The following is a 55,068-nucleotide window of genomic DNA, read 5'->3' as shown; positions in this document are numbered from 1 at the left end:
CAGCACCACCCCATCGACGACGCGCTGCCGGCGCTGTACCGGCAGGCGATGTGCGGTGGCGCCCGCTGAGGAGGAGGCTCCTCGACCCGGCGACGGGTCAGTGCCCGGACCGGCGGCCGTCGGCCCTGCGCCGGAAGGAGTCGATCAGGAGCGACAGGGCCGCGGTCACGGCCAGACTCCCGATCATGACCTGGCCCACCCCGACGACGAAGAGCCCGCTCGAATCGTCGGACCAGTCGTAGGCGGCGGCAACGGTCAACCCGGCCGTGGTACCGCGTACCACGGCCGCGACGTGCCCCCGGGAAGCCGCCCAGCACACCGGTACCAGCAGGGTCAGCCCGAGCCCCAGCACCTGCCACGCCTCGTACGGGCCGGTCACCGAACCGTCGGGGTGTACGTCACGGTGCTGGTCCCAGCCCAGCCAGGCGGCCCAGGCCGCCATCGCGAGCCCGGCCAGGAGCAGGGTCGCCGACAATCGGGGGGAGGGGCTTCGAAGTCGATCGCGCATGCCATCAGTGTTCCGGCTCCCCCACACCCCCGTCAGAGCACGGGTACTCAACTCCTCCTGAGTAGTCCGTCCCGTCGGGTGCCGCCGGCCCGCTCGGCGAGCCGGCCGTCCGGCGGCGAGGCCGGGGCGGGAGGGGTTCGCTCGCGCTCAGCCGGCGGCCGCGCCGAACCACTTCGTCAGGTGGCCTCGGAGTTCCTCCTGATCCTCACCGACGCACGCCACGTGGCCGTCCGGCCGCAACAGCACCGCGGACACGTCCAGTTCCTCGCTCGCGTCGACGACGTGGTCGACCCGGTCCGCCCAGCCCTCGACCGAGAGTCGGCCCGTCCGGTCGAGGAGCAGCCCGCGGCCGCCGTGCATCAGCTCGTAGAGGTGGCCTTGCTTCAGCTCCACGTCCCGCATCCGCGCGCCGAGCAGTTCATGGCCCTCGCCGAAGTCGTACCGGACCCCGACCGCGGTGATCATCTCGGTCACGTACCGGTTCACCTCCTCGAAGTCCATCAGCTTCGAGAACAGCTCCCGCAGCGCGGTCGCGCCCGGGTCGGTCCCCAGCAGCGTGATCTGCGCGCGGGTGTTGTCCAGCACGCGGGCGCCCACCGGGTGCCGTTCGGAGTGGTAGGTGTCCAGCAGGTCCTCCGGAGCCCAGCCGTCGACCGCGCCGGCCAGCTTCCAGCCGAGGTTGAACGCGTCCTGGATGCCGAGGTTGAGCCCCTGCCCGCCGGTCGGCGGGTGGATGTGGGCCGCGTCGCCGGCCAGCAGCACCCGGCCGACCCGGTAGCGCTCGGCCTGCCGGGTGGCATCGCCGAACCGGGACAGCCAACGCGGCGAGTGCACGCCGAAGTCGGTGCCCGCGTACGCCCGCAACTGCTCCCGGAACTCCTCCAGGGTCGGCGCGGTCACACGGTCCTCGGCCACGCCGTCGGCGGGCACCACGATGCGGTACGTACCGTCCGCGTTGGCGACGGCGCCGAACCGCAGCTGGGTCTTGCGGACCTCGGCAACCGCGGCGGCGATCGTCGCCGGATCCTCGGTCACCTCCATGTCCCCCAACAGCGTCTCCACCGTGGCGGGTTCGCCGGGGAAACCCACGCCGAGCCGCTTGCGGACCGTGCTGCGGCCGCCGTCGCACCCGACGAGGTAGCGCGAGCGAAGGTGAGTCCCGTCGGCCAGCTCGACGGTCACCCCGTGCTCGTCCTGGCTCAGCCCGACCAGTTCACAGCCGCGCCGGATCTCGGCACCGAGTTCGAGCGCACGCTCGCCCAGCAACCGCTCGGTGACCGGCTGCGGGGTCGCGAGGCCGTAGGGGTGCCCCGTGTCCAACCGGTCCGGCCACGGCTTGATGATGCCGCCGAACAGGCCGCCGACCTGGAACTTCTCGCTGACCGCGAGGAACCGGTCCAGCAGGCCGCGCTGAGCCGTCATCTCGACGCTGCGCGCGTGCAGGCCTTGCCCGCGGGACTGCCCGGTCGGCTCGGTCAACTTCTCCAGCACGACCACGTGCACGCCGTGCAGCCGCAGTTCGCAGGCCAGCATCAGGCCGGTCGGTCCACCGCCGGCAATGATCACGTCAATCATGGAAGGCCCATCTCCGCAGGTTTCTGGCTCGGGCCGACGATTCTGCGGCAGGAAGGGGGCCTTGCCGCAAGCCCCCCAGTGCGCTATAAGTTGAGAGTGGCAAGGAGTGGGTTACCTCCTTGCCTTTCTCTTTTTGTCGGCCCCGCACGCGCGCGGTGCTCCGGCCCCCCACCGTTCGGTGCGATACCTCGTCGACGATCATGAGCGCAGAACGCAACGAGGGAGCCGTCGAGACCATGACCGCAGCAACGCCCGGGCCGAGAGACAGCGGGACCGATCCGAGCCTGATCTTGCTCACGAGTGAGCGCCGACAGCTGATCAACCTGGCCTACCGGCTGCTCGGCTCACTGGCCGAGGCCGAGGATGCCGTGCAGGAGACCTACGTACGCTGGTACGCCATGTCCCGGGAGCAGCAGGAGGCCATCGAATCCCCCGGCGCCTGGTTGACGAAGGTGGCCGGCCGGATATGTCTCGACCTGCTCGGCTCGGCGCGGGCCCGGCGCGAGAGTTACGTGGGCGAATGGGTCCCGGAGCCGCTGCCCGACCGCACGGAGTGGATGAGCGGGCGGCCGGATGACGGCAGGGGCGATCCTGCCGACCGGGTCACCTTGGACGAGTCGGTCGACATGGCCTTCCTCGTCGTGCTCGAGTCGATGACCCCGGCCGAACGGGTCTCCTTCATCCTGCACGACGTCTTCCGGTACCCCTTCACCGAAGTGGCCTCGATCGTCGGCCGCACCCCGGCGGCCTGTCGGCAACTGGCTACGTCCGCGCGGCGTCGTATCCGAGCGGCCCGCACCCCCGCGGCTCCGACCCACCAACAGGCGGGCGTCATACGTGATTTCAAGCAGGCATGGGAGACCAAGGACATCGCCGCCCTGATCGGCCTGCTCGACCCCGCCGCCACGATGATCGCCGACGGCGGCGGCCTGGTCGGCGCCGCGCTCCGGCCGGTGGCGGGCAGCGAGCGGATCGCCCGCTACATCGTCGAGATCGGCACCAGGGCGCCCGGCCTGACGCTCCTGGAGCGTTCGGTCAACGGCCGACCCGGTCTCGTGGCCCAGAACGGTGGGGTGACGGTTACGGTCGCCGCGTTCGCCCTCACCGATGACCGGATCACGCACATCTGGGCGGTCCGCAACCCCGAGAAGCTCCGCCCGTGGTCCCCGGACCACGATCCGGCGAAACCGGCTCCGTTGACGCTCCCGCTCCCGCCGAACGCCGCACCGTCGGACCTGCTGCCGCCGCTCTGAACACGCCGGCCCGGGTCGCGGTCATCCCGCTCCGGGCCGTCGGCTCAGCCGCGTTCGCGGAGGTACGCCTCCAGCTCGGCGGCCCCGCTCAGCATCGCCCGTCCGCGGGCGGACAGCCGGCCGCGCCAGTCGCCCAGCGCGGCTTCCAACGGCTCCAGCCCGCCTGCCGCCCGTACTTGGGCGATCAGCGGGGCGATCTGCTCCAGCAGGTAGCCGCCCCGCCTGAGCTGGTGGGCCAGCCTGGCGTCCCGTACGTCGGCCTCGTCGTAGACGCGGTACCCGGTCAGCGGGTCGCGGCGCGGGTGCACCAGCCCGGCGCGCTCCCATTTTCGCAGCGTCGCCGGCCGGATGCCGAGTTCGGCCGCCAGAGCTCCGACGAACGTGCCGCCGCGCCCGCCCGGCGCCGCGTCGGATGCGGACGCGGCGCCGGCCGGCAGGTCGCGCAGGGCGCTCTCGACGGCCCGGAGTGTTCGCCGGTCGTCGAGCAGCTGGGCGTGGCTCTCGTCGATGAGGTGGAACGCCTCGTCCGCCTCGCCCTCGTTCACGGCGCGCATGATCGCCGTGGCCGTCCCGTGTCCGTGGCCGGGCAGCAGGGCGAGGAACGCGCTCAGGGCGTGCGCGTGGAGCGGGGTGTAGGTGCGGTAGCCGTGGGGGGTGCGATCGGCGGCCGGAAGGATGCCGGCCTCCTCGTAGTTCCTGACGGCCTGGGTCGACAGGCCGTGCCCGCGCGCGAGGTCGATCGGCCTGAGCTGTCCGCCGTTTTGAAGGTTTCGCACCAAAGGCCTGCCGAAATCGCCGAAAAGTTTCAATCGAAGGTTCAACGATACCGTTGAAGCCATGGCTACCGACATCAAGGACACCATCCATGCCGTCGAGGCTGCCGCCGTCCTGCGGCTGCTCCCGGCCCGGCCGCGCATGCTCGCCCTGGGCGAGCCCACACACGGCGAGGACGCCCTGCTCGACCTGCGCAACGAGCTCTTCCGGCAGCTCGTCGAGCAGGAGGGCTACCGGACGATCGCGATCGAGAGCGACTGCATGACGGGCCTGGTCGTGGACGACCACGTCACCTCGGGCGCGGGCACCCTCGACGAGGTCATGGAGCAGGGGTTCAGCCACGGCTGGGGCACCTCCGCCGCCAACCGCGAGCTCGTGCGCTGGATGCGCGCCTACAACGAGGGCCGGCCCGCGGCCGAGCGCGTCCGCTTCGCCGGTTTCGACGGCCCACTGGAGATCACCGGCGCCGCGAGCCCCCGCCAGGCCCTCACCGCACTCCACGGCCACCTCTCGGCCCGGGTGGACGCGGACCTGCTCCCCTGCACCGCGCAAACGCTCGACCGCCTGCTGGGGCCCGACGACCGGTGGACCGATCCCGCCGCGATGATGGACCCCGCCCGGTCCGTGGGGCAGTCGCCCGAGGCCGCTCGGCTGCGGCTGCTCGCCGACGATCTGGTGGCGCTGCTCGACACGCAGACTCCACACCTGATCACGGCGACATCGCGGGAGGACCTGGACCGGGCACGCCTGTACGGGCGCACCGCGATGGGCCTGCTGCGCTACCACCACTGGATGGCCGACACCTCACCGGCCCGCATGACCCGGCTGGCGGGACTGAGGGACCTGATGATGGCCCACAACCTCCTCGCCCTCGCCGCCAGGGGCCCGGCGCTCGTCCACGCCCACAACTCCCATCTCCAGCGGGAGAAGAGCACGATGCGGATGGGCGGGATGCCGCTGGAGTGGTGGGGCGCGGGCGCGCTGGTGAGCGCCCGGCTCGGCGCGGAGTACGCCTTCGTGGCCACGGCCGTCGGCACGATCCGGCACCAGGGAGTGGACACCCCGCCGCCGGACACCGTCGAAGGCCTCCTGTACACGCTCCCCGAGGACCGCTGCGTCGTCGACGCCCGCCTGCTGGCCACCGCCCTCGGCGACACGCGGCCCGCCCCCCGCGTGTCCCCCTGGTTCGGCTACGCCCCGCTCGACCCGGCCCACCTGGCGGACAGCGACGGCCTCGTGTTCGTCAAGGACGTCCCCCGGAGCCCGTCCTCACACGGTGGCCTTCAGGGCAGGAATTCGTAGAACGGGCCGTCAGGCGCGAAGTTGCGAGAACACAACGTCACGTCCCTGCCCTTGAGATAGGCCAGCAACCACTCACTGAACGTCATCTCGTAGAGGGTCCAGGCCGGACTGTCGAACTCCTGGACCACGACGCGCCAGGGCGACGAGGAGTCGTCGGGGATGCGAAGGAAAACCGCCTCGCCCGTCGAGGCCGACGCCACCGGTATCAGATCCCCGGGATTCGCCCCCACCGGACTCGGCAGGAACTCCGCCATGTCCTCCTCGCGCCAGAGCTCGAGATCCCCGCTGATGGTTCTTCCCAGATCGTGCAGAAGGTGGCCGGCGGGGTGGTTCAGATACAGCTGTTTGTTGATCATGACCGATCCGTAGGCGTCCACGATCTCACGGAAGTCCTCGGGAAATTCGGTACCGAGTTCCCGCTCCAGCTCGGTCCACGGAGCCGGATCGGACCAGTTGAACCGGGGTTCGCCCAACAGGGCCGTGATCTCTGGAAGCGTAGCCATCACCGGGCTCCTCTCAACGCGTCGAGTCGATTCCCGTACGGGAATTGATAGCGGTACGGGAGCGATTCCCCTCGGCCCACCGGGTCGCCATGGCGCGGATCACATGCGGTGGGATCCCCGGGTTGAGGACGGCGTCCCCGACCGCCTCGGGATCGTGCAACCGCGCCGTGAGGACGCGCGCGGGAAGGCTCCGCTGCCGAAGGACGATGCTGCGGATGGAGTCGTCCGGGTCCTCGGTCAGGCGGGCCGCGTCGACGAGGGCCAGGCGCGGGTCCTCCGCCGCCCGGTGGCGCACCTCCGGATCACGGTCCCGGGCGAAACGGGCGACGAGTTCGGGGGTCGCGAGCGGGTCGTCCAGCGCGAGGCGTCGCATCCGCCCGTGCGGGTCGTCGGCGTACCGCAGCAGGCCTTCCCGGGGGAAGTTGGGGTGCGTGCGGGGGCGCCCCGGGGAGGACAGGCTGCCGGTCCACCACGTCCACACCCGCAGCAGCATCTCGGCGGGGGCGTCCTCGCAGGACTCCGCGAGGAACAGCTGGACGACCCGGTCCGGATCCCAGGCCAGCCGGTGGACCACGTCCGGCGGGAGCCGCCGCGCCCGGGCCACGCTCCGGCGCACCAGGACGTGCGAGGAGGCGGCGAGCCGTCGCATGGCCTCCGGATCCTCGTGGAGCTCCGCGACCCACGGCAGGGTGTGCGAAAGGCCGCGCGGATCGATGTCCACCCGGATCGCGGCCCGCTGCTCCTCCGTGAGGTCGGCGCGGAGCGCGACCGTGCTGCGCACCCCGTCATCGGTGTCCCCGGCGAGCCGGGCCACGGTCTCGGGGTCGAGGCGGGGGTTGGCGGCGAGCGCCGTACGCAGGCGCGCGTCGCCGCTCGCCAGGAGGTGTTCGACGAGGTCGGGGCCGAGGCGGCAGTGTTCGACGGCACGCTCCCCCGGCTCCTCGCGTTCGAAGACCTCCCGCGGCATCGGCTGGTCCTCGTGGTGCCGCAGCAGCGCCTCGGTCCGTACGCCGGCCGCCTCGTCGGTGAGCAGTGCCTCGCGGCGGTCGGCCGACAGCACGGGCCAGGCCGCGCGGCAGGCCACCACCCGGACACCGGCGTCGCGGTCCTCCGTCAGCGCGGCGGCGTGGCGTGGGGGCAGGCCCGTCAGCCCGGCGGCCTCGGCCCGGACGCGGGGGGACGGATCGGCGACCAGGATCGCGTACGTCTCCTCCTCCAGCGCGGTGCGCCGGTCCGCGGCGAGCATGGCGAGGATCCAGCGCTCCCGTTCGGTGTCGGCCGCGCGGACCAGCCGGGCCCAGTGGGCGGGGGTCAGGCGCGTCTCCATCTCGGCGACCTCGAGCCTGACCCTCGGATCCGGGTGCGCCAGGACCGCCTCGACGAGCTCGTCCGGCGGGAGCCGCCGAGCCCGACGCGGGGTGCTGAGGAGCAGCTCCCGACGGATGCCCTCCGGGGTGTTCCGGTTCGAGGCGAGGGCGTCGGCCCAGGCGTCGAGGGCGGCGGGGTCCGGGTGGGGACCGGCCAGGAAGCCGGCCCAGGCCGCCGCGGCCTCCTCGGCGCTCTCCCGGGCCGCGGATTCGGCCGCCGCGTCGATCCGCGCGCCGACCTCGGGCAGGACGACCAGCCGTCGGGCTCCGGCGGCGCCGGGCACCGTACCGGCGAAGGTCTCGCCGTCCGGCGCGGACAGGAGCAGCCCGCGTGGGTCGGGGTCGACCCCGGTGAGGAGACCGGTGAGGGCCCGGACCGGGTCGGCGGCGAGGATCCGGACCCGGCGCCACGCCTTGCCCATGCAGCCGCGGGGGGCGTGCGGGCCGGTGAACGCGAGCAGGAACTCACGGCCTCCGCCGAGTACGAGCCCGGCCGCCTCGGCCGGCCCGACGGCGTCGGTCTCGTCCGCCGCGGCCAGCAGTCGCCGCGCCGTGGCGGCCTTCCGTATCCCCGGAAGCCACCAGGTGCCCAGGGGCTCCAGCCCCATGCCGGCGAGCAGCGCCTCGTAGCTCTCACCGTCCCGCAGCCTGTCGTCGTCCACGTCTGCCGTGTCCCCTCCCCCTCGTACGTCCGGTCATCATCTCCGGAGCCTTCGGGTACCCGGTGGGCAGGGGTGCCTCGGCTCCCGGTCGCCGCACTAGGCTTCCGCCGTGAACGACGTGAACGACAGCACACATGGCATACGGATCAGGCCGGGCGGCCCGGCCGACGCGCCGGCCATCCTGGACATGCTCGACTCCGCGGTGGCCTGGATGAACGCTCGCGGCAACACCGAGCAGTGGGGCACGACGCCGTATTCGAAGAAGCCCGGCGGGGTGGCGCGGGTCGAGCGGTACACGACCGAGAACTCCCCGTACATAGCGGAGTTGGACGGAACACCTGTCGGAGCCCTGGTGTTGGACACCGGGCCGAGCCCGCAGATGCCGATCGCGCCGGCCGGGGAACCCGAGCGGTACGTCCGGCTACTGGTCTCCGACCGACGGTACGCCGGCCTGGGCGTCGGGGAGGCGTTGCTGGCCCGTGCCGTCGAGGAGACCCGGCGGGCCGGCGTCGAGGTGCTGCGGGTGGACTGCTGGGCGGGTGGCGGGGGCGAACTGGTCGCGTACTACGAGCGCAACGGTTTCACCCGCACCGACCGTTTCCTCTCCGAGGCGTGGCCGGGACAGGTGCTGGCCCGGCGGGTCGGCTGACGGGTCGCCCGCGCGGCGGATCTGCTCAGGGAGCGGCCGGATCCAGCAGGTGGGGGCCGTTGTTGCGGACGCTGTTGACGGCGGTCGAGACCGCCGTCACCGCGAGGAGGCCTCCGCCCGGGGTGTGGAGGAGGGCGCGGAGATCCGCCGTGTCCTGGTGGGCGGGGTCGAGCCAGGTGTCGTAGTCCCCCGGGTCGAGGGCCAGCGGCATGCGGGGGTGGACGCGGCCCGCCCGGTCGGTGGCCTCGGTGGTGATGATCGTGGCCGTGGTCAGCCAGGCCGCAGGGTCGTCGTCGTCCTTGACGGCCGGGTCGCGCCAGAACTCGTACAGCCCGGCCATGGCCATCACCCCCGCGTCCTCGGGGCGGATGAAGTACGGCTGCTTGTAGGCCTTGGCCGAGCCCGTGGCGGGCACGGCAACCCATTCGTAGAAGCCGTCCGCGGGCAGCAGGCACCGGCGCCGGGTGAACGCGCGCCGGTACGCCGGCTTCTCGTGCACGGTCTCCACCCTCGCGTTGATCATCCGCGAGCCGACCGTCGGATCCTTCGCCCACGACGGCACCAGGCCCCACCGCACCGGCCTCAGCCGCCGGGCCACCTCCCCGGTCTCGCGGTCGGCACGCTCCAGGACCGCCCACACGTCGTCGGTCGGGGCAACGTTCCACGAGGGTCCGAGTTCCGCGGCCCCGGGATCCCGCTCGGCGTCGAAGAGGCCCGCGAGGTCCTCGGGGGCCCGGGAGGAGGCATATCGGCCGCACATACCCCCACCCTGCCACCCCGACGAAGGAAACGGGCCGAGAACACACCTGTCGGCGTGCGCGGCCGACGCCCCCGCGGCCTCGGGCACGCCGAGGAGGCGTGGGCGGCGTCGTCGGGCGCGGTCGGCGTGAAGTCCACGCCCTCGGGGTACTTGTCGGGCAGGGTGTTGCACCACCCGGCCCGGCTCGTTTCGGCACGCGGACGCCGGCGTGTCGCTCCCGGGGCCGCGCGGCCGCCGTGGTCGCGCCCCACCACAACGGGCCGCGGCCGAACCGTAAACCTCCTCCCGCTCGTTCCTCTGAGACAGCGGCCGACGTCGCTGTCGTCCCACACCCGAGGAGCCCTCGTGTCCGTGCTCCCCACGATCGCCGTGGTCCTCGCCGCCTGGTTCGCCGCCGGCCTCGTCGTCGCCGCGCTGTACGCCGCCGTGCGCCGCCGTCACGTCCGGCGCCGGCGGGCGGTGGCGTCCGTACTCGACGGCGCCGCCGGCGGGCGGTGCGCGGAGGCCGCGGACGCCGGCGATCTGAGCACCTCGGCCTGATCCGTCAGCGGAGGTCGAGCCGCATCAGGATCCGGGGATGGCCGGCCAGCACCGAGGTGGTGTCGGCGGCATGGACGAAGCCGGCGCGTTCGAAGTTCTTCCGGATCCCGGCGTACGCCATCGTCAGGTCGACCTTGGCACCACCGTTGTCGAGGGGGTACGCCTCGATCGCCGGTGCTCCGTGGGAGCGGGCGAACTCGACGGCGCCGGCGATGAGGGCGTGCGAGATCCCCTGCTTGCGATGGCCGGGGCGTACGCGGATGCACCACAACGACCAGACCGGCAGGTCGTCCACGTGCGGGATCTTCCGGCTGTGCGCGTAGGCGGTGTCCGCGCGCGGCGCCACCGCGGCCCAGCCGACCGGCTCGTCGCCGTCGTACGCGATCACTCCGGGAGGGAGCTCCGCACGGCACAGTTCGGCGACGTACTCACCGCGGGCCGGCCCGCGGAGCTCGTTGTTGAGCTTGGACGGGATCCGGTAGCTCAGGCACCAGCAGACGTTGGACTCGGGTGACTTCGGTCCGAGCAGCCGGCGGACGTCCTCGAAGACCGAGGCCGGACGAACTTCGATGGTCATGTCCCCACAGTGCCACGAGCGCGTCCATGTCGGAGGCAGCCCGGCAGGCACGGCGGATGCCGGCCGCTCGGGTGTCGGTGGTGCCGCGTGCGGTCACCACATGGTTGATCGGAGGCGCCCCTTGGCATCGCTGCACGACTTCAAGACGTGGGGGCCCGTGCTGCGGCTCCTGCTGACCGACGACGCGGAGCGGCGCGCTGCCGGCACCGTCCGGGTGGCGGGACGCATCGGCCGAAGTGGCTGGAGCCTGGCCCTGCGAGGCCGGATGTCGTCGGCCGAGCGGGACGCGGTGGGGCACGTACGGCGGGCGCTCGCGCGCGACGGCGGAGGAGGTGGCCGCCGCCGAAGCGCGCCTCGGCGTGACGCTGCCCGAAGAGCTCAAGGTGCTGTACCGGGTGACACGGGGTCGCTGGGAGGACTGGGGCGACGACCACGAGGCGGCGGCCCGCGTCTGCCGGGCGATCGGTTACGACCTCTCCGCCCTGGACCACCTGCACAGCGTCGACACCGCGACCCGTCACCCCCGCTGGGGATCCGACGCGACGAAGGCGGTCGTCACCGGGCCCGACGACGCGGTGCAAGGCCTCGCCGGCTCGCCCGGCTGGATCGTCTTCGGGGGCAACGGCGGCGACGCACTGGCGGTCGACCTGACACCCGGCCCGCGCGGACACTCGTCGACCGGGTCCGGCGCGCCTGGGGTCTGCCGGACCTGTCCGCGTGACGGGTGTGAGGGCCGGGTGTGCGGGCCGGAGTGTTACGAGGTCACCGCGCGCTCCCCGCCGGCGGCGAGGAGGCGCCGAAGCCAGCGGGTACGGGCCTCGCGCGCGTCCCGGCTGACGGCCGCGTGCGGTGCCAAGCCGTCGAAGCCGTGGAATCCGCCTGGCCACACGTGCAGTTCGGCCTGGCCGCCTGCCTGCCAGATCGCGTTCGCGTACGCGATGTCCTCGTCCCGGAACATCTCGGCCGACCCGACGTCGATGTAGGCCGGGGGAAGTCCGGAGAGGTCGGTGGCCCGGGCGGGGGCCGCGTACGGCGGCAGGTCCGCCGCACCGTAGCGGTCACCGAGCAGTGCCTTCCACACGGTCGTGTGGGAGGTGAGGTCCCACACGCCGAGGCCCGACATCTGTCGGCTGGAGAACGTGCCGGCGCGGTCGTCGAGCATCGGGCACAGGAGCAGTTGCCCCAGGGCGCCGGGACCGCCGCGGTCACGGGCCAGTAGGGCGAGGGCCGCGGCGAGGCCGCCGCCGGCGCTCTTTCCGCCGATGACGATGCGGTCCGCGTCGATGCCGAGTTCGGTCGCGTGTCGGGCCGCCCAGACGAGCCCGGCGTAGCAGTCCTCCAGCGGTTCCGGGTACCGCGCCCGCGGCGCCAGGCGGTACTCGACCGAAATGACGGCCAGTTCGAGGGGGAGGGCCCACTCGCGCAGGATCCGTGGCAGCACGGACCACGCGTTGCCCATGACCATGGCGCCTCCGTGCATGTAGTACAGCAGCGGCAGCGGCCCTGCGAGCCCGGACGGCCGCGCGCTCACGAGCGTGACGTCCGGCCCGCCGGGCGGTCCCGGCACGCACAGCTCCGTCACCTCGAACAGGCCGTCGGCGCGCAGGTCCTCGGCCGTCGGCCGGGGCCGGGTCGTGGCGTCCCGCTCCTTCCGGGCTTCGAGGTTGTCCGGGGTGATCGGCTCCCTCGCCGCCTCGCCCAACGCCGCCAGTGCGACGCTCAGTTCGGGGTCGAACGGTGGTGCCGCCTTCGGTGTCGGAACGCGACCGACTCGCCTGAGACCCATACGGTCCAGCCAATCACACCGCCGGGCGGCGGAGTCCGGCAAGTGGACACGCACCGGGCCGCGTGGGCCGTTTCAGGCCACGAGGGCGGCCGCCTGCGTCCGCGCGTGGTCGAGCCAGGTCGCGCGTTCCTCCTCGGCCGAGTCGGTGACGGTACGGAAGACGACCCGGCGCACATCGCCGACTCCGACGTACGGGAGGACGCACGCGGACCAGATCCTTTGCAACGGGTCGCCGAACTCGTCCTGTTCCCGGTCGGCGGGGGTGTCGGAGGTGTTCAGCACGAGAGCCCTGCCCGCCTTGAGCAGGCCGGCGGGTTCACCCTCCGCGGTGCCCAGCTTGTAGGCCACTCCGGGCGCGAGTACGCGCTGCACCCAGCCCGTCAGGACGGCGGGCGGCATGCCCCACCAGTTCGGGTGGACGAACACCATGGCGTCCAGCGTGGCGACTTCCGTTCGGTGCAGGGCCACCTGCGCGTCGTGGGCGCGCGGGACCGAATCGACCGTGCCGGTCTCTTCGGCGGTCAGCAGCGGCGCGAACCCTTCGGCGTAGAGGTCGTGCGCCAACACCTCGGATCCCCGCCCGCGCAGCTCCTCCACGACGGCATCGAAGATCGCGTGGTTGAAGCTACCCGGCCGCGGGTGCGCGAGATACACACCAGTACGCATCGTTCCCCCAGTCGACGGCCGACCACTCGGCGCTCGGAACACCGGTGATCGACACTATCCCTTCGGCCCCCTCCTCACGGGCCCTTTCAGGAGGCCGTGCGGAAGGCGGTCGCGCGGACGCCGGCGCCGCACAGCGCGAAGTTGCCACCGTCGTCGGGTGATCCGTAGCCCGGTCGCCCCAGGCGCTGGGCGCTGTTCGCCACGGGACGAGGTGCCCGCTGCGGCCGCGGGCACGGCGCTCGGACCCACCGCACGGCCCGTGCGCCTCCGTGTCCAGCGTGAGACCATCCCGACTCGGGTGCGCGTCAGAGGGCGGCGTACCGAAGCGACGCCAACCCGGTGGGACGGGCGAGTCAAACGCATCCGCAGTTGCTGCCGTAGAGGACGAACCAGAGGGCGAGCACGACGAGGACGGTCAGCAGCGTCGCCCCTATTCGTCGCACCCGCAGCGGTCCCGGACTCCGCCAGGCGGTGATGGCCGTGACCGAGCCGATGAGCAACACGGCCACCGCGCCGAGGGTGAGTTCCGGGCTCTTGCTCCAACCCCAGATCAGGCCCAGGCCGATTCCGGCGAGCAGCAGGCAGCTCACTGTCTGCACGATGAATTCGCCGACGAAATCCGCGAGGACCTCCTTGATTCCTTCCCCGACCCTCCGCAGCAGGCCGTGCTGGTGCTTCGGCACGGTGATGTGAGCCGCCGGTGCGGGCGATGCGTCGTCCGGTGTCGTTGTCATGGCGCCCCCTGACCGTTTGACGGTGTGAATGCCGCCGAGGTGGTCATGGTCGCAGTCGCGGGCGCGAGATCCCGAGCCGAACGGGCCGTTCCCCTGTCGCATCCGGCCAACCGGCGCGGACAGTTCAGTGCGGGAGCACCCAGCCCGGCGCCCAGGTGCCGGTGCCGGCGGCGGCGTGGGCGGGCGCCGGGGTGGCGAGGTGGGCGCGGAGGGTGGCCAGGGCCGGGTGGGGGTTGTCGCGGTGCCAGAGGAGGGAGTGCGGGTATACGGGGGTCGGGTCGGTCACCGGGATGCGGCGCAGGCCGTGGTCGGCGGGCCAGACGAGGCGGGTCTGCTCGCCCATGAAGGTGGCCAGGGCCGGGGTGTCGGCGACGGTGTCGAGGAGCGCGTCGGAGCCGAAGTTGGGGCCGGTCGCCTCGATCGTGAGGCCGAACTCGGCGGCGAGGTCGTCGTAGTAGGCGGTCCACTCGGTACCGGGGACGATGCCGGGCATCCAGATCCGGTGCCCGGCGAGCCGAGCGAGGTGCACCGACCGGGCGCCGGCCAGCGCGTGCGCCGGGCCTGTGAGGAGCTGGAGCGGCTCGTCGAGCACTCGGACGGACTCGATGTCCTCGGGAAGGGGCCGGCCGGGCACGGCGACGGCGCGGAAGGACGCGTCGATCGCACCGGACCGGAGGGCGGCGACGGCCGTCTCCACGTCGAACAGCATCACCACGTCGAGCTCGACCTCGGGGTGCGCGCGGTGGAAACCGCGCATCAGGCCCGACGGCGCGACGCGCGAGGCGATCACGTCGACGCGCAGCGGACGGCGACCGGGGCGCACGGACCCGACCGCGCGCTCGGCGACGCGCAGCAGCTCGCGCGCGTGGGGCAGGAACGCCTGCCCGTCGATGGTGAGCTCGGCGCCGCGCGCGGTGCGCGTGAACAGCCGTACGCCAAGCCGGCGCTCCAGCGCGGCGATGCGCTTGGAGACGGCCTGCTGGGTGACCGCCAGCTCGGCGGCGGCCTCCTGGAACTGCCCCGCGTCGGCGGCGACGACGAAGGTCCGGACGGTGTCGAGGTCCATCGCCACAGGATATGTCCACAACCGTTGGTTGTGGCCAGGCGGTGTCGCGGTTGTTTGACCTCGCGGTGAGCCGCTCGCTTTGATGCTTCCGATCGCGGATCAGTTGTGCGGGTGAGTTGGCGAGGGCGGTGGGCATGAGGAGCGGGCACCGGCTGGGGCGGCGGTTCGGGTGGCTCTGGGGGGCGTACGGGACCAGCTCCCTGGGTACGTGGCTCGCCTTCGGCGCGTTCCCGCTGATCGCCATCCAGGTGCTGCACGCCGGACCGGCGGAGGTCGCCGCGCTGTCCGCCGTGGGGGCCGCGGTGGGCGCGGCCGTCGCGGTGCCGCTCGGTCCGTGGGTGGAGTTCCGCCGCAAGCGGCCGGTACTGATCACGATGGACCTGGTGCGGTTCGCGGCGCTGCTGACGATCCCCGCCGCGTTCGCGCTCGGCGTGCTCACCTTCGTCCAGCTCCTTCTGGTCTCGGTCGTCGTCGCGGCGGCCGACATCACCTTCCGCGCCGCCTCCGGCGCGTTCCTGAAGACACTGCTGCCGGCCGAGGACCTGCTCGTGGCCAACGCCCGGTTCGAGTCCACGGCCTGGACGACCACGATCGTGGGACCTCCGCTGGGCGGCGCCGCGATCGGACTCCTCGGTCCGGTGGCGACGGTGGTGGCCGACGCGGTCAGCTACCTGCTCTCGGCCCTGGGCATCCGCGCGATGGGCGGACACGAGCCGCCGCCCGAGCGCCGGGAGCCCGCGCGCATGCGGGCCGGGGACCTGCTCGACGGCTGGCGCTACATCCTCGCCGACGCGACGCTGCGTCCGCTGTTCTTCAACACCGCCTTGTTCAACGGCCTGGTGATGGCCGCCTCGCCGCTGCTGGCCGTCCTGATGCTCGGCCGACTCGGGTTCGCACCATGGCAGTACGGCCTCGCGTTCGCCGCGCCCTCGATCGGCGGGCTGCTCGGAGCGCGGCTGGCCCGACCGCTCGTCACCCGGTTCGGGCAGCACCGGGTCCTGGTCGCGACCGGGGCGCTGCGCGCGATCTGGCCCGTCGGCCTGGTCTTCCTGGGGCCGGGCACCGGAGGGCTGCTACTGGTGACGGGCGTCGAGTTCGGGCTCATCTTCTGCTGCGGGGTCTTCAATCCCGTCTACGCCACCCACCGCCTCGAGCGCACCGCGACCGACCGGGTCGCCCGCACACTGTCCGCCTGGGCGGTGACGGTCAAGGCCTCGACCGCCCTCCTGACCGCCGTCTGGGGCGTGCTGGGCGTCCTGCTCGGCCCGCGCACGGCCATCGGCCTGGCCGGCGTGCTCCTGCTGGCGACCCCGCTGCTGCTCCCCCGCCGCGCGGCGGCGCGGCTCTCCGAGCCGGACCCGGAACCGGAACGCGCCTGACGGGCCGCCCGACGCCGGGTCACGGCTGGAAGGCTGCCAGGAACGCCCGGGTCGCGGGTGTGGGGTTGAACCTGCTCCAGGCGAGGTACTCGACACGGCTCGGGCCGTCGGTGAGCGGGAGCGCGCGGACGGTCGGGGCGGCTCGGCCGATCGCGGCGGGGAGGAGGGCGACGGCGAGGCCGCGGCCGACGATCCGCGTCATCAGCTCGACGGACATCATCTCGTAGGCCACGTCGCGCTCCAACTCCGCCGCTTCGAAGGCCTGATCACTCTGCACCCGGCCCGGCGAGCCGGCGGGGAAGTCGACGAAGGGCGACTCGGCGAGCTGGTGGAGGGTGACCTGGTCGTGGTCGGCGAGCTCGTGCGTGGGCGACACCACGGCGACGAGCGGTTCCCGGGCGAGTTCCAGAGCCTCGACGCCCTGCGGCTCGTGGCCGGCCGGCAGGCCGAGGAAGGCCACGTCCAGGTCTCCGGCGGCGACCTCGGCGGTCATGACGTCGCTGGCTCCGACGTGCAGGCCCACTCGGACCTGCGGGTGCCGCTCGCGGAACCGTTGGAGCACCTCGGCGATGTCGACCGCGACCACGGTGGGGATGGTCCCGATCGCCAGCCGGCCGCGGACGTCGCCCACCGCCGCGGCCGCGTCGGCGACGGCCCGCTCGGCAGCCTCCAGGCATTGCCGCGCGCCGACGAGGAACGCCTCGCCGGCCGGAGTGAGCTCCACCCGCCGACTGGTCCGGGCGAACAGCTTCGCCCCCACCTCACGCTCCAGGTTCCCGATCTGGCGGCTCAGTGCCGATTGGGCGACGAAGCAACGCGCGGCGGCCCGGGTGAAGTTCCGGGTCTCGGCGACCGCGACGACGTACCGCAGCTGTCTGAGTTCCACGTGATCCATCTTTCAATGCGATCGGTCCGATGACAACCATGTGTTGGACGCATGGAAGGCAGCGGGCCGAGACTGCCCGCATGACCACTTCCCCGCCCCGACAGCAGGCACCGGCGCCCGCGCCGGCCCCACGCCCCGCAGCCGCACGCCGGGCGGGCGGCACCGTCGCGCTGATCGCCGCCACGGCCATCGCGCCGGCCGCGTGGGGGACGACGTACGCGGTGACGACGGAGCTTCTGCCGCCCGACCACCCGCTGTTCGCCGCTCTGCTGCGGTCACTGCCCGGCGGGCTGCTGCTCCTGCTGGTCACCCGCGTACTGCCGCGCGGCGCGTGGTGGTGGAAGGCCGCCGCGCTCGGCACCCTCAACATCAGTGCCGTCTACGCCTTCCTCTTCGTGGCCGCCGAGTTGCTTCCCGGCGGTGTCGCGGGGACCCTCTCCGCCGTCCAGCCGATCATGGTCGCGGGGCTGGCGGTGGCGGTGCTGCGGGAGCGGCCCTCGGTCTGGCGCATCGGTTGGGGCGTCGCGGGAGTGGTCGGCGTGGGGCTCGTGATCCTCGGACCGAACGCGCGGCTCGACGGCGTCGGGGTGTTCGCGGGGCTCGCGGGGGCCGGTTCGATGGCGCTGGGGATCGTACTCACCAAGCACTGGCGCCGTCCCGCCGGCGTCGGCCCGGCGGCGCTCGCCGGCTGGCAGCTGACGGCCGGTGGACTCGTCCTGCTCCCGCTCGCCGTCGTCTTCGAAGGAGCTCCCCCGCGCCTCGACGGATCCGCGGTGGCCGGCTACCTGTGGCTCGGCACCGTGGGCGGCTTCATCGCCCACGTGCTGTGGTTCCGTGGTCTCGGGCGCCTGCCGGTCACCGCGACGGCCATGCTCGTCCTGCTGTCACCCTTGGTCGCCGCGCTCATCGGCGCGCTGATGCTCGGCGAGGCCTTCACGCTCGGCCAGTTCGCCGGATTCGGCCTCGCCCTGGCGGCACTCGTCGCCGGCCAGCTCGACCCGAGTCGATCGCGGTCCCCGCATTAGCCCTGCGGGCGTGGCTCTCGACCGACAGGGTGTGGGAGTGTGGGTGCCATGGCGGAGCGTGAGGTGGTCATTCGGGCGCTGGACAGGCCCGGGGACCTGGGCTGGGTGGTGCTGGCGCACGGCGAGCTCTACGACCGCGAGTTCGGCTGGGACACCGACTTCGAGGCACTGGTCGCCCGGATCGTCGCCGACTACGCGGAGGCGAAGGCCCCCGGACCGCAGGCGGCATGGATCGCCGAGGTCGACGGGGCACGGGCCGGCTGCGTGTTCTGCGTACGCGGGGACGAGCGGACGGCGAAGCTGCGACTGCTGCTCGTCGACCCCGCGGCGCGCGGGCTGGGCCTGGGGGCCCGGCTGGTCGAGGAGTGCCTGGGGTTCGCGCGGGAGGCCGGGTACGAGTCGATCACCCTCTGGACCAACGACGTCCTGGGCTCGGCCCGGCGCATCTACCAGAAGCAGGGCTTCGAGCTCGTCGCCGAAGAGCCCCACCACAGCTTCGGGCACGACCTCATCGGCCAGACCTGGCAGCGCCGCCTCTAGTGCTGTGGCCGGAAAGGTTTGCCGGGGCGCGGTGTTCGGTGCGGTGCATCGCAAGGCGGAGGACCGCGGCTCGTACTGGACGTACTTGCGCGGTCCGACAACGCGGCGAGGTGCCGTGCCGAGCGCCGTGACCCGGTGAAGCTTTCCGGTCACAGCACTAGAAGTGGGCCAGGGGCTCGCCGCGGGCAGTGCCGCGTGTTCGGTGTGCGGCGCGACGCGGCGTCAGCCGCCGCCGGAGCGGGAGCTGCGGAAGGTGCGCCGGTAGGCGTCCGGGGGTACGCCGATGGTGCGGTTGAAGTGCCGGCGCAGGGATGCGGCGGTGCCCATGCCGGTGGCCTCGGCGATGGTGTCGACGCTGTCGCCGGTGGTCTCCAGCAGCTCCTGGGCCCGCCGGATCCGCTGCGTCAGCAGCCATTGCAGCGGGGTGGTGCCGGTCACCGACCGGAAGTGCCGGCCCAGGTGGCGCGAGCTCATGTTCGCCCGCCGGGCCAGGTCCTCCACGGTCAGCGCGCGGTCGAGGCGTTCGATGGCCCAGGGGAGCAGGTCGGCCAGCGGGTGGTCGTCCTGGGCGGGCACCGGGGCCGGGACGAACTGGGCCTGCCCGCCCGCCCGGTGCGGGGGCACGACCAGGCGGCGGGCGAGGGCGTTGGCGATCGCCGAGCCGTGGTCGAGGCGGACCAGGTGCAGGCAGAGGTCCATGGCGGCGGCTTTGCCGGCGGAAGTGAGGACGCTGCCGCTGTCCACGTAGAGCACGTCCGGGTCGACCTCCACCCCCGGATAGCGGTCGGCCAGGGCCTGGGTGTGCGCCCAGTGCGTGGTCGCGCGCCGGCCGTCCAGCAGCCCGGCGGCCGCCAGGATGAACGCGCCGGTGCACAGGGAGGCCACCCGCGCGCCCGCCTCGTGGGCCGCGCGCACCGCGTCGACCAGTTCGGCCGGCGGGTCCACGTCGACGTCGGCCCAGCCGGGGACGATCACCAGGTCGGCGTGCGGCAGCCGGTCGAGCCCGCTGTCGGGCTCCATCCGGAACCTGCCGAGCCGCACGGCGCCCGGCCCGCAGACGGCGAGGCTGTACCAGGGGTCCGCCACGCCGGACAGGTCGTAGCCGAAGACCTCGCACGCCAAGGACAGTTCGAAGTGCAGCATCCCGTCGGTGACGGCCAGCGCGACAGTGGTCATGTCCGAAATTGTACGGGCCATGTCGTTCCGGACACTCGCGCCGATCACGCACCGCCCGCATGATGTTCACAGTTCAACAGTCAAGCGCGGTGGGAGAAGCTGATGAGTGCAGGTCAGACGGTCCGGACGGTTGCGGTGTTCGGCGCCTACGGGCACACCGGCAGGTTCGTGGTGGCGGAGTTGCTGGAGCGCGGCTTCCGCCCGATCGCGTCCGGTCGCGACGCGGAGAAGCTGCGGGAACTCGCGGCCTCCCACCCGGGGCTCGACATCCGCCCGGCGTCGGTCGACGACCCGGCCGCGCTCGACCGCGCACTGGTCGGAGCGGACGCCGTGATCAACACCGCCGGGCCCTTCGCCACGACCGGCGCCCCGGTGATCGAGGCGGCGCTGCGCGCCGGGATCCCGTACGTGGACGTGGCGGCCGAGATCGAGGCGAACGTCGACACGTTCACGCAGTACGCGGACCGTGCCCGGGCCGCGGGCACCGTGGTGATCCCCGCGATGGCCTTCTTCGGCGGACTCGGCGACCTGCTGGTCACCGCGGCGATGGGCGACTGGACACGGGCCGACGAGGTGCACGTCGCGTACGGGCTGAACAGCTGGCACCCCACCGCCGGGACCCGCGCCGCGGGTGCGGTCTCCGGGGAGCGCAGGGAGGGCCGGCGCGTCCGCTTCAGCGACGGACGGCTGCAGTACCACGAGGACGCCCTGCCGACCCTGAAGTGGGCCTTCCCCGAACCGATGGGGGCCCGGGAGGTGATCGGCGAGTTCACCATGGCCGATGTGGTCACCGTCCCCAGCCACCTGGCCGTCTCCGAGGTGCGCACCTACATGACCGTCGAGGCGGCCGGTGAACTGGCGGCGCCGGACACCCCGGCCCCGACCGCCGTCGACGAGCGCGGCCGGTCCGCGCAGTCCTTCCTCGTCGACGTCGTCGTGCGCTCCGGCGGCGAGGAGCGGCGCGCCGTGGCGAGCGGCCGGGACATCTACGCCGTCAGCGCGCCGCTCGCGGTGGAGGCGGTCCACCGCGTCGTCACCGGACGGACCACCACGGCCGCCGGTGTCGCCTCCGCCGGAGCGATCTTCGACGCCCCCGAGTTCCTCCGCGCCCTGTCGGGCCACGTGGAGTTCGAACTGCGCCGGTAGATCCCCCTGTCAGGACCCGACGTACGCCGCGAGGTGCTCGCCGGTGAGGGTGGAGCGGCCGGCGACGAGGTCGGCGGGCGTCCCCTCGAAGACGATCCGGCCGCCGTCGTGACCGGCGCCGGGGCCGAGGTCGATGATCCAGTCGGCGTGCGCCATGACCGCCGGGTGGTGCTCGACGACGATCACCGACTTGCCGGAGTCGACGAGCCGGTCGAGCAGGCCGAGCAACTGCTCCACGTCGGCGAGGTGGAGGCCGGTGGTCGGCTCGTCGAGGACGTAGACGCCGCCCTTGTCGGACATGTGCGTGGCCAGCTTGAGCCGCTGCCGCTCGCCGCCGGACAGGGTGGTGAGCGGCTGGCCGAGGCTGAGGTAGCCGAGCCCGACGTCGGCGAGCCGCTCCAGGATCTTGTGCGCGGCCGGAGTGCGCGCCTCGCTGTCGGCATCGCCGAAGAACGCCTCGGCCTCGGTCACCGACATCGCGAGGACTTCGCTGATGTCGCGGCCGCCGAGGTGGTACTCCAGCACCGATGCGTCGAACCGCTTGCCCTCGCACTCCTCGCAGGTGGTGGCGACCCCCGCCATCATCGCCAGGTCGGTGTAGATGACGCCGGCGCCGTTGCAGTTGGGGCAGGCGCCCTCGGAGTTGGCACTGAACAGCGCCGGCTTGACGCCGTTGACCTTGGCGAAGGCCTTGCGGATCGGGTCGAGCAACCCGGTGTACGTCGCCGGGTTGCTGCGCCGCGAGCCGCGGATCGGGGCCTGGTCGATCGACACCACCCCTTCGCCGGGCGGGATCGAGCCGTGCACGAGCGAGCTCTTGCCGGAGCCGGCGACCCCGGTGACGACGCAGAGCACGCCGAGCGGGACGTCGACGTCGACTTCGCGCAGGTTGTGCGCCGTCGCGCCGCGGATCTCCAGCGTGCCGGTGGCCGTCCGCGTCTTCTCCTTCACGGCGGCCCGGTCGTCGAGGTGCCGGCCGGTGATGGTGCCACCGGCCCGCAGCCCCTGGACGGTGCCCTCGAAGCAGACGGTGCCGCCCGCCTGACCCGCGCCGGGGCCGAGGTCGACGACGTGGTCGGCGATCGCGATCGTCTGCGGCTTGTGCTCCACGACGAGCACCGTGTTGCCCTTGTCCCGCAGGCGCAGCAGCAGGTCGTTCATCCGGCTGATGTCGTGCGGGTGCAGGCCCGTGGTGGGCTCGTCGAAGACGTACGTGACGTCGGTGAGCGAGGAGCCGAGGTGGCGGATCATCTTGACGCGCTGTGCCTCGCCGCCCGACAACGTGCCCGCCGGCCGGTCGAGGGCGAGGTAGCCGAGGCCGATCTCCGTGAACGAGTCGAGGGTGTGTCGCAGCGAGTCGAGCAGCGGCGCCACCGAGGGCTCGCGGACGCCGCGCACCCATTCGGCCAGGTCGCTGATCTGCATCGCGCAGGCGTCGGCGATGCTGATCCCCTTGATCTTCGAGGACCGGGCCCCTTCGCTGAGCCGGGTGCCGTCGCACTCGGGGCAGGTGGTGAACGTGACCGCCCGGTCCACGAACGCCCGGATGTGCGACTGCATGCCCTCCTTGTCCTTGGCGAGCATCGACTTCTGGATCCGGGAGATCAGGCCCTCGTACGTCATGTTGATGCCCGCGATCTTCATCCTGGTCGGCTCGCGGTGCAGGAAGTCGTGGAGCTCCTTCTTCGTGTACTTGCGGATCGGCTTGTCCGGGTCGAAGAAGCCCGACTCGCTGTAGAGCCGGGAGTTCCAGCCGCCCCCCGTGTAGCCGGGGACGGTGATCGCGCCCTCGGCGAGCGACTTGGTGTCGTCGTAGAGCTGGGTCAGGTCGAGATCGGTGACCGCGCCCCGGCCCTCGCAGCGCGGACACATGCCGCCGGTGATGCTGAAGCTGCGGCGCTCCTTCACCTTCTGTCCGGCGCGCTCCATGGTGACCGCGCCCGCTCCGCTGATCGAGGCGACGTTGAAGGAGAAGGCCTTGGGCGAGCCGATGTGCGGCTTGCCGAGGCGGCTGAAGAGGATGCGCAGCATCGCGTTGGCGTCCGTGGCGGTGCCGACCGTGGAGCGGGGGTCGGCGCCCATCCGCTGCTGGTCGACAGTGATCACGGTGGTCAGCCCGTCGAGGACGTCGACCTCGGGCCGCGCCAGGGTCGGCATGAAGCCCTGCACGAAGGCGCTGTAGGTCTCGTTGATCAGCCGCTGCGACTCCGCGGCGATCGTGTCGAACACCAGCGAGCTCTTGCCCGAGCCGGACACGCCGGTGAACACCGTCAGTCGGCGCTTCGGGATCTCGATGCTGACGTCCTTGAGGTTGTTCTCGCGCGCACCGTGCACGCGGATCAAGCCGTGACTGTCGGCAACGTGCGGCGCGGGCGACTTCGAGTCCGTCCTCGTGGCCTTGCTCATCGTGTCTCCATCTGTGCGCGGGATCGTGCGGAGCATCTGTTCGATCTAATCAGTTTCGAGCTGGGCTCAGCTCGTTGATCCGGATCAAGTTGCCCGCGGGATCGCGGAACGCGCAGTCGCGTACGCCGTAGGGCTGTTCGGTGGGTTCCTGGACGAACTCCGCTCCCCCGGCCTTCAGCCGCTCGAAGGTGCCGTCGAGGTCGTTGGTGCCCAGGGTGATGCGGGCGTAGGTGCCCTTGGCCATCATCTCGACGACGGTACGGCGCTCGTCCTCGGTGATGCCGGGGTCGGCGGCCGGCGGCTCCAGCACGATGGCCGTGCCGGGCCGGCCGGCGGGGCCGACCGTGATCCAGCGCATCGCGCCCTGCCCGACGTCACCCAGCACCTCGAAGCCGAGGAGGCCGCGGTAGAAGGCCAGGGAGGCTTCGGGGTCGGTGTGCGGAAGGAATGTCCAGTGAACGGTGATGTCTGTGTTGTCCATGTCCCTCACGCTAGCCGCGCCCCCGTGACCAGGGCTTCTCCAATCCTGATCGGTTCGGGCCGAGCCCGGCGGATGGATCATTCACGGGTACGGAGTGCCTCGCGCGGCACCTGGGCGAACTCCGCGGCGGCGCCCTGCCGGCCGTACTCGCCGCCCGTCCCGCTTGCCGTCGTCCTCGGCCGGCAGCCCGAACTGGTCGGGCGACGGGAGCAGCTCGTCGGCCCGGTCGGCCGAGAAGGGCCCCTTGCGGGACACCACGGAGAAGAACTCGACCATCGCCGGCCCCGCGCCGAGGGCTTCGATCACGCGCCGCAGGTCGTCGGCGTGCTCCTCGGGCGTGTTCTCCGGTGCGCCGTCGGTGCGGGGGCTGCGGCCCACACCCCGCGGGTCGTAGGTGACCACCGTACGGTCGGTGAAGTACGACGCCAGGGTGGCGAATCCGGCGGCGGCGTCCGTCGTCGCAGGGGTAGACCGCCGCCGCCACCGGAACTCATCGACCCCGCACGAAGTTCTTCGGGGTCCGCCCGGCGACGATCACGCCGGCGGCGCGTGTGACCATGTCCCTTCGGCACATCCGCACCTCATGGGGGGACCATGCGCACCCGCACCACCACCGCCACGACCGGCCTCGTTGCCGCGCTCGCAACGATGCTGCTCCTGGGCGGGTGCACCGCTGCGGGCGGGACCCGGAGCGGTCCGGCGACTCCCCCGGCTTCCGCGCCCGCGCCGGGCGGCGGAACCGGCTTCGACGGGCCCCGGCCTCAGGACCAGAACCTGCTGGCATGGACGGGCGACCCCAATGACGCGGGGCACGTCACCGCGCAGTCGGCCGCGGGCGTCGCCGGGCGCGTCACCCTGGTACGGATCGTCCTGCGCGAGCAGATCACCTGGTCGAACATCTGGCTGGGCCTGGCCGGCATCGACCCGAACGCCCAGCTCGCCAACTGCTACCTCGGTGTGTACGACGCCAACGGTGCCCTGGTCGCGACCACCGAGGACATCTCGCCCCAGCTGATGACCGACGCGATCGCCAAGCCCTTCGCCCTCGCCAAGCCGTTCACAGCCGCCCCCGGAACGTACTTCATCGCCCTTCTGCTCAACGGCAATTGGGCCACCAACGGGCTCACGCTCAAGGCCACGGGGGCCGGCATCTCGGTCAACGCCGGTCTGGCGCCGCCGCAGCTCCGCTACAGCACCGTGCTGACCGGTCAGACCTCGCTGCCGCGCACGGTGAACCTCGCGGAACAGTCCACCAGCACCATCAACACGGGCTGGGCCAGCCAGTGGTACGCGATTTCCTGAGCTTGATCACCGGTCGGCCTGCGCGGCCGTGCGCGTGGTCCCGTCGGACCCACCCTGTGTCGCGCAGGCCGTGTCGTGGCCCGAGCGGCGCGTACGCTCCGCCCATGCGGCCACGGGCGGCCCGGCCGCGCCCAGAGCCGCGAAGAACACGCCGAGCAGCAGCCAGCCGGCGTGTCCGAGTCCGAGGACTGCCGTCGTGAGGACCACCGGAGCCAGGGCCTGCCCGGCGTCGAAGCCGATGCCGAAGAAGCCCTGGTACTGCCCTTGGGCGTGGTCGGGGGCGAGACCGAAGCCGAGCGCGTAGCCGCCCGAGGACTCCCATACCTCTCCGAGACTGTGCACGCAGACGGCGAGGACGGCGAGCCCCGGCGCGATCCAGGCCGGAACGTCCGCGGTCAGGGCCATCAAGGGGCAGCTGACCAGGAAGAGCAGCCCCGCGAGGCGGAACGCCCGGCCGCCCTGGCGCGGTGTTTCCACCCGGGAGCCGATCCTGCTCTGGAGCAGCACGCACACCCCGCTGTTGACCGCGTAGACCGCCGCCACGGTCCAGCGGGGCGCGTCGGTGTGGGCGGAGAGCCAGACCGGCAGGAGCAGGGAGACGGTCTGGTACTGCAGGCCCATGGCGCCGTAGAGCACGGTGAAGGACACGAACGGCCGGTCGGCCAGGACGGCCCATCCGTGGTGCTCCTTGGGCCGGGGCAGGGGCCGGTAGTCCGGGAGCCCGATCAGGGCGATCAGGCCGGCGCAGGCGAAGCTGGCGGCGTTGGCGAGGATGAGCGCGGTGTATGCCGGGCGGGTGTCGACCGAGACGGCGAAGGCGGCACCGACGGTGCCCAGGACCACGCCGAGGTTGACGAACGTGCGGAGTTTCGCCCTGAACGCGGCCGGGCGTTCACCGCCGGCACGGGCGATGAGCGCCCCGCCCGCGGCGCCGCTCGCCGTTGCCGCCAGCCGGTCCAGGGTGGCGATGAGCGTGAACGTGACCCAGTCGTGGATGAAGACGAACGCGGCCATCGTCGCGGCCTGCATCGTGAGGGACGTCAGCCAGACCGTGCGCGGCCCGTACCGGTCGGCCAGGTTCCCGGCCGGGATACCGGCCAGCAGCCCGACCAGCCCGGCGATCGTGAGGCCTACACCGACCTGTACGGCGGGCAGGTGCACCACCAGCGTGAAGTAGAGCACCGCAGCGGTGTTGAACAACCCGTTGCCCACCCGGCTGACGAAGCTCGCGACGATGAGGGCACGCTGCGGACCGTTCGGCGCCGACAAGCGGGACATTCCTGGTCTGGACCTCTCCCCGATCATGCGGATGAGGCTAACAGCGCCCCCTGGGGGCACGGCCCTGTACCCGGCCCGATGTGGTAGTCGCGGTGGAGGAGGATCCGTTCCACCTCTTCACCCCGGGCCCGGGCAGCAGCGGCCGGGCGGGTGTCCACCAGCTCCAGCAGCGCGGCCGGCGCCTGCGTGGCGAGGCCGCGGCCCCAGTACTCGGGGCCGATGGCGTACGTCACTCGCGCTCGTCCGGCGGCCCGTAGACGGCGACGTGCCCGACCACCTCGCCGTCACGGAGGACCGTGCGCAGCGTCACGGCCGGGTCGTCGCGAACCTTGGCCCAGTGCGTGTCGAAGTCCCCCCGGTCGTAGTGGTATCCCCGGGTCACGCCCGCCACCTGCTGGAGCCCCGGGTCGGAGAGCTGACTTCAGAAGACCGCGAGGTCGCCGTCCTGTGTCTCGCGCAGTGTCACACCCATCGGTCCGTCCGTCCGTCCGTTCGTTCGTGCGTCGATTCGTCGATCAGTCGACGTGGGTGGCGATGGCCCGCGCGCAGAGCAGGGACTCCGTGTGGGTCGTGTCCACCTCCAGGTCGTAGTACACGTCCTCGTGCACCAGGTCGGCCTGCGACTCCGCCATCCCCCGGGCCCGGTCTCCCCGGGCGATCTCGCGGCCGGCGGCGACGGCGCTCTCGCACCGGACGCCCACCCACAGCACGGGCAGTCCGTCCAGGGCCTTCTGCCACCGCTGCTGGGACGCCGCCGCGCCGAGGAAGACGTCGTCGACGATGATCCTGGCGCCTGCCCGGGCCATGGCCACGATGCCCTCCGTCCAGGCCGCCTCCAGTGCCCGGAACTCCGCGCCGACGCTCACCTCGCCGTCGGCGCCGATGCTGATTCCCTCGTCCGCCGCCTGCATCCGTGCGGGCATCGCGTCGACGAACGAATCGCATCCGAACGCCAGCCACGGATCGGGCAGTACGTCCTGCAAGCAGCGCACGATCCCGGACTTCCCCGAGCTGGAACCACCGTTGAGAATGATCATCTGAATCGTCACCGCGCCACAGTAGATCGCTGCCCACGCGGCGCGTGGCGATTTACGGCAGCCGCTATTCGGGGGCGTAGCGTCCGGCCAGCGCGGCGACCGCATCCGCGACGGCGCTGCGGAGTTCGGGCGGGCCGAGGACCTCGGCTTCGGGGCCGAGGCGGAGCAGGTCGCCGACCGCGACGGCGTTCGTCTCGACCGGGAGGTGGACGAGGAGCCGGCCCTCGGCGTCGACGTCCGCTCCGGCCGCCTCCGCGTCCGCGAGGGCGCGTGCGCCCGCCGAGCCGAAGTGCATGGGCAGCAGTTTCCGGGCGCGCGGGGAGAGCCGTAGGACGGCGGTCTGTCGCATGAGGGAGCCCTCCAGGCGGCGGGAGCTCTCCTGCCAGTATCCGGCGAGGTCGAAGCCGGCCGGCCGTTCGAAGCCCTCGTCCAGGGTCTCCACGGCCAGGAACCGCCCCACGCGGTAGGTCCGCACCGCCTCGTCCGCCAGGGCCACGAGGTACCAGATGCCGCCCTTGACCACGAGACCGAGCGGACTCAGCTGCCGGTGGACCTCGCCGCCCCAGCGGCGGTAGTGGGTGCGCAGGATCCGCTGGTCCCACACCGCCTGGGCGATCCGCGCGAGGTGCGGTACCGGGTCGGCGTCGCGGAACCAGGCCGGGGCGTCCAGATGGAACCGGGCCTGGATCTGCCGGGCCCGGGAGGCGAGTTCGGCGGGCAGCGACGCCTGGAGCTTCAGCTGGGCGGCGGCCAGGTCCGCGCCGAGGCCGAGTTCTCCAGCGGGGCCGGGCACGCCGGCGAGGAAGAGGGAGCCGGCCTGGGCGTCTGTGAGGCCGGTGAGCCGCGTGCGGTAGCCGTCCATCAGCCGGTATCCGCCGGCCGGGCCCCGGTCGGCGTGCACCGGGACTCCGGAGGCTCCGAGGGCCTCGATGTCCCGGTAGACGGTACGGACCGACACCTCCAGTTCGGCGGCGAGCTCGGGGGCGGTCATGCGGCCGCGGTTCTGGAGGAGCAGGAGCAGGGAGAGGAGCCGGTCGGCGCGCATGCCGCTCATTGTCCGGGATACCTGACAGGAGGTGTCAGGTACCCCGGGCAGGCTGTTCTCACGCCGGCGGCACGGACTGCCCGCCGGCCGACGGACCGACGCACAGCACCAGGAGGACCACCATGTCCAAGCCCCCGCAGACAGCCGGCCGCTTCACCTTCGCCGACTGGGAGGAACACCCCGTCGGCCCGGCGGACACCACGCCGCGGCTCGCCCGCGCCGCGGTGACCAATTCCTTCTCCGGCGCGATCGAGGCCCCGGGCACCAGCTGCTCGTACACGATCACGTACACCGGGGAGACGGCCGGCGCGTACGCCGGCATGGAGCTGCTGTCCGGCAGCGTCGAGGGCCGCAAGGGGACGTTCGTCCTGGAGGAGCGCGGCGAATTCGACGCCTCCGGCACCCGTTGCCGCTTCGAGGTGGTACCGGGCTCCGGCACCGGTGAACTGACCGGGCTTTCGGGCTCCGGCGGCTTCACCCACCGTCACGGCGAGGAGTCCGTCGAGTACACGTTCACGTACGTGCTGGACTAGGGCCTGTCGTCAAATTCCCGTCGTCGCCCGAAGGGCGGCCCCGCGGCGTCTGGTGCGTGCTCTCGGCGTGCCGGGCGGAAGCCCACGTACTGGACGTATTTGGGCTTTCGCCCGGTGCGGCGAGAGTGCGTGCCAGACGTCGCGGGGCAGACGGGAATTTGACGACAGGCCCTACGGCCTGTCCGAGGCTCAGTCCGTCACGGCCCGGCGCACGGCCGCGCCGAGTGCGGCTATCTGGCGCTGCGAGATCTCGGCGGACGTGATCGCCTGCGACCCGTGGAAGGTGCCGGGCCATTGGTGCAGCTCGACGGAGACGCCCGACTGCAGCAGGCGCAACGCGTATTCGATGGCCTCGTCGCGGTTCGGGTCGAACTCCGCGGTGGCGATGTAGGCCGGTGGCAGGCCGGACAGGTCCGTGGCGCGGGCCGGGGCCGCGTAGGGTGTGGCCGGCTGGGAGCCCAGATAGTGCCGCCACGATGCGGCGGTGTTCTCGCGGGTCGCCCAGGGCGTGTCGGTGAAGTTCCGCTGGGACCACGTCTCCTGCCGGTCGTCCAGTGAGGCTTCGTTGAGCAGCTGGAAGCGGATCGACGGCCCCTGCTGGTCGCGGGCCCGCAACGCCACCGCTGTCGCGAGGTTCGCGCCGGCGCTGTGACCGCCGACCGCGATGCGTTCCGGGTCGATGTCGAGCTCGGCGGCGTGCTCGGCCGTCCAGTTCAGCACGGCATAGGCGTCGTCGAGGGCGGCCGGGAAGCGGTGCTCGGGCGCCAGCCGGTAGTCCACGGAGACCACCACCGCACCGGAGAGCCGCGCCATCCCGGCGGCCCACGGGTGCTCGGTGTCCAGGTCGCCCGAGACCCTTCCCCCGCCGTGCAGCCAGACGATGGCGCCGCGGGCCTGCAGCGGGCGGTAGATCCGCACCGGTACGCCGGGATCGGCGGGCACCGTGCGGTCCTCGATCTCCAGGCCCGTGGTGTCGGCCGCCGGCCTCGCGGCGGCGAGCGCGGCGTAGTTCTTGCGCACGGCGAGCGGGTCGCTCAGGTCTTCCGCGGGGAGCAGCGGGACGAATGCTTCGAGTTCGGGATTCATGTCGGCCATCCTCACGGCCCTCGCCCGCGGTTTCATCCGACATCCGTCGGGCGTCCTGCCCGGATCACGCACCGTTCGGCGCCCGCTCCGCGCCGAGGGGCCATATCCTCCTGCCATGGAGGCACTGGCGGTACGGCTGTCGGGACTGGATCCGTACGTCGACGGCGTGATCCGAGTCGTCGCGTTCTACGACACGTTGATGCGCCGTCGGGTGGATCTGGCGGCGCTCACCCGGGCCTCGGCGGGCCTGGCCGAGTGCGTGGCCGGGGTCCGGCTGCACGGCACCGGGCGGGTGATCCGCGTCGCGCCCGACGGCCGGGAGGCGGTCGCGCCGGCGCAACCCGCGTCCGGCACGGGGCCGATCCTCCTCGACGACGAGGAGATCGGCACGGTGTGGCTGGAGCGCGCCGGCCCGCCCGGCCCGCTCGACGGGGCGCTGCTGGAGCGGTTCGCCCTCGCCGCCGCCGCGGCCGCCGAGCGCTACGGCCCGGCCCGCACCACCATGGCCGATCCGGCCCTCGTGGAGCTGGCGATCGGCGCGGACACGGACGAGGCGGGCCGGGCCCGGGCGTTGCGGCTCCTGGGGTTCGCCGCCGACCTGCCGGTCCACGTGGTCGCCGTACGGTCGCGGCTGCCGCTCGACCAGGTCGGCGGCCTGATCTGCCCGGCCCGCCCCGTGAAGGCGGCCGTACTCGCCGACGTGGGCGTCATCCTGGCGACCACCGTGGACCGGGCCCGGTTTCCGAGGGACGTACGCGCGGGCATCGGCGCCGCGGAAAGCCCCGACCGCTCCTGGCGGGAGGCCCGCACCGCCCTCCGCTTCACCACTCCGCGCCGGCCGGTCGTGGGTTACGACGAGCTGGGAGCCTTGGCACTGCTGGCCGAGATACCGCGGGGCGCGTCCCGCGACAACGCCGATGTGGCCGCCATCGCCCGAATCGCGGCCAACCCGGAGGACTTGGAGACTCTGGAGGCCTACTGCGCCACCGGCTCGCTGCGCCGCGCCGCCGACGTGCTCCACCTGCACCACAGCAGCGTCGCCCGCCGGCTCGACCACCTCACGAAGGCGATGGGCGTCGAACTCACCGAACCCACCGGTCTGGTGCGGGCCGGCTTGGCCCTCACCGCTTGGCGACTCCTCGACGACTCGTGAGGGCCGGGGCCGGCCCGAGGCAGCGTGGTGTCGCCGCAGCGGTCGGCCCGCCGTTGTCCGGTCCGCCGCCGTCACCCGGTCCGCCGCCGTTACCCGGTCCGACGGCGTAGCGCCGACACGTCGGCCAGGATCTCGTCCGCCGCCCGCTCCCCCGTCTCCACGGCTCCGTTGAGGAACCCCTGGAAGTCGACGGACGTGTGCTCGCCCGCGAAGTGGCAGTTCCCCTCCCTCTCGCGCTCGATGCCCGCGAACCGGGTGTACTGCCCCACCTTCCAGTACGAGTACGAGCCCTTCGTCCAGGGATGGCCCGGCCAGAAATCGATCGTCGCCCGGCCGTTCCACTGCGTGCTGATCCCGGGCAGGACCGGTTCGATCTGGCGGAGGAAGCGGCGCGCCCGGGTGTCGGACGTGCCGGTGGCGAAACTCGCCCCGATCGTGCCGCCCGTGTAGTCGACGAGGATGCCCGACCTCCCCGGCTGGGCGCGGCTCACGTCCCAGGTGCTCTGGTAGCCCCGGTCGGAGAACGTCTCGCCATTGGACCCGAGGAATTCCCAGTACCGTGTCGCGAACTGGAGGTGGAGCTTCGAGTTCGTGCCCATGCCCATTTCGGTGATCGCCGTCCGCTTCAGGTCGCGGAAGCCGGCCTGCGTGAAGTCGACCGACGAGCGGAGGATCGAGAACGGCAGCGCGAGTACGACCTTGTCGGCGGGCACGTCCGTCACCGTGAGCCCCTGCCTGAAGGTGAGGGTGTAGCCGGTGTCGGCGTTCAGCCTGATCGCCACGAGTTCGGAGCCGAGCCTGATCTGCCCGGGGAGGGCCGTGGCGAGGCGGGCCGGAATCTGATCGTTGCCCCCGGTCACGTGGTACTTCTCGTTCGAGGCACCGAAGATGCGCAGCCGCCCTTGGCCCCGGTAGCCGAGCAGGTACAGGAGGTTGAGCGCGCTCTGCCCGCTGCTGTCGGCTCCGTACTCGATGGTGTAGGCGACGTCCAGCAACTGCCCGAGCTTCGAGGTGATTCCGCCGGGGACGCTCTCGTTGATCCAGTCGACGATCGACATCCGGTCGAGCTGACGCCCCCGCGGCGTGCTGCTGTTGTAGAGCGTCGGATAGCCGGCCGCCACGACGTCCGCGTGCAGCTTCCGCCAGACCCGCCTCAAGTCGACGGACGCCTCGGCGAACGTGTAGGGGGCGCCGTCGAAATATCCGAGTGACTCCGTGCCGTTGCGCTCGGCGGCCAGGAGGTTGTCCAGGGTGAGCCGGAGCTCGCCGACGAGCCGCCGGATCGCCGTATGGCCCTGGTCGATCAGTTCTCCACCGCGTTCGGTGAGCTGCCCCTCCGCGAAGGCCCCGCGCAGGGTCCAGCAGCGGCCGCCCACCCGGTCCGATGCCTCGTGCACCTGCGCGGTGTGGCCGGCCTGCTTGAGCCGGTAGGCGGCGGTGAGGCCCGCGAGGCCCGCGCCGACGACCACGATCCGGGGGGCGGTCGCGGCGTTCGCCGCGCTCGCGGGCGCAGTCCACGGCCCCAGGGCGCTCGCGCCGGCGGCAGCGAGGCCGAGCAGCCCGGCATCACGGAGCAGCTGCCTGCGCGGCAGAGCCCGAGGATCGCCCAGTGCGGCGGCCAGGGTCTGGAGTGACTGCGCGAGCGGCGTGCGGGCCATGGGACACCCGATCTTCCTGGAGGCGGCGGCTCGCCTGAGCGATGGTTCGGCACGATCCTCCTGCGCCCGCGGCGGGATCCGACCGCACGACACCGCGGGTACCCGCACTGCCGCTCCAATGGCCGACGCCCTCCGACGTCCCCACGGGGTCGCCGGGCCGGCTCCGGAAACGGCCGCCGCAGCCTCCCGGGCGCGGCCGACAGCGCCCTGGGTTAGGTTGGCCGGCGTGACATCACGGGGGCGGCAGCATCGGTACGTGGGGCCGGCGGAGTTGCGAGGCCTTGTCCGGCCGGAGGCCGTGGGGCGAAGCATTCGCTCGGCCGCGGACTTGGACCTTTGGGTCTCGGCCGTGGCCGCGGCGGAACCGGCCGAGCCCTTCACGTTCGTCGTGGACTCGGCGGGTGTGCTGCGGCTCGCGCCGCGCCGGAGCGAGCACGTGGCGTGTGCCGGGGGTGGAACGGTTCTGGCTGCCGGGGAGATGGGCTTCCGTCAGGAGTCCGGGCGGTGGGTGGTCGCCGAGGTGAGCAACCAGTCGACCGGGTACTGCCCGGACGTCGCCTCGTGGGCGGCCGTCGCGGACGCTCTGGACGCGATCGGGATCGCGCGCCCTGCCGCCTTCACCCACGAAGTGGTGTTCCGGCGTTGTCCCGCCTGCCGTGAGCTGAACATCGTGCGCGACGAGGACTACGTGTGCGTCTTCTGCGGTGCGGGGCTGCCGGAGGAGTGGAACGTGGACGGCTTCGCGCACGGCGGGTGATGCCGCGGGCCTGGTGGCCGACGTGGTCGTGGCACCGGGTGGCCTCGGCGTGCCGGTCGACGCGGCCGGGCCCGCAGGCGGCCGCGCGGTCACAGCGCCGGGGTACCGGGCCGGACCAGGGGCGGGTTGAGCCGGGCGAAGCCCTCCTGGCGTTCGTACGGGAAGTACGGGTACGGGGCCGGCCTGTGGCTCGCGGCGTCGAGACGGGCGGTTTGTTCGGGGGTCAGGGTCCAGCCGATCGCGCCGATGTTCTGGCGGAGTTGGGCCTCGTCGCGGGCGCCGACGATGACGGAGGACACCGTGGGGCGGGCGAGGAGCCAGTTGAGGGCCACTTGGGGGATGCTCCGGCCGGTCTCCCGCGCGACCTCGTCGAGGGCGTCGACCACGTCGTAGAGGTGGCCCTCCTCGACGGGCGGGCCGTAGTCGGCCGTCCGGTGCAGGCGGCTCTGCGGCGGCAGCGGCCGGCCGCGGCGCAGTTTGCCCGTCAGGCGGCCCCAGCCCAGCGGGCTCCAGACCATGGCGCCGACGCCCTGGTCGTGGCCGAGGGGCATCAACTCCCATTCGTAGTCGCGGCCGATGAGGGAGTAGTAGACCTGGTGGGCCACGTACCGGGGGAAGCCCTGCTTCTCGGCGGCGGAGAGGGACTTCATCAGCTGCCAGCCCGCGAAGTTGGAGACGCCGACGTAGCGGATCTTCCCGGCCCGCACCAGCTGGTCGAGCGTGGAGAGAACTTCCTCGACCGGGGTGGCTGCGTCGAAGGCGTGCAGCTGGAAGAAGTCTATGTAGTCGGTGCCGAGCCGGCGCAGGGCGTCCTCCGTCGCCCTGATCAGACGTGAGCGGGAGGTACCGGAGTCACCGGGTCCGTCGCCCATCGGCAAGCCCGCCTTGGTGGACAGCAGGACCTCGTCGCGCCGACCCTTGACGGCCTGTCCCAGGACCTCCTCCGAGGCGCCGGCCGAGTACACGTCGGCGGTGTCGAACATCGTGATGCCGACCTCCAGGCAGATGTCCACGAGCCGGCGCGCCTCCTGCGCGTCCGTGGTGCCCCAGGCGCCGAACAGCGGACCCCGGCCGCCGAACGTGCCGGCGCCGAAGCTGAGGGCGGGGACCTTGAGGCCTGACGTGCCGAGTTGCCTGTATTCCATGATGGATCCCTCCAGCAAGCAGTAATGGAACCGTAGACCCGTTAAGCTGGGTTCAACGTAGCAGGAGATCCGCACTAATGGAACCGGAGTGCCGTTATGACGCCCAGTGATGCCGTCGAGCCGGGGACCGTACGCCCCGGGGGCCGGACCGCCCGGGTCCGGGCCGCGGTCCTGGAGGCGGCCGGGGACATGCTGGCCGAGCAGGGGTTCCACCAACTCGACCTGGCGGAGATCGCCCGCCGCGCCGAGGTGGGGAAGACGACCGTGTACCGCCGCTGGGGCACCGTCACCGGCCTGGTCGCCGATCTGCTGGCGGACATGGCCGAGCAGTCGCTGCCACGCGCCGAGACCGGCTCGTTCCTGGAGGACATGCGGGCCAACGCCGCCCTCGTACGGCGCACCCTGGCCGACCCCCGCCAGGGGGCGCTGTTCAAGGCCGTGATCGCCGCGGCCACCAGCGACGAGCGGACGGCGGAGGCACTGCACCGCTTCTACGAGGTCCGCGTGGCCGAGTGGGCGCCGTGCGTCCGGGAGGCCGTCGACCGGGGCGAACTGCCCGAGGGCACCGACGCCGCCGAGGTGATCCGCGCGGTGTCGGCCCCCCTCTACTACCGCTTGCTCACTTCCGAAGCCCCCTTGGACGAGGCAGCGGCGGAGCGGGCCGCGCGGGCGGCCGTCTCGGCGGCCCGCGCGGGGGTCTTCACCGGTCGGGTTTCCCGTGGCTGAGGTGGTCGACCAGTTCGGCGAGGTCCTCGCAGACCTGTTCGATCTTCAGGCGGACGTTGTTCTGCTCGGTGACGAGCGCCGACAGCAGCAGCCCGGTCAGGGCCGCCGCCCCGTTGAGGGCCTGGAGGTTGACCATGATCTCGAAGAGGGTGTGGCCGGCGAACGGTCCCTCACGGTCGATCGCCGACGAGATCGCCAGGACGGACACCAACAGCGCGCACGGCGCGCTCCCGGCCAGCTGGAAACGTACCGCCGCCCAGATGAGCAGCGGGAACACCAGAAACAGCAGGGAGAGGGAACTACGGGTGGCCACGAACGTGACGACCCCGGCCGCGGTCAGCAGCGCGGCCGCCTCGGCCACCCGGTAGGCGTCGTCGGGGAGCCTGACCGTGGGCAGGACGAGCAGCAGCGGGGTCACGATGAGCACGCCCATCGCGTCTCCGGCCCACCACGCCGACCACGTCGGCCAGAACTGTGCGAGCGGCAGGTCCCCGGAGAGCACCAGGGTCCAGGTCCCGGCGGTCGCGCTGATCAGCATGGGCAGGAGCCCGCCCAGGAAGACCAGCGCCAGTCCGTCGCGCAGCCGGTCCAGCTCGACGCGGAAGCCGACTCGACGGAGCAGCGCGTACGCGCACACCGGGGCGAGGGTGTTCCCGGCCACGATGCCCAGGCCTGACGCGTCGAAGGAACTGATGCTCTCGATGGCGAGGTACGTGCCGAGGGCGATCCCCGGCCAGACGCGGATGCCGAGCCAGAGCAGGCAGGCGACGGCGATGCCGGTGGGCGGCCACAGGGGCGTGACCATCGCGCCCTCGACGACCACGCGGTGGCGCAGGCCGAGCCGACCGCTCGCGTAGTAGGCGACGGCGACGGCGAGGATCGGCAGGAGGACTGCGGGAAAACGTCGCCATCGCTCGGTTCGCACCACAGCATCAGACAACAGTCCCCGTGTCCCGGCGGATCGTGACACGCGCTATCGGGGTCAGGGCCCGCCGCGCGACGGCTCGTCGTGGCTGAGGACGAGCACCGCCGCGTCATCGGCGTGGCCGGTGGAATCGGCCACCTTCATCACCTCGGCGGCGAGCTCGCCCGGATCGGCGCCCGCTCCTTCCCTGACGACGCGCACCACGCGCTCCAGCCCGACGTCGATCGGGAACGCCGGTCCCTCGACCACGCCGTCGGTGAGGAGGACGATCGAACCTGCCGTGGCGAGCCGGCGCCTGGTCACGGCGTATCCGCCGCCGGACAGCATGCCCAGGGGCAGACCGCCGGCATCCTCGGCGATGCCGTGCCGGCCGTCGACCGTGGCCCAGACGGCGGGGACGTGACCGGCCCGGGCGCTTTCGATCTCCCACGTCTCCGGATCGAAGCGGAGCAGGGTGCAGGTCGCGAAGAGCTCCCGGCCCATGGCGAGCAGCACCTCGTTGGCCCTGGTCAGCACCTCGCCCGGATCGTCGACCACGGAGGCCACGGCGCGCAGGCCGATACGGACCTGCCCCATGAAGGCCGCCGCCTCGACGTCGTGGCCCTGTACGTCGCCGATGGAGAACGCGAGGGCGCCGTCGGCCAGCCGGAAGCCGTCGTACCAGTCGCCTCCTATGTCCAGGCCGTGCCGGGCGGGCGCGTACCGGGCCGCGGCCCGCAGCCCCGGCATGACGGGCAGCGAGGCGGGGAGCAGCTCCCGCTGGAGGGCCTCGGCCAGCTCCACCCGGGCCTGCTGGAGCTCCACCCCTTCGCGGGTCTGGGCGGCGAGCCGCCGCAGGGTGCTCAGCAGCTCGGCGCTGGTCACCCGCGGTGCCCGCCGCGGGGTCATGGACCGCTCCGAGGTGCAGGTGCATCCATTCGTCTCTGCTTCCGCTGTGGGAAAACCCGCCCTTCATGGTATTTCCGCTCGGCCCGGCGCGCGCGTCCCGCGGAGGAGCCGGCGTTTCGGCGTGCGCGGGGACGGTCTGGTGGGCGAACGTGGGACGGGCGGCCGGACCTGCCGGCGTTCGTGAGGAGGCTCTCCGTGAACTGGACACTCGAAGTGGTCTTGGTGCCCGTCACCGACTTGGACCGGGCGAAGGAGTTCTACGCCGACAAGGTCGGCTTCACGGTCGATCTGGACGACGAGGTCGCTCCCGGCGTCCGGATCCTCCAGCTCACCCCGCCCGGCTCCCGGTGTTCCATCGCGATGCAGAAGGGCCTGCCGCCGGCCCCCGGCACGAAGACGGCGGCGCCGGGCGCCCTGCAAGGCCTCCAGCTCTGCGTCACGGACATCGAGGCGGCCCGCGCCGAGCTGGTGGCCCGGGGCGTGGACGTGTCGCCCGTGCGGCATCTCGGTCAGACGGGCTGGGAGGAGGGGAAGGGCGACACGTGGAACTCGTTCATGAACTTCGAGGATCCGGACGGGAACGGCTGGCTGGTGCAGCAGGCCCCTTCGGAGCTGTCCCAGCGCTGAGTGCCGCCGCGAGCGGCAGGCGCACGACCAGGCGGGCCCCGCTCGGGGAGTCCTCGGCACTGAGCGTGCCGCCGTGATGGGCGGTCAGGTCGCGGGCGATGGCCAGGCCCAGGCCCGCGCCGCCATGGTCGCGGCTGCGGGCGTCGTCGAGGCGGGTGAACCGCTCGAAGACCCGCTCGCGGTCCTCCACGGGAATGCCGGGCCCGTCGTCGGTGACCTCCAGCACGGCGGTGTCCGCACCGCCGCGCAGCTCGAGCCGGACCTCGCGGTCGGCGAAGCGCTGGGCGTTGTCGAGCAGGTTGGTGACGATCCGGGTGAGCCACAGTTCGCTGCCGGTCACCACCACGGACGGGGCCAACCGTGTCCGTACGGGGACGCGGTCGCCGAGGCGCGCGTCGACGGCGGCCCGGACGAGCGAGGTCAGGTCGAGCGGGACGGCCGCCACGGGCTGGGCCGCGTCGATGCGGGCGAGGAGGAGCAGGTCGGCGGCGAGTTGCTGGAGGCGCTCGATGTCCTGGAGCGCCCCGCCGATCAGCTCGGGCCACAGCTGCGGGTCGCGGACCGCGAGGGCGACTTCCAGCTGGGTGCGCAACACGGTGATGGGGCTGCGCAGTTCGTGCGAGGCGTCCGCGATGAACTGGCGTTGCCGGACGCCGGAGGCCTCCAGCCGGTCCAGGGTGCTGTTCATGGTCTGCGCGAGTCGGGCGACCTCGTCGCGGGTGGCCGGTACGGGGACCCGCCGGTGCAGGTCCCGGTCGGTGATGGCGGCCACCTCGGCGCGGATCGCCTCGACCGGTTCGAGGGCGCGGCCGGTGACCCGCCAGGTGACGAGGGCCACGGTGGCCAGGAGCAGCGGTACGCCGAAGGCGAGGGCGGCCGTGGTGATGTCGTCGGCGGCGTCCACGTCGCGCAGGGAGGTGCCGGCGTAGACGGTGAGGATGCCGTCCGGGGTGTCCGCGGTGACCTGGACGACCCGCTGGCGGTGCTCGTCACCGAGCGGCCGGACCTTCCAGGTGTGGACGCGCCGCCTGGACAGCAGGGGTTCGGCGGGGTGGATCGGCGGTACGCCGGCCAGGTTGGGGGTGGCCAGCAGGACCCGGCCGTCGGCGCCGACGACCTGGATGAAGTCCACGCCGTGGACGGGCGGCCGTACCCGGTCGAGGTTCCCGGCGGCCGCCAGCCGGGCGATGGTCTGGGCCTGCCGGCTCGCGTCCGTCTCGGCATTTCGGAGCAGATTGGTTTCGAGCAGCCCGAGGAGGACGTACGAGGCCAGGGTCAGGGCCGCCGCGACCACGGCGACGGCACCCGCGGTGGCCCGGGCGCGCACGGTCGTGGGCCACAGGCGGCGCACCCGGAGCGAGCGGCGGAGACGGCGGGCACCGGGGAAGCGGCGGCGCGGGACCGCGGGCTCAGCCACCGTCGGCCGCCAGCCGGTAGCCGGCGCCCCGTACGGTCTCCAGCGCGGCCCGGCCGAACGGGGCGTCGATCTTGCGGCGCACGGCGCTGATGTGGACCTCGACGACATTGGGATCGCCGTCGAAGGCGCTGTCCCAGACCTGTTCGAGTATCTCCCGCTTGGGTATCACCTCGCCGGGCCGCCGGGCGAGGTATTCCAGTACGGCGAACTCCCGTGCCGTCAGGCGGATCCGGGTGTCGCCGCGGGAGCAGAGGTGGCGGGCGGGGTCGAGCAGCAGGTCGCCGAAGCGCATGGTCTGCGGGCTCCGGCGGCCGGTGCGCCGGCCCAGCGCACGGAGGCGGGCGACGAGGACGAGGTAGGAGAACGGCTTCGAGAGGAAGTCGTCGGCGCCCGTGTCCAGGGCCTCGGCCTCGTCGTACTCGCCGTCCTTGGCGGTGAGCATGAGGATGCCGGACTCGTTGCCGGCCGCGCGGAGCCGGGCGCAGACCCGGTAGCCGTTGAGTCCGGGCAGCATGATGTCGAGCACGATGACGTCGTAGTCGTGCTCGGTGGCCATCCACAGCCCTTGCGGGCCGTCGTGGGCCAGGTCCACCGTGAAGCCCTCGGCCTGCAGTCCCCGCTGCAGGGCCACGGCGAGCCGCCGTTCGTCTTCCACCACCAGTACGCGCATGGCGCCCAGGGTCTCAGGCCGCGCGGCCGGCCGGCTGAAGGGGTCTTCAGGCGGCTTCAGGTGGGCTTCAGGTTTCCTCTCGCATGCTCGGGGCGAACAGCCGGGCGTGGTGCCCGGCGGTCACGAGGAGTACCCGTATGTCTGATTCTTTCCCTCCGCCGCCGGAGCAGCAGCCCGGGCAGCAGCCCGAGCCGTCCGAACAGCGCGAACAGCCGCCCGCGAAGACCGCGAGGACCGCCGGTCTCGTACGTCTCGTGCCCCGGAGCAGGGGCGCCCGCTGGGCGGCGCTCGGCGCGGCCGTGGTGCTCGTGGGGGCCGGGGCGTCCGTGCTGACCGCGGTGGCCGTGTCCGACCACCACGGCGACGGCCGGCCGGTCCGGTTCGAGGTGCGCGAGGGCGGGCCCGAAGGGCTGCGCAAGCTCGGGCCCGAAGGTCCGGGCAAGGTCGGGCCCGAGGGCCTGCGCAAGCACCGCGAGGGGCTGCCCGGCGGTCCGGGGGAACGCGGCGGTGAAGGCTCGAAGTCGCATCCCGGCTCGGCCCCCGCGCCGATTCCGTCGCTGGCCATCGGCGAGGCGGCCGAGAAGGCCGCGGCGGCGGTGACCGGCGGCAAGGTCGAGAGCCTGCGGGTGGTCGGCCAGCAGGGCGGCGGCAGCGCGTGGCTGGCGGTGGTGCTCGGTCCTGACGGCGTGCGGCACGCCGTCACGGTGTCCGGCACGGACGGGACGGTCACGGGCAACGTGACGCAGTCAGGACGGTGACGGGCCGGGGCGGTGGCCGCGCCGGGCTGAAGTAGCGTTCAGCCATGAGCATGCCCCCGCCGCCCCAGCAGTCCCCCGGCCCGTACGGGCCCCCGCAGCACCCGAGTCCGTACGGCGCCCAGCAGTACCCGCAGCAGCAGTACCCGCCCCAGCCGTTCCCACAGCAGCAGTACCCGCCGCAGTCGTATCCGCAGCAGCCCTACCCCGGCCAAGGCGCCTGGGGGCAGCCGCCGATGGGGCCGCCGCCGCGCAAGAGCCGTACCGGCACGGTGGTCTGGATCGTCGTGGGCTCGCTGGTCGGCCTCGGCGTCCTCGGGTTCGCGATCAACCGGCTCTCGGCGGCGGGAGCCGTGGCGAGCGGAGCCGGCTTCCCCGCGGCCGAGTACCGGCTCACGGTGCCGAAGACCCTCCTCGACGGCAAGTTCGAGCTGGCCCAGGACCTTTCGCAGACCGAGGGCAAGAAGGCGCTGAAGAACAGCTACGACCCGATGCTCCGCAATCCCGAGCCGGTGGTCGGCCAGTACAGCGCAGCCTCCGCGAAGGCGCCGGGCGTCCTGGTCTTCTCGGGGATGTACGGCCAGTTCAAGGACCCCGAAGGGGCCCGCCGGAAGATGCTGAAGGGCGCCGGGGACGCCGACGGCGCGACCATCGCGGTGCCCGCCCGGGACATCACTCCCCCCGGTTCCGACATCACCGTTTCGTGCCAGGTGCTGACCTCGAGGCAGGACGGTGCGACGGCCACCCTCCCGATGTGCGCGTGGGCGGACGCGAACACGGGGGCATCGGTCGCCGTGGTCACGCCGGAGACCTCGCAGCAGGCCCCCGGGTCCGTCGACCTCACCAAGGCGGCCCAGATCACCGTGAAGGTGCGCGCGGAGGCCCGCCAGCCGATCGGCTGACCGGGGATCGCCGCCGCTCGGCGTGCCGGACGCGCCGCCGACCAGTCAGGTCGGCGGCGGCATCTACTGGGAGCGTCAGGAAACACGACGGCTTCTGTGAGGACGGGCCGGCATGCGGAAGATCGCGGCGCAGTTTTTCATCTCGCTCGACGGCGTCGTGGAGGCGCCCGACCAGTGGCACTTCCCCTACTTCAACGAGGAGATGGGGGCGGCCGTCGACGCCACCCTCGGCACGGCCGACACCTTGCTCCTCGGCCGCAGGACCTACGACAGCTTCGCCGGGGCCTGGCCCGGGAGGGAGGCGGCGGGCGGTGAGGACGCCCCCTTAGCCAAGCTCCTCGGGGACGCCCGGAAGATCGTCGTGTCGAACCGGCCGCTCGAACCCGGCTGGCGCAACTCCGAGCGCATCGAGGGCGATCTCGCCGGGCCCGTCACGGCCCTCAAGAACGAGCCGGGCACCGGTCGCATCTGGATCAGCGGCTCGGTCTCCGTGGTGCGCCGGCTGCTGGCCGCGGGGCTGCTGGACGAGCTGAACCTGCTGGTCCACCCCATCGCCGTCCGCACGGGCCTGCGGCTCTTCGAGGAAGGCGGGGCGCCGATCCCGCTGAAGCTGCTCTCCTGCGAGACCTTCGAGACGGGTGTGCTGAACCTCTTCTACTCCCCCGCCACATCGGCCGGCCACGGCACCTACGACGACGCCAAGGCGCACCTGCCGCAGCACCAGCAGCACTAGGGCCTGTCCGGCTTCATGGCCTGGCCTCCGATGCCCGCGGCGCCCGCGAGCTGGCCCTGCCACCAGGATTCGGCCTCGCGCCGGCCCATCTTGGCCCAGTCGGGGGTCTGCTCCACCTGGGCGCGGCCGAGGCGGCGGGCCAGGGCGACCAGCTCCCGGCCGGCCGCGCCGCGCGCGGCCTGGTAGGCGTTCAGCAGTTCGTCCCAGGAGTCGGCGGCGCGCCAGGCGGACGCGAAGACGGCCGCGTCCTGCAGGGCCTTGGCCGCCCCGCTGGTGTTGTGCGGCCGTACGACGGTGGCGGCGTCACCGGCGAGGAGGATGCGTCCGGCGGTGGTCCGGGCGCTCTCCAAGTCGTAGATCGGCTGGACGAACGTGTCCTCCGGCGGGGTCAGGGCGATCAGGCGGGCCCAGTACGGAGGGAACTCCCGGGCGAGCAACTCGGCCAGTCCCGTGGCGAGTTCCGCCGTCAGCCGGCCCGGCGGGAAGCTCGTCGGGTCGTCGAGGCGCAGGGCGCCGCCCTGCGGGGGCACGGCGTACAGGACCCAGTTCACGCGGGTGCCGTCCGGCCCGAGGATGCGGTAGACGACGCAGCTCCCGCCGGGGAAGCACACCGTGGTCACGGCGTCGGACGGCCAGGCGTCCGCGCCGAGGTCGTCCAGCAGCCGGGCGTCGAAGTTTCCGCGCCAGCAGACGTATCCGGCGTAGTGCGGTCGCGATTCGGGGCAGACCGCGTCACGGACGACCGAGCGGTAGCCGTCGGCGCCGACGACAAGGTCATGACGTTCCGCGGCCCCTGCGACGGCCAGCGCCACCTCGGCCCCGCCGCCGGCCCCTGCACCGCCCCCGGCCACACCTGTCACCGTGACGCCCTGTCGGTAGACCACGGAGGCGGGTGTCGCCTCCCGTAGCCCGCGCCACAGCAGGCCCCAGTGGTACGAGTGGAAGGGGAACGGCTGTTCCCAGAAGAGCTTCCCGGCCGGCGCCGCGGCGTCCCGCACCACCCACCGGCGCCGGGTGAGCCGGTGCGTGGCGATCCCGGCGGGCAGCGTGCCCATGGCGGCGAGCTCGGCGGCTCGGTCGTCGTGGACGCACAGACCCACTCCCCGGTCGGCCATCCGTCCGCGGGTGCGTTCGTAGACGACCACCTGTTCCGCGCCTGCCCGCGCGGCCGCCGAGGCGAACGCGCAGCCCGCGATGCTCCCCCCGACCACTGCGACCGTTCCGCCTCGCATCCCCGCTCCTTCCGTCGTCCCGATGCTGATGCCGATGCTCTCCGGACGGGGCGGGGAACGCGAGGGATGGCCGAGTATGACGTCCGAACGGGTGCATCGGGCCGGGAATCGACCCGGAAATTCCCGTGCCCCGCGACTCGTTCGCTCACTACACTCGCCACACGCGCTGCCGACGGGGCCGCGCGCCGCCTCATGCCGAGTGAAGAGAAAGGGGAGCCGAGCCATGTGCGTTCACCGCACCGCCGCCTTCGCTCCCCGGTCCCGGTACGACGTGATCCCGGTGTCTCGGAGCGTGCGGTGCCGGCCGCGCGGCCGGCACCGTATGCCCGTGACGCACGACTGAGTTCGGCTCGGTCCACCTCAGTACGTCTGACATCGACCTGCCCGCACCGCCGTCCGGCCGGCGGGCGAGGTTCGCGTCCGGGAATCGCGCTGCCCTCTTCCTCGTCATTCGAAAGGCCTCGGGCCATGCGCACCACCCTCCTCACCGGCGTCCGCAATCTGGGCATCCTCGCCCACGTCGACGCCGGCAAGACCACCGTCACCGAACGCATCCTGTACGCCACCGGCGCCGTCCACAAACGCGGCGAGGTCCACGACGGCACGACCGTCACCGACTTCGACGCCCAGGAACGCGGCCGCGGCATCACCATCTTTGCCGCGGCCGTCAGCTGCTCCTGGGGCGGACACCGCGTCAACCTCATCGACACCCCCGGCCACGTCGACTTCGCCGACGAGGTCGAGCGCTCCCTGCGCGTGCTGGACGGGGCGGTCGCGGTGTTCGACGCCGTCGCCGGCGTGGAACCGCAGAGCGAGTCGGTGTGGCGGCAGGCCGACCGGTACGGAGTGCCGCGGATCGCGTTCGTGAACAAGCTGGACCGGGCGGGCGCCGACCTCGACACGGCCGTCGCCTCGATCCGGGACCGGCTGGGCACCGTTCCCCTGGTGGTCCAGCTGCCCGTCGGACGTGAGGACTCCTTCACGGGTGTCGTCGACCTGCTCGCGATGCGGGCGCTGCTCTGGAGTGCCGGCTCCGACGCGTACGAGGCCGGGCCGGTCCCCGAGTTCCTGCGCGAGGAGGCCGAGCGGCGCCGCCGGCTGCTGGAGGAGGCGGTGGCGGAGCTCCACGCGGAGGCGCTGGACGAGTTCTGCGCGACGTCGGCGCTGACCGAGCGGACCCTGGTCCGCGCCCTGCGGGAGCTGACGCTGAGCGGTGACGCCGTGGTGGTGCTGTGCGGTTCGGCGTACCGCAACCGGGGGATCGAGCCGCTGCTGGACGCCGTACTGGCGTACCTGCCCTCGCCGGCGGACATGCCGCCGGTGCGCGGGACGGTGGCGGGCGGCGCGGAGCAGGAGCGCGCCCCCGATCCGGCGGAGCCGTTCGCGGCCCTCGCCTTCAAGGTGACGGCCACGGCCACCGGTCGGCTCACCTACGTACGGGTCTACGCGGGCACGCTGCGCAAGGGCGAGTCCGTGCTGGATCCGGCGACGGGCCGCACCGAACGGGTCGGCCGGATCCTGCGGGTGCAGGCGGACCGGCACGAGGAGCGGGAGGAGGCGAGCGCGGGTGACATCGTCGCGGTGATCGGGCTGAAGGCGGCCCGGGCGGGCACGACCCTGTGCGCGCCGGGGGCGCCGCTGGTCCTGGAACCGCCGTCGGTGGCGGACCCGGTGGTGTCGGTGGCGGTCGAGGCCCGGCGCGGTACCGACACCGCGCGGCTGGCCTCGGCGCTGGCTCGGCTGGTCGAGGAGGACCCCTCGCTGGCGGTGCGGTCCGACCCGGAGACCGGACAGACGGTGCTGTCGGGGATGGGCGAGCTCCATCTGGAGGTCGCGGTGGAGAAGGTCCGCCGCGGTCACGGGGTGGAGATCGAGGTGGGCCGACCGCAGGTCTCGTACCGGGAGACCGTCGTGCGCGGGGTGACCGGCCTGGTCCACCGGCACGTCAAACAGGACGGTGGCGCGGGACAGTTCGCGCACGTCGTCCTCGATGTCGAGCCGCTGGACGGGGCGGTCTTCGAGTTCCGGTCGACGGTCGTCGGCGGGCGCGTGCCGCAGGAGTACGCGCGTGCCGTGGAAGCCGGCTGCCGGGACGCCCTCGCCGAGGGACCGCTGGGCGGGTACCCGGTGACGGGCCTGCGGGTCACGCTCACTGACGGGGCGACCCACTCCAAGGACTCCTCGGAGTTGGCGTTCCGCACGGCGGGCCGGTTCGGCCTGCGCGAGGCGCTGCGCGCGAGCACCCTGGAGCTGCTGGAGCCGGTCGTGGAGGTGACGGTGAGCGTGCCCGAGGACGCCGTCGGTGGCGTGCTGGGTGATCTCGCGGCGCGCCGGGGCCGGGTGTCGGGCTCCACCGCCGGAGCCGGTGCCGCCGTGGTCACGGCGGTCGTGCCGCTGGCCGAGCTCTTCGGCTACGCGTCCCGGTTGCGCGGCCGGACCCAGGGCCGGGGCACCTTCACCACCCGGCCGGCCGGTCTGGCACCGGTTCCGGCCTCGGTCGCCGGGGTCGTACCGACCCGGTAGCCGGCGGTACCCGCCCGTCCGACCCGCCCGTCCCGCTCCCCGGGACGGGCGGGCCCGGTCCAGGCCCTAGGCTGCGGAGCTCGGGATCTTCGTACACAGGCAAGGTGAACATGTTCGAGTCGGCGCAGGACAATCCGTACCCTGACACCCACGTCCTCGGCGAGGGGCCCGAGCCGCACCCGCTGCTGAAGCCCGTACTGTCCTTGATCGGGCGCTGGCACGGCCGGGGCGAGGGCCAGTACCCGACGCTGGAGAACGACTTCCGGTACGAGCAGGAGATCACCTTCAGCCACGACGGCCGGCCCTTCCTGCGCTACGAGGCACGCGCGTGGCTGATCGACGGGTCCGGGGCGCCCGTGCGCCCGGCGGGGCGCGAGGCGGGATGGTGGCGGGTGACGCCCGACGCGACCCTGGAAGTCGTACTCGCCCACCCGACCGGCATCGTCGAGACGTACGTCGGGCGGGTGACCGACACGGAGATCGAGATCGAGACGAAGGACGTGGCGCTGACCCCGCTGGCCAAGGAGGTCACCGGGACGCGGCGCCACTACGCCCTGGGTGAAGAGGAGATGACGGTCACCCACGACATGGCGGCGGTGGGGCAGCCCCTCCAGCACCACCTGACCACCCGGCTGCGCCGGATGCCCGTCTGACATCACCCGGGTGCCCGGCACGGTCTGCCGGGCACCGCGCTCCGCCTCTTCCATAGTCGTCGCAGGCCGTCACCCGGCGGCCGCGGTGGAGGGAGTGACCATGGTGGATCCGGTACGACGCGCCGCGGTGGCGGCGCTTTCTCTGGTGGCCGCGGGGCTCGCCCCGTGGTCGGTCGCGTCGGCATCGGGCCGAACAGCGCCGCGCGCAGGAGCGGTGCCCGGCGGTCCGCGGCCGCCGGCGGAGCTGCTCGGCAGTGAGATTCGCCGGCTCCCCACGTCCCGCAAGGTCGTGGCGCTCACCTTCAACGCCGCCTGGGACGAGAGCGGGGTTGACACCGTCCTCGGCGAGCTGCGCCGCCGGAAGCTGGCCGCGACCTTCTTCCCGACCGGGGAGTTCGCCGAGGCCCACCCCGCCGCGGTGCGCGCCATGGGCGCCGCCCACGGCCTCGGGAACCATTCCCACAGTCACCCCTACTTCGACGACCTGAGCACGGCGGAGCGGGCGCAGGAGGTGCGGCGCGCCGACGCGGCGATCCGCGCGGCGTCCGGGGTGGAGCCCCTGCCGTTCTTCCGGTTCCCGTACAGTGCCACCTCCGAGGAGTCCGTCGCCGACGTCAACGAGCTCGGGTACGCGGCGATCGAGTTCACCACCGACACCAACGGCTACCTCGGCCCGGAGGGCGGCATGAGCGTGGACGAGGCGGTCGAGCGGGCCGTCGACGCGCTCGCTCCCGGCGCGATCCTCCAGATGCACGTGGGCAGTACGGGCGACGGGGTCGTCATCGACGCGCAGGCCCTCCCCCGGATCATCGACGCGGTCCAGGACGAGGGCTACGAGGTCATCGACCTGCGCGGACTCCTCAGCCCCGCAGGGGTTCGCTGAGTTCGGCCGAGCGGAGGGCTGCGGCGAGCGCCTGTTCGTCGCCGACGTCGAGCGCGGTGTCGGTCAGTTTGATCACGTGCTCGTCGCCGTGGGCGAGGGCGCGTTCCATGACGTCCTCCGCCGTGAGGCGAGAACCGGGGCGCGCGTACGCGGCCGGCTCGGCCGGGGCGTACATCGCCGTCACCGCCGCGGAGGCCGTCCATGCCGCGTGCAGGCTCGCCGCCCACTGGCCGCGCGGGAGGGCCGGGAGGGTGCGCAGCACGGCGTTGGGGGCCGTCGCCGCGTGGACCATCATCGTCGCGTTGCCGTGGCCGTGCGTGGCGTAGCGGTGCGTCGCGGCGCGCACCAGCTCGGTGAGTCGCAGCTGTGCCTCGTCCGGGTCGGTCGCCCCGGGCTGCCAGGCGGGCAGGCGGTCGACGCGGGCCAGCCGGGCGGGGAAGCCGCCGCTGAGGTCGGCGATGGGCGGCACGGAGTCGAGGGCCTCGTGAGCGCCGGCGCCCGCCGCGACGACCAGCGGGGTGATGCCGGTGACCGGCTGGTGCCGGGCGGCCCAATAGCCCAGCCCGTGGGCGAGTTCGGTCAGGCGCGGTGCGTTCTCGCCGTTCAGGGTGAGCGTGCGGACGGCGTGCCCGACCCGGATGACGGGGTGGGTGGAGCCGCCGTACATTCCGGGCAGCAGTCGCGGCCACCAGGTGGCGAGCAGGTCCCGCCAGGGGTGGTCGGCGATCTCCCGGGTGAAGTACGCGATCCAGTCGGCGGCACGGCGCGGATCGCCGAGCGCCTGGGGCCAGTTGGCCCCGGTGACGGGGGCGAAGGGGGCGGGGAATTCCTCCAGGTGCCCCGCGTACAGGTCGAGCCAGCGGTGCACGGCGGCCGACCGGCCGTGCGAGGCGAGGGCTTCGACCACCATGGGGGCGTGGTTGGTGAGGCGGCCGAGGCGCTCCGGTCCCGATGTGTGCAGCCGTTCCAGGGCTTCGTCGAGCGCGCCGCTCGCGTGGTCCGTGTCCATGCGTGCACGCTACGCGCGGTCGGGCGGACGCGCATCGGACCCGGGAACCAGGTCCGGGGTGCGCGGGACACCGCAGGTCCTAGGACCGAAGTCCGAGGCCGGGGGCCTGACTTGTCGGCACCCGCTGCGGAGGTGGGGCCGGGCGGCCGGTTAGGTTGTCGGAGTGGATCGACGGCCTCTCAAACTGATACTCGATGTCCTGCTCGTCCTCGTCGGGGCGCTGCTGGCCATCGCGACGAACTACGCGACCAGCGCGGACGGCCACGTCCCGCTTCCGCTCCGACTGTTGCGTACGTGGTCGATCCCGCTGATCGGCGTCGGCGTACTGGCCCTGATCGCCGGTCAGGTCTGGCTGCACTACCTCGACCGGCCCGTGGCCGTCCGGCGGGTGTGGGATTCCGATCAGCCTCCTTTTCCCGGGCTCGAAGCCTTCACCGAGGCCGACGCGGCCGTCTTCTTCGGCCGTGACCGCGAGGTCTCCGAGCTGGTCGGCCGGCTGCACCCGGCGGTGCCCGGGCGGGCGGCGCGGTGCGTCACCGTCGTCGGGCCGTCCGGCAGCGGCAAGTCCTCGCTCGTACGGGCCGGACTGCTGCCGGCGCTGGCCCGGCGGCGCAGGCGGTGGGCGGTCGCCGAGCCGTTCTCGCCGGGCACGGACCCGGTCGGGGCGCTGCGTCGGAGGTTGGATCAACTGCCTGACGCACGGCCCGCGTTGCTCGTGGTCGACCAGCTGGAGGAGCTGCTCACCCTGTCCGGCCCCGAGGAGCGGGCCGGCTTCCTGACGGCGCTGCGCACGGCCCTGCGCGAGGACCCGCAGCTGTGGGTGGTCGCCACCCTGCGTTCGGACTTCCTCACCGGCTTCCTCGAGAGCGGGCTCGCCGAGCTGGTCCGGGACACCATGACGATCGGGGCGCTCGGCCGTGAGGAGCTGTACGAGGTCATCGAGCGGCCCGCCGAGCAGGCCGGCCTCACCTTCGCGCCCGGGGTCGTGGCCCGCATGGTCGACGACTGCGGGGGCGGCGACGCGCTTCCGCTGCTCGCGTACACCCTCCAGGAGCTGTACCTGCGGGCCGGCGGCTCCGGCGGGACGGTGACCGACGAGACCTACCGCGCCCTCGGCGGTGTGCCCGGAGCCCTGTCCGACCGGGCGGACCGGATCACGGCCGAGCTGGGCGCGCAGGCGCCCGTCATCCCCACGCTGCTGCGGTTCGTGACGGTCGACCGGGGCGAGCCCACCCGGCGGCGCGTTCCGCGCGCCGATCTGGAACCGGCGCAGCGGGAGGTCGCCGACGCCTTCGTGGCCGGCCGGCTCCTGACGGGCGACGACGGCACGCTGGACGTGGCACACGAGGCCCTCTTCCGGCGCTGGCCGCCGCTGAGCCAGGCGGTCGCCGCGCGCGCCGACGAGCTGCACCGGCGTACCGAGCTGGAGCGGTGGGCCCAGGACTGGGAGCACGCCGGCCGGCCGGACGCGTATCTGCTGGCCGGGGAGCGGCTGGCGGCGGCCCGGCAGTGGATGGACGGTTCCGCCCGGGTGTTGGGCGCGGCGCCGCTGGTCGTGGAGTTCGTGGACATCTCGGCGCGGGCGGACCGGGCGACGATGGCGCGCGCGGCGGACGCGGTGGCCGTCCGCCTGCTCGAAAGCGCCGACCTCAGGCCGGAGTTGGCGATGGCGGCCGGGCTCGCGGCGGCCGAGGAGTGCGGGCTCACGCCGGCCCTTGGCCAGGCGCTGCGCACCGCCCTGGACTCCTCCCGGCTGCGGGGCGTCCACCGGGGCTTCCGCGCCGCCGTGACGGGCACGGCCTGGTCGCCCGACGGCAGGTGGCTGGCGGCCTGTTCGCGCGAGGGCGGCCTGCGGGTGTGGCCCGCGGCGGATACCGAGGCCGACTTCGCAGCGGAGCCCGCCGTGCACCTGGCAGGGGGCGGTCGACTCGATGCCCTGGCCTGGTCGCCGGACGGAAGCCGGATCGCCTGCGGCGCCAAGGAGGGGACGGTGGCCATCTGGGACACCGGGACCTGGACGCGGCTCGCCGTGCTGCGGCACACGGTGCGGCCCGAGGGGCGCGACGAGGGCGTCACCGCGGTCGCTTGGGCACCGGATGGGAGCCGCCTCGTTTCCGCGGGCAGCGACCGCGTCCTGCGCGTCTGGGACACCGGTCCCGCCTCCTCCCACTCCGAGGTCCGCACGCTTCAGGGGCACACGCACACGGTGTGGAGCGTGGCCTGGTCCCCCGACGGCGAGCGGATCGCCAGCGCGGGCGAAGGGGCGGAGGTACGGATCTGGGAGGCGGCCGGCGGGGAGGCCCTGCGCGTGCTGCGGACCCATCAGGACACGGTCGAGTGCGTCCGCTGGTCGCCCGACGGGAGCATGCTCGCCTCCGCCTCCAAGGACCGCACGGTACGGATCTGGTCCACCGATTCCTGGAGGGTACGGCAGCTGCTGGAGAGCATGGACGGCCTCAACTGCCTGGCCTGGTCGCCGGACGGGCGACGGCTGGCCGCGGGTGACGAGGATCGCGGCGTGCGCGTCTGGCAGTTGGCCGAGGAGCCGGAAGGGGCGGCCGCGGAGGCCGGGCTCTGGCTGAGCGGCCACACCGACACCGTGTACGACGTCGCCTGGTCGCCGGACGGGTCCCGGCTGGCCAGCGCCTCCCGCGACCGCGTCCTCGCCGTCTGGGACGCCGGCGAACGGACCAACAGCCTGCACGGGCACGAGGGTTCGGTGTGGCATGCCGCCTGGTCCCCGAACGGGGAGCGGATAGCCAGCGCCTCCCAGGACGGCACCGTACGCCTGTGGGACGCGCGCTCCGGCCGGCCCGACGGCGTGCTGCACCCCGGGGCCGAGGTGTCGGACGTCGCCTGGTCGCCCGACGGCACCCGGGTGGCGGCGTCCCTGCGCGACGGCGAGGCCATGGTGTGGCACCCCGGGCGCGAGGACTCCCGTACGCGCCTTCTCGGGCACCGGGACGAGCTGTCCGACGTCTCGTGGTCGCCGGACGGCACGCGGGTGGCCACCGCCTCGCGCGACAGCACCGTGCGGATCTGGGACGCGGCCACGGGCGCCACCTTGCACGTCCTGGAGTCCGGGCGGCGCGTGCGCGGCCAGGACGACTGGCTCACCGGGACGGCCTGGTCTCCGGACGGCCGGTTTCTCGCCACGTCCGGCACCGGGCGGACGATCGTCGTGTGGGACACGGGCACGGGCGCGGCGGTCACCGTGCTGACCGGCCACGCGGACCACGCCTGGAAGATCGACTGGTCGCCGGACGGCAGCCGCCTCGTCACCGGTTCCCGCGACCGTACGCTGCGCCTCTGGGACCCTCACGTCGGCACCGAACTCGCCATCATGACCGGTCATGAGGATCGGGTCCAAGGCGTGGCCTGGTCCCCGGACGGCACTCGGATCGCCTCCGCCTCCCGGGACCGTACGCTCCGGCTCTGGGACCCGGACACTGCCACGCAGCTCGCGGTCGTCGGCGTCGGCGGCGACTGGCTCAACAGCCTGGACTGGCACCCGGACGGCTCCCGCCTCGCGACCGCCTCACGCGACCGCACGGTACGGATCTGGGACGTGACCGCGACGGACCCGGAGGCCCTGCTGCGCCGTGTCCGCTCCCGGCTGCTGCGCGAGTTGACCTCGGATGAGCGGCGCGCGTTCCTCCTCCCGGGCGAGGGGTGATCGCCCCCTTCGGGCCGTAGGCAGCGCATCGGCCGAGGGCGAAGCCGCCGCCGTCCCGTCGGGTCGGCCACGGCACCCGTACGCCTTGTCGCGCGCCTTCAACCGGGAGTTCGGTCGACCCCGGGGCGGTAGCCGGCCCGTTCGGGCCGACCGGACTCCAAGGTTCCTCACGGGTCGTGACGGAGGGAATTCGACAGGTAGTAATTGGATGAATCCCTGACTGAATTCCCGTCAACAAGCAAACCGGCTCTATCTCGGTTTGATAACGAATCCTTCGAGAAGGCCTGGACCAATCGAATGCGACGCGCGTAACTCCCCTTGTTTTCTTGCAAGTTGATTGTTCGTCAAATCTGAGTGACAGGTAACGGAACGATTTCCTGAGCCGCCCTCACCTTTGTCCGAATTCTCCGGAGCATTCGTCTGGCAGGCTTCCGCGCACCCAGTCATCCGACCAACGACTTGAGGTGCCCATGACAGGACGACGCAGACGACGCGAACACCGCCGCAAACCCCGGCGGTTGATACTCCTCACCGCCGCCATGGCCGCGGCGGCGGTGATCACCACAGGCATCGCCTACTCCGGGATCGGCGACGGCGCCGAAGCCGCCGCCCCCGCGCAGGCCGGTACGGACACGGCCGTGATGGCCGCCGAGCCGGCCCGGGACCAGGAGCCGGCCCCCCTCGCGGGCGCTCCCGCCAACGAGAACGCCCGCGGCATGATCTACGACGGCCTCCAGGCCGCCCCGAAGGGCGACCGGTGCGTGGGCGTGTTCCGCACCGAAGGCGGTCTGTGCACGCACGGCCCCGACGCCCCGCCCCAGGGCGTCGACATCACGAAGGACATCCCGCCCGCCGTCAAGCAGACGGCCGCGGCCGCCGATCCGGCCCACCCCGCCGTCGAAGACCCGGCCACCACCGAAGGCGGCGGGCGTCCTCAGGACGCGCCCGCCGCCGCCGACGCCGGCTCCGCCAAGGACAAGGCCGACGCGCCCGCCGCCCCGGCGGGCGGTCAGAGCGTCGCCGCCGGCCCCGCGGGCCAGACCGTCCAGTGCGACGGCGACGGCAGTACCGGCAACCGCGTCCAGGTCGTGTACGTCCACGCTCCCGGTCGCGACCGGTACGCCGAGTACGTCGCCTCGTTCCGCAAGTGGGCGGCCGACGCCGACCTCATCTACGCGGCGAGCGCCCAGGAGACCGGCGGCGTACGCCACATCCGCTACGTGACGGCCGCCGACTGCACCCCGACCGTGCTCAACATCGAGCTCCCGGCCTCGGCGCTGGCCGAGTTCAGCGCGACGAACTCCGCGCTCGCCGGCAAGGGCCTCGATCGCCGGGACCGCAAGTACATGATCTTCGCCGACACCCAGGTGTACTGCGGCATCGGCACCTTCAACGGCGACGAGCGTCCCGGGCAGGCCAACCAGAGCAACTTCGGGCCCTCCTACGGGCGTACGGACTCCGGCTGCTGGGGCGGTCACACCGCCGCGCACGAACTCGGCCACAACCTGGGCGCGGTCAACAACAGCGCCCCGAACACCAGCCGGGGCGCGCACTGCACCGACGAGTTCGACGTGATGTGCTACTCGGACACCCCGTACTACCCGCAGATGCGCAACGTCTGCACCAACCAGGCGTCGGAGAACATCCTCGACTGCAACCACGACGACTACTTCCACACCAGCCCCAAGGCCGGGAGCTACCTGGCCACGCACTGGAACATCGCCGACAACCAGTTCCTGATGCGCTCGAAGGGCGGTGGCGGAGGCGGCACCGACCCCAACCCGACGCCGACCCCGACCCCGACCCAGAAGCCGACGGCGAGCCCGACCAAGCCGCCCACCGGTGGCCCCTCGGTGACCGCCGGCCAGATCCGGTCCGACTCCGTCGTGGTCAGCTGGCCCAAGGTCGAGGGCGCCGCCTGGTACCAGGTGCTGCTCAACGGCAAGCACCTGACGTGGGTCCAGTCCCAGTCGCTGCGCATCTACAACCTCCGCCCCGACACCGCGTACAAGATCGCCGTCTCCGTCCGCGACGGCTCGGGCCGTGACAGCGGGCCGGGCAAGGCCACGTCGTTCCGTACGACGGCGGGCACGGGCGGCGGCGGCGCGACCACCACCCCCGGTACCAAGTACACGCTCGGCAACGGCAGCACCGGCATGGCCGCCGAGCTGTGGGGCGGCCGCACCGCCGACGGCACGGTCCTCGTCGGGGGCCGCGCCAACGGGTACGCGCAGCAGCAGTGGTACTTCGACGACGCGGGCGGCGGGCAGGTCCGCATCCGGTCCGCGGTCTCCGGCAAGTGCCTCCAGCCGGGCGGCGCCCCCGCGGCGGGCATGTGGATCGCGCAGGAGCCGTGCGGCGGGAGCGCCGCACAGGCCTGGCGGGTCACGTCGAAGGCGGGCGCGGTGACGGTCACCGACCCGAGCGGCGGGTTCGCCCTCACCGTGAGCAGCCGCCCCTACTACGGGTACTGGCTGCTCGACCTCCAGCGCGCGGACGGTCGTCCGACGCAGGTCTGGACCCTCCAGAAGGCCGGCTGACGGCCCTGAGGCCCGACCGACCGGTGCCGTGAATCCACCCGGCGGGCGGGCCCCCCCCCCCGCCGCCCCGCCCCCCGCCCCCCCCCACCCACCGCGCCCCCCCCCAAGAAGCCCCGAAAAAAAAATTTTAAAAAACGAAAAGGCCCCCCACGCC

The 55,068-nt window shown here is 72.8% G+C and carries 51 protein-coding genes and 3 pseudogenes (1 of these 54 only partly in view); 24 read left to right on the top strand and 30 right to left on the bottom strand.

Annotated features, from left to right (window positions below; genetic code table 11):
• Window positions 1-69: pseudogene (locus tag ACFV9H_RS22540) on the top strand (serine hydrolase domain-containing protein); it begins 893 nt to the left of the window's first position.
• Window positions 70-97: 28 nt separating this feature from the next.
• Here the strand turns inward: ACFV9H_RS22540 and ACFV9H_RS22535 are convergent.
• The gene (locus ACFV9H_RS22535; RefSeq protein ID WP_385400991.1) at window positions 98-508 is read right to left on the bottom strand and encodes a hypothetical protein; all 411 of its coding nucleotides are present in this window, start codon (window positions 506-508) and stop codon (window positions 98-100) included.
• A gap of 147 nt (window positions 509-655) precedes the next feature.
• A complete protein-coding gene (gene rox / locus ACFV9H_RS22530; protein WP_385400988.1) occupies window positions 656-2,083 on the bottom strand; it encodes a rifampin monooxygenase in 1,428 nt (475 codons plus the stop codon).
• Window positions 2,084-2,283: 200 nt separating this feature from the next.
• Here rox and sigJ point away from each other — a divergent pair, with 200 nt between their 5' ends.
• Entirely contained in the window at window positions 2,284-3,336 is a 1,053-nt protein-coding gene (gene sigJ / locus ACFV9H_RS22525) for an RNA polymerase sigma factor SigJ (protein WP_385400986.1), read from the top strand.
• A 44-nt stretch (window positions 3,337-3,380) separates the two neighbouring features.
• Here sigJ and ACFV9H_RS22520 read toward each other — a convergent pair whose 3' ends face one another.
• The gene (locus ACFV9H_RS22520) at window positions 3,381-4,115 is read right to left on the bottom strand and encodes a TioE family transcriptional regulator (protein ID WP_385400984.1); all 735 of its coding nucleotides are present in this window, start codon (window positions 4,113-4,115) and stop codon (window positions 3,381-3,383) included.
• 58 nt (window positions 4,116-4,173) lie between these two features.
• Between ACFV9H_RS22520 and ACFV9H_RS22515 the strand changes: the two genes are divergently transcribed.
• A complete protein-coding gene (locus tag ACFV9H_RS22515; protein WP_385400981.1) occupies window positions 4,174-5,412 on the top strand; it encodes an erythromycin esterase family protein in 1,239 nt (412 codons plus the stop codon).
• On the opposite strand, the gene ACFV9H_RS22510 is transcribed toward ACFV9H_RS22515, so the two are convergent.
• Both ACFV9H_RS22510 and ACFV9H_RS22505 read right to left on the bottom strand, forming a co-directional pair.
• Window positions 5,394-5,915: an SMI1/KNR4 family protein gene (locus ACFV9H_RS22510; protein ID WP_385400978.1), complete on the bottom strand. Its 522-nt coding sequence runs from the start codon at window positions 5,913-5,915 to the stop codon at window positions 5,394-5,396. The genes ACFV9H_RS22515 and ACFV9H_RS22510 overlap by 19 nt on opposite strands.
• 13 nt (window positions 5,916-5,928) lie before the next feature.
• Entirely contained in the window at window positions 5,929-7,944 is a 2,016-nt protein-coding gene (locus ACFV9H_RS22505; RefSeq protein WP_385400975.1) for a PE-PGRS family protein, read from the bottom strand.
• 118 nt (window positions 7,945-8,062) lie between these two features.
• On the opposite strand from ACFV9H_RS22505, the gene ACFV9H_RS22500 reads away from it, so the two are divergent.
• Window positions 8,063-8,593: a GNAT family N-acetyltransferase gene (locus ACFV9H_RS22500; RefSeq protein WP_385401045.1), complete on the top strand. Its 531-nt coding sequence runs from the start codon at window positions 8,063-8,065 to the stop codon at window positions 8,591-8,593.
• A gap of 25 nt (window positions 8,594-8,618) precedes the next feature.
• Here the strand turns inward: ACFV9H_RS22500 and ACFV9H_RS22495 are convergent, their stop codons facing one another.
• Window positions 8,619-9,353, bottom strand: coding sequence for an SOS response-associated peptidase (locus ACFV9H_RS22495; RefSeq protein WP_385400973.1), 735 nt, complete (start codon window positions 9,351-9,353; stop codon window positions 8,619-8,621).
• Window positions 9,354-9,698: 345 nt separating this feature from the next.
• Here ACFV9H_RS22495 and ACFV9H_RS22490 point away from each other — a divergent pair, with 345 nt between their 5' ends.
• On the top strand, window positions 9,699-9,893 hold the full coding sequence (locus tag ACFV9H_RS22490) for a hypothetical protein (RefSeq protein ID WP_385400970.1): 195 nt from the start codon (window positions 9,699-9,701) through the stop codon (window positions 9,891-9,893).
• A 4-nt stretch (window positions 9,894-9,897) separates the two neighbouring features.
• Here ACFV9H_RS22490 and ACFV9H_RS22485 read toward each other — a convergent pair whose 3' ends face one another.
• Window positions 9,898-10,470: a GNAT family N-acetyltransferase gene (locus tag ACFV9H_RS22485; RefSeq protein WP_385400967.1), complete on the bottom strand. Its 573-nt coding sequence runs from the start codon at window positions 10,468-10,470 to the stop codon at window positions 9,898-9,900.
• Between the two features lie 100 nt (window positions 10,471-10,570).
• Between ACFV9H_RS22485 and ACFV9H_RS22480 the strand changes: the two are divergent.
• Window positions 10,571-11,141 (top strand): annotated as a pseudogene (locus tag ACFV9H_RS22480) (SMI1/KNR4 family protein); the annotation flags it as partial.
• A gap of 83 nt (window positions 11,142-11,224) precedes the next feature.
• Here ACFV9H_RS22480 and ACFV9H_RS22475 read toward each other — a convergent pair.
• The 4 genes from ACFV9H_RS22475 to ACFV9H_RS22460 form a co-directional block, all read right to left on the bottom strand.
• A complete protein-coding gene (locus ACFV9H_RS22475; RefSeq protein ID WP_385400964.1) occupies window positions 11,225-12,256 on the bottom strand; it encodes an alpha/beta hydrolase in 1,032 nt (343 codons plus the stop codon).
• Between the two features lie 72 nt (window positions 12,257-12,328).
• Window positions 12,329-12,922, bottom strand: coding sequence for an NAD(P)H-dependent oxidoreductase (locus ACFV9H_RS22470; RefSeq protein ID WP_385400961.1), 594 nt, complete (start codon window positions 12,920-12,922; stop codon window positions 12,329-12,331).
• 353 nt (window positions 12,923-13,275) lie between these two features.
• Window positions 13,276-13,656, bottom strand: coding sequence for a hypothetical protein (locus ACFV9H_RS22465; protein ID WP_385400959.1), 381 nt, complete (start codon window positions 13,654-13,656; stop codon window positions 13,276-13,278).
• Between the two features lie 124 nt (window positions 13,657-13,780).
• Window positions 13,781-14,722: a LysR family transcriptional regulator gene (locus ACFV9H_RS22460; protein WP_385400956.1), complete on the bottom strand. Its 942-nt coding sequence runs from the start codon at window positions 14,720-14,722 to the stop codon at window positions 13,781-13,783.
• A gap of 134 nt (window positions 14,723-14,856) precedes the next feature.
• On the opposite strand from ACFV9H_RS22460, the gene ACFV9H_RS22455 reads away from it, so the two are divergent.
• Complete coding sequence (locus ACFV9H_RS22455) at window positions 14,857-16,101, top strand: MFS transporter (RefSeq protein ID WP_385400953.1); 1,245 nt, start codon at window positions 14,857-14,859, stop codon at window positions 16,099-16,101.
• 19 nt (window positions 16,102-16,120) lie between these two features.
• On the opposite strand, the gene ACFV9H_RS22450 is transcribed toward ACFV9H_RS22455, so the two are convergent.
• Complete coding sequence (locus ACFV9H_RS22450) at window positions 16,121-16,987, bottom strand: LysR family transcriptional regulator (protein ID WP_385400951.1); 867 nt, start codon at window positions 16,985-16,987, stop codon at window positions 16,121-16,123.
• Between the two features lie 80 nt (window positions 16,988-17,067).
• On the opposite strand from ACFV9H_RS22450, the gene ACFV9H_RS22445 reads away from it, so the two are divergent.
• A complete protein-coding gene (locus ACFV9H_RS22445) occupies window positions 17,068-18,012 on the top strand; it encodes an EamA family transporter (protein WP_385400949.1) in 945 nt (314 codons plus the stop codon).
• A 48-nt stretch (window positions 18,013-18,060) separates the two neighbouring features.
• The gene (locus tag ACFV9H_RS22440) at window positions 18,061-18,552 is read left to right on the top strand and encodes a GNAT family N-acetyltransferase (protein WP_385400947.1); all 492 of its coding nucleotides are present in this window, start codon (window positions 18,061-18,063) and stop codon (window positions 18,550-18,552) included.
• 222 nt (window positions 18,553-18,774) lie between these two features.
• Here ACFV9H_RS22440 and ACFV9H_RS22435 read toward each other — a convergent pair whose 3' ends face one another.
• Window positions 18,775-19,728: a helix-turn-helix domain-containing protein gene (locus ACFV9H_RS22435; protein ID WP_385400944.1), complete on the bottom strand. Its 954-nt coding sequence runs from the start codon at window positions 19,726-19,728 to the stop codon at window positions 18,775-18,777.
• A 102-nt stretch (window positions 19,729-19,830) separates the two neighbouring features.
• On the opposite strand from ACFV9H_RS22435, the gene ACFV9H_RS22430 reads away from it, so the two are divergent.
• A complete protein-coding gene (locus tag ACFV9H_RS22430) occupies window positions 19,831-20,874 on the top strand; it encodes a saccharopine dehydrogenase family protein (protein ID WP_385400941.1) in 1,044 nt (347 codons plus the stop codon).
• Window positions 20,875-20,883: 9 nt separating this feature from the next.
• Here ACFV9H_RS22430 and ACFV9H_RS22425 read toward each other — a convergent pair whose 3' ends face one another.
• The 3 genes and pseudogenes from ACFV9H_RS22425 to ACFV9H_RS22415 form a co-directional block, all read right to left on the bottom strand.
• On the bottom strand, window positions 20,884-23,280 hold the full coding sequence (locus ACFV9H_RS22425; protein WP_385400938.1) for an ATP-binding cassette domain-containing protein: 2,397 nt from the start codon (window positions 23,278-23,280) through the stop codon (window positions 20,884-20,886).
• Window positions 23,281-23,329: 49 nt separating this feature from the next.
• Window positions 23,330-23,761, bottom strand: coding sequence for a VOC family protein (locus ACFV9H_RS22420; protein WP_385400936.1), 432 nt, complete (start codon window positions 23,759-23,761; stop codon window positions 23,330-23,332).
• Between the two features lie 258 nt (window positions 23,762-24,019).
• Window positions 24,020-24,208 (bottom strand): annotated as a pseudogene (locus ACFV9H_RS22415) (alpha/beta fold hydrolase); the annotation flags it as partial.
• 147 nt (window positions 24,209-24,355) lie between these two features.
• On the opposite strand from ACFV9H_RS22415, the gene ACFV9H_RS22410 reads away from it, so the two are divergent.
• Window positions 24,356-25,063, top strand: coding sequence for a hypothetical protein (locus tag ACFV9H_RS22410; protein WP_385400935.1), 708 nt, complete (start codon window positions 24,356-24,358; stop codon window positions 25,061-25,063).
• Window positions 25,064-25,069: 6 nt separating this feature from the next.
• Here the strand turns inward: ACFV9H_RS22410 and ACFV9H_RS22405 are convergent, their stop codons facing one another.
• The 5 genes from ACFV9H_RS22405 to ACFV9H_RS22385 form a co-directional block, all read right to left on the bottom strand.
• Window positions 25,070-26,332, bottom strand: coding sequence for an MFS transporter (locus ACFV9H_RS22405; protein ID WP_385400933.1), 1,263 nt, complete (start codon window positions 26,330-26,332; stop codon window positions 25,070-25,072).
• A 32-nt stretch (window positions 26,333-26,364) separates the two neighbouring features.
• Window positions 26,365-26,574 (bottom strand): hypothetical protein, encoded by a 210-nt coding sequence (locus ACFV9H_RS22400; protein ID WP_385400931.1) that lies wholly within the window; start codon window positions 26,572-26,574, stop codon window positions 26,365-26,367.
• Window positions 26,571-26,723, bottom strand: coding sequence for a hypothetical protein (locus ACFV9H_RS22395; RefSeq protein WP_385400929.1), 153 nt, complete (start codon window positions 26,721-26,723; stop codon window positions 26,571-26,573). The genes ACFV9H_RS22400 and ACFV9H_RS22395 overlap by 4 nt, the downstream gene beginning before the upstream one ends.
• A gap of 133 nt (window positions 26,724-26,856) precedes the next feature.
• Entirely contained in the window at window positions 26,857-27,390 is a 534-nt protein-coding gene (cpt, locus tag ACFV9H_RS22390) for a chloramphenicol phosphotransferase CPT (RefSeq protein WP_385400927.1), read from the bottom strand.
• A gap of 52 nt (window positions 27,391-27,442) precedes the next feature.
• Window positions 27,443-28,423, bottom strand: coding sequence for a helix-turn-helix transcriptional regulator (locus tag ACFV9H_RS22385; RefSeq protein ID WP_385400925.1), 981 nt, complete (start codon window positions 28,421-28,423; stop codon window positions 27,443-27,445).
• Between the two features lie 122 nt (window positions 28,424-28,545).
• On the opposite strand from ACFV9H_RS22385, the gene ACFV9H_RS22380 reads away from it, so the two are divergent.
• Window positions 28,546-28,956: a DUF3224 domain-containing protein gene (locus tag ACFV9H_RS22380; RefSeq protein ID WP_385400924.1), complete on the top strand. Its 411-nt coding sequence runs from the start codon at window positions 28,546-28,548 to the stop codon at window positions 28,954-28,956.
• Between the two features lie 189 nt (window positions 28,957-29,145).
• Here ACFV9H_RS22380 and ACFV9H_RS22375 read toward each other — a convergent pair whose 3' ends face one another.
• On the bottom strand, window positions 29,146-30,042 hold the full coding sequence (locus ACFV9H_RS22375; RefSeq protein ID WP_385400922.1) for an alpha/beta hydrolase: 897 nt from the start codon (window positions 30,040-30,042) through the stop codon (window positions 29,146-29,148).
• Window positions 30,043-30,157: 115 nt separating this feature from the next.
• Between ACFV9H_RS22375 and ACFV9H_RS22370 the strand changes: the two genes are divergently transcribed.
• On the top strand, window positions 30,158-31,195 hold the full coding sequence (locus ACFV9H_RS22370) for a PucR family transcriptional regulator (protein WP_385400919.1): 1,038 nt from the start codon (window positions 30,158-30,160) through the stop codon (window positions 31,193-31,195).
• An 89-nt stretch (window positions 31,196-31,284) separates the two neighbouring features.
• Here the strand turns inward: ACFV9H_RS22370 and ACFV9H_RS22365 are convergent, their stop codons facing one another.
• The gene (locus ACFV9H_RS22365) at window positions 31,285-32,853 is read right to left on the bottom strand and encodes a flavin monoamine oxidase family protein (RefSeq protein ID WP_385400917.1); all 1,569 of its coding nucleotides are present in this window, start codon (window positions 32,851-32,853) and stop codon (window positions 31,285-31,287) included.
• A gap of 226 nt (window positions 32,854-33,079) precedes the next feature.
• Here ACFV9H_RS22365 and ACFV9H_RS22360 point away from each other — a divergent pair, with 226 nt between their 5' ends.
• On the top strand, window positions 33,080-33,610 hold the full coding sequence (locus ACFV9H_RS22360; protein ID WP_385400914.1) for a hypothetical protein: 531 nt from the start codon (window positions 33,080-33,082) through the stop codon (window positions 33,608-33,610).
• A gap of 89 nt (window positions 33,611-33,699) precedes the next feature.
• Here the strand turns inward: ACFV9H_RS22360 and ACFV9H_RS22355 are convergent, their stop codons facing one another.
• Entirely contained in the window at window positions 33,700-34,755 is a 1,056-nt protein-coding gene (locus ACFV9H_RS22355) for an aldo/keto reductase (protein WP_385400911.1), read from the bottom strand.
• A gap of 96 nt (window positions 34,756-34,851) precedes the next feature.
• On the opposite strand from ACFV9H_RS22355, the gene ACFV9H_RS22350 reads away from it, so the two are divergent.
• On the top strand, window positions 34,852-35,481 hold the full coding sequence (locus ACFV9H_RS22350) for a TetR/AcrR family transcriptional regulator (protein ID WP_385400909.1): 630 nt from the start codon (window positions 34,852-34,854) through the stop codon (window positions 35,479-35,481).
• On the opposite strand, the gene ACFV9H_RS22345 is transcribed toward ACFV9H_RS22350, so the two are convergent.
• A complete protein-coding gene (locus tag ACFV9H_RS22345) occupies window positions 35,456-36,409 on the bottom strand; it encodes an MASE1 domain-containing protein (RefSeq protein ID WP_385400906.1) in 954 nt (317 codons plus the stop codon). The two genes, ACFV9H_RS22350 and ACFV9H_RS22345, sit on opposite strands and share 26 nt — an antisense overlap.
• Window positions 36,410-36,463: 54 nt before the next feature.
• Window positions 36,464-37,294: a PP2C family protein-serine/threonine phosphatase gene (locus ACFV9H_RS22340; RefSeq protein WP_385400903.1), complete on the bottom strand. Its 831-nt coding sequence runs from the start codon at window positions 37,292-37,294 to the stop codon at window positions 36,464-36,466.
• Window positions 37,295-37,489: 195 nt separating this feature from the next.
• Here ACFV9H_RS22340 and ACFV9H_RS22335 point away from each other — a divergent pair, with 195 nt between their 5' ends.
• Window positions 37,490-37,921 carry a VOC family protein gene (locus tag ACFV9H_RS22335; RefSeq protein ID WP_385400901.1) on the top strand — a complete coding sequence of 144 codons (432 nt, stop codon included), beginning with the start codon at window positions 37,490-37,492 and terminating at the stop codon, window positions 37,919-37,921.
• Here the strand turns inward: ACFV9H_RS22335 and ACFV9H_RS22330 are convergent.
• Both ACFV9H_RS22330 and ACFV9H_RS22325 read right to left on the bottom strand, forming a co-directional pair.
• Window positions 37,848-39,338: a sensor histidine kinase gene (locus tag ACFV9H_RS22330; RefSeq protein ID WP_385400899.1), complete on the bottom strand. Its 1,491-nt coding sequence runs from the start codon at window positions 39,336-39,338 to the stop codon at window positions 37,848-37,850. The two genes, ACFV9H_RS22335 and ACFV9H_RS22330, sit on opposite strands and share 74 nt — an antisense overlap.
• Window positions 39,331-40,008 (bottom strand): response regulator transcription factor, encoded by a 678-nt coding sequence (locus tag ACFV9H_RS22325; RefSeq protein ID WP_385400896.1) that lies wholly within the window; start codon window positions 40,006-40,008, stop codon window positions 39,331-39,333. Before ACFV9H_RS22325 ends, ACFV9H_RS22330 begins: the two co-directional genes overlap by 8 nt.
• Window positions 40,009-40,145: 137 nt before the next feature.
• Between ACFV9H_RS22325 and ACFV9H_RS22320 the strand changes: the two genes are divergently transcribed.
• The 3 genes from ACFV9H_RS22320 to ACFV9H_RS22310 all read left to right on the top strand — a co-directional run bounded on the left by ACFV9H_RS22320 (window position 40,146) and on the right by ACFV9H_RS22310 (window position 42,398).
• Window positions 40,146-40,766 (top strand): hypothetical protein, encoded by a 621-nt coding sequence (locus tag ACFV9H_RS22320; protein ID WP_385400893.1) that lies wholly within the window; start codon window positions 40,146-40,148, stop codon window positions 40,764-40,766.
• A 44-nt stretch (window positions 40,767-40,810) separates the two neighbouring features.
• Window positions 40,811-41,665, top strand: coding sequence for a hypothetical protein (locus ACFV9H_RS22315; protein WP_385400891.1), 855 nt, complete (start codon window positions 40,811-40,813; stop codon window positions 41,663-41,665).
• 112 nt (window positions 41,666-41,777) lie between these two features.
• Window positions 41,778-42,398 carry a dihydrofolate reductase family protein gene (locus tag ACFV9H_RS22310; protein ID WP_385400889.1) on the top strand — a complete coding sequence of 207 codons (621 nt, stop codon included), beginning with the start codon at window positions 41,778-41,780 and terminating at the stop codon, window positions 42,396-42,398.
• On the opposite strand, the gene ACFV9H_RS22305 is transcribed toward ACFV9H_RS22310, so the two are convergent.
• Window positions 42,395-43,630, bottom strand: coding sequence for an FAD-dependent monooxygenase (locus ACFV9H_RS22305; protein ID WP_385400887.1), 1,236 nt, complete (start codon window positions 43,628-43,630; stop codon window positions 42,395-42,397). The two genes, ACFV9H_RS22310 and ACFV9H_RS22305, sit on opposite strands and share 4 nt — an antisense overlap.
• A 468-nt stretch (window positions 43,631-44,098) precedes the next feature.
• On the opposite strand from ACFV9H_RS22305, the gene fusA reads away from it, so the two are divergent.
• From fusA to ACFV9H_RS22290, 3 genes are all read left to right on the top strand, one after another.
• Complete coding sequence (fusA, locus tag ACFV9H_RS22300) at window positions 44,099-46,153, top strand: elongation factor G (protein ID WP_385400884.1); 2,055 nt, start codon at window positions 44,099-44,101, stop codon at window positions 46,151-46,153.
• 110 nt (window positions 46,154-46,263) lie between these two features.
• Window positions 46,264-46,806 (top strand): FABP family protein, encoded by a 543-nt coding sequence (locus ACFV9H_RS22295; RefSeq protein ID WP_385401042.1) that lies wholly within the window; start codon window positions 46,264-46,266, stop codon window positions 46,804-46,806.
• 100 nt (window positions 46,807-46,906) lie between these two features.
• Window positions 46,907-47,689 (top strand): polysaccharide deacetylase family protein, encoded by a 783-nt coding sequence (locus ACFV9H_RS22290; protein ID WP_385400881.1) that lies wholly within the window; start codon window positions 46,907-46,909, stop codon window positions 47,687-47,689.
• Here the strand turns inward: ACFV9H_RS22290 and ACFV9H_RS22285 are convergent.
• On the bottom strand, window positions 47,667-48,698 hold the full coding sequence (locus ACFV9H_RS22285) for a questin oxidase family protein (RefSeq protein WP_385400878.1): 1,032 nt from the start codon (window positions 48,696-48,698) through the stop codon (window positions 47,667-47,669). The two genes, ACFV9H_RS22290 and ACFV9H_RS22285, sit on opposite strands and share 23 nt — an antisense overlap.
• Before the next feature lie 163 nt (window positions 48,699-48,861).
• Here ACFV9H_RS22285 and ACFV9H_RS22280 point away from each other — a divergent pair, with 163 nt between their 5' ends.
• Window positions 48,862-52,374 carry an AAA family ATPase gene (locus ACFV9H_RS22280; protein ID WP_385400876.1) on the top strand — a complete coding sequence of 1,171 codons (3,513 nt, stop codon included), beginning with the start codon at window positions 48,862-48,864 and terminating at the stop codon, window positions 52,372-52,374.
• A gap of 470 nt (window positions 52,375-52,844) precedes the next feature.
• Window positions 52,845-54,914: an RICIN domain-containing protein gene (locus ACFV9H_RS22275; RefSeq protein WP_385400873.1), complete on the top strand. Its 2,070-nt coding sequence runs from the start codon at window positions 52,845-52,847 to the stop codon at window positions 54,912-54,914.
• Window positions 54,915-55,068 lie beyond the last annotated feature (154 nt).

Source organism: Streptomyces sp. NPDC059874 (assembly GCF_042731135.1).
GTDB lineage: Bacteria > Actinomycetota > Actinomycetes > Streptomycetales > Streptomycetaceae > Streptomyces.
This window is presented reverse-complemented; position numbering and strand designations above follow the sequence as displayed.

What these genes read in the sequence shown, in the direction of transcription:
- ACFV9H_RS22460 (WP_385400956.1), bottom strand. Translation starts at nt 14,722, where the DNA reads ATGGACCTCGACACCGTCCGGACCTTCGTCGTCGCCGCCGACGCGGGG.
- ACFV9H_RS22485 (WP_385400967.1), bottom strand. Translation starts at nt 10,470, where the DNA reads ATGACCATCGAAGTTCGTCCGGCCTCGGTCTTCGAGGACGTCCGCCGG.
- ACFV9H_RS22445 (WP_385400949.1), top strand. Translation starts at nt 17,068, where the DNA reads ATGACCACTTCCCCGCCCCGACAGCAGGCACCGGCGCCCGCGCCGGCC.
- ACFV9H_RS22455 (WP_385400953.1), top strand. Translation starts at nt 14,857, where the DNA reads ATGAGGAGCGGGCACCGGCTGGGGCGGCGGTTCGGGTGGCTCTGGGGG.
- ACFV9H_RS22295 (WP_385401042.1), top strand. Translation starts at nt 46,264, where the DNA reads ATGTTCGAGTCGGCGCAGGACAATCCGTACCCTGACACCCACGTCCTC.
- sigJ (WP_385400986.1), top strand. Translation starts at nt 2,284, where the DNA reads ATGAGCGCAGAACGCAACGAGGGAGCCGTCGAGACCATGACCGCAGCA.
- fusA (WP_385400884.1), top strand. Translation starts at nt 44,099, where the DNA reads ATGCGCACCACCCTCCTCACCGGCGTCCGCAATCTGGGCATCCTCGCC.
- ACFV9H_RS22380 (WP_385400924.1), top strand. Translation starts at nt 28,546, where the DNA reads ATGTCCAAGCCCCCGCAGACAGCCGGCCGCTTCACCTTCGCCGACTGG.
- ACFV9H_RS22430 (WP_385400941.1), top strand. Translation starts at nt 19,831, where the DNA reads ATGAGTGCAGGTCAGACGGTCCGGACGGTTGCGGTGTTCGGCGCCTAC.
- ACFV9H_RS22320 (WP_385400893.1), top strand. Translation starts at nt 40,146, where the DNA reads ATGTCTGATTCTTTCCCTCCGCCGCCGGAGCAGCAGCCCGGGCAGCAG.
- ACFV9H_RS22365 (WP_385400917.1), bottom strand. Translation starts at nt 32,853, where the DNA reads ATGGCCCGCACGCCGCTCGCGCAGTCACTCCAGACCCTGGCCGCCGCA.
- ACFV9H_RS22375 (WP_385400922.1), bottom strand. Translation starts at nt 30,042, where the DNA reads ATGAATCCCGAACTCGAAGCATTCGTCCCGCTGCTCCCCGCGGAAGAC.
- ACFV9H_RS22325 (WP_385400896.1), bottom strand. Translation starts at nt 40,008, where the DNA reads ATGCGCGTACTGGTGGTGGAAGACGAACGGCGGCTCGCCGTGGCCCTG.
- ACFV9H_RS22340 (WP_385400903.1), bottom strand. Translation starts at nt 37,294, where the DNA reads ATGACCCCGCGGCGGGCACCGCGGGTGACCAGCGCCGAGCTGCTGAGC.
- ACFV9H_RS22350 (WP_385400909.1), top strand. Translation starts at nt 34,852, where the DNA reads ATGACGCCCAGTGATGCCGTCGAGCCGGGGACCGTACGCCCCGGGGGC.
- ACFV9H_RS22535 (WP_385400991.1), bottom strand. Translation starts at nt 508, where the DNA reads ATGCGCGATCGACTTCGAAGCCCCTCCCCCCGATTGTCGGCGACCCTG.
- rox (WP_385400988.1), bottom strand. Translation starts at nt 2,083, where the DNA reads ATGATTGACGTGATCATTGCCGGCGGTGGACCGACCGGCCTGATGCTG.
- ACFV9H_RS22515 (WP_385400981.1), top strand. Translation starts at nt 4,174, where the DNA reads ATGGCTACCGACATCAAGGACACCATCCATGCCGTCGAGGCTGCCGCC.
- ACFV9H_RS22310 (WP_385400889.1), top strand. Translation starts at nt 41,778, where the DNA reads ATGCGGAAGATCGCGGCGCAGTTTTTCATCTCGCTCGACGGCGTCGTG.
- ACFV9H_RS22470 (WP_385400961.1), bottom strand. Translation starts at nt 12,922, where the DNA reads ATGCGTACTGGTGTGTATCTCGCGCACCCGCGGCCGGGTAGCTTCAAC.
- ACFV9H_RS22370 (WP_385400919.1), top strand. Translation starts at nt 30,158, where the DNA reads ATGGAGGCACTGGCGGTACGGCTGTCGGGACTGGATCCGTACGTCGAC.
- ACFV9H_RS22315 (WP_385400891.1), top strand. Translation starts at nt 40,811, where the DNA reads ATGAGCATGCCCCCGCCGCCCCAGCAGTCCCCCGGCCCGTACGGGCCC.
- ACFV9H_RS22305 (WP_385400887.1), bottom strand. Translation starts at nt 43,630, where the DNA reads ATGCGAGGCGGAACGGTCGCAGTGGTCGGGGGGAGCATCGCGGGCTGC.
- ACFV9H_RS22510 (WP_385400978.1), bottom strand. Translation starts at nt 5,915, where the DNA reads ATGGCTACGCTTCCAGAGATCACGGCCCTGTTGGGCGAACCCCGGTTC.
- ACFV9H_RS22420 (WP_385400936.1), bottom strand. Translation starts at nt 23,761, where the DNA reads ATGGACAACACAGACATCACCGTTCACTGGACATTCCTTCCGCACACC.
- ACFV9H_RS22465 (WP_385400959.1), bottom strand. Translation starts at nt 13,656, where the DNA reads ATGACAACGACACCGGACGACGCATCGCCCGCACCGGCGGCTCACATC.
- ACFV9H_RS22435 (WP_385400944.1), bottom strand. Translation starts at nt 19,728, where the DNA reads ATGACCACTGTCGCGCTGGCCGTCACCGACGGGATGCTGCACTTCGAA.
- ACFV9H_RS22495 (WP_385400973.1), bottom strand. Translation starts at nt 9,353, where the DNA reads ATGTGCGGCCGATATGCCTCCTCCCGGGCCCCCGAGGACCTCGCGGGC.
- ACFV9H_RS22410 (WP_385400935.1), top strand. Translation starts at nt 24,356, where the DNA reads ATGCGCACCCGCACCACCACCGCCACGACCGGCCTCGTTGCCGCGCTC.
- ACFV9H_RS22290 (WP_385400881.1), top strand. Translation starts at nt 46,907, where the DNA reads ATGGTGGATCCGGTACGACGCGCCGCGGTGGCGGCGCTTTCTCTGGTG.
- ACFV9H_RS22385 (WP_385400925.1), bottom strand. Translation starts at nt 28,423, where the DNA reads ATGCGCGCCGACCGGCTCCTCTCCCTGCTCCTGCTCCTCCAGAACCGC.
- ACFV9H_RS22355 (WP_385400911.1), bottom strand. Translation starts at nt 34,755, where the DNA reads ATGGAATACAGGCAACTCGGCACGTCAGGCCTCAAGGTCCCCGCCCTC.
- ACFV9H_RS22475 (WP_385400964.1), bottom strand. Translation starts at nt 12,256, where the DNA reads ATGGGTCTCAGGCGAGTCGGTCGCGTTCCGACACCGAAGGCGGCACCA.
- ACFV9H_RS22440 (WP_385400947.1), top strand. Translation starts at nt 18,061, where the DNA reads ATGGCGGAGCGTGAGGTGGTCATTCGGGCGCTGGACAGGCCCGGGGAC.
- ACFV9H_RS22425 (WP_385400938.1), bottom strand. Translation starts at nt 23,280, where the DNA reads ATGAGCAAGGCCACGAGGACGGACTCGAAGTCGCCCGCGCCGCACGTT.
- ACFV9H_RS22275 (WP_385400873.1), top strand. Translation starts at nt 52,845, where the DNA reads ATGACAGGACGACGCAGACGACGCGAACACCGCCGCAAACCCCGGCGG.
- ACFV9H_RS22285 (WP_385400878.1), bottom strand. Translation starts at nt 48,698, where the DNA reads ATGGACACGGACCACGCGAGCGGCGCGCTCGACGAAGCCCTGGAACGG.